The sequence below is a fragment of the Streptomyces sp. NPDC058257 genome, from assembly GCF_042881845.1.
Lineage (GTDB): Bacteria > Actinomycetota > Actinomycetes > Streptomycetales > Streptomycetaceae > Streptomyces.
The window spans coordinates 201,042-257,703 of sequence record NZ_JBHVXJ010000012.1; the positions used below are offsets into that span (position 1 = coordinate 201,042).

General features: G+C 70.7%; 53 protein-coding genes and 1 riboswitch (1 of these 54 running past the window's edge). Of the genes, 35 read left to right on the plus strand and 18 right to left on the minus strand.

Annotation, left to right across the window (positions count from 1 at the left end; genetic code table 11):
- The first annotated feature begins 386 nt into the window (after positions 1-386).
- From ACFVXC_RS27190 to ACFVXC_RS27215, 6 genes are all read left to right on the plus strand, one after another.
- Positions 387-1,157: a metallophosphoesterase gene (locus ACFVXC_RS27190; protein WP_389909863.1), complete on the plus strand. Its 771-nt coding sequence runs from the start codon at positions 387-389 to the stop codon at positions 1,155-1,157.
- 94 nt (positions 1,158-1,251) lie between these two features.
- Positions 1,252-1,695 (plus strand): SRPBCC family protein, encoded by a 444-nt coding sequence (locus tag ACFVXC_RS27195; protein ID WP_389909866.1) that lies wholly within the window; start codon positions 1,252-1,254, stop codon positions 1,693-1,695.
- Positions 1,696-1,749: 54 nt separating this feature from the next.
- A complete protein-coding gene (locus ACFVXC_RS27200) occupies positions 1,750-2,886 on the plus strand; it encodes an ArsA family ATPase (RefSeq protein WP_389909869.1) in 1,137 nt (378 codons plus the stop codon).
- A 68-nt stretch (positions 2,887-2,954) separates the two neighbouring features.
- Positions 2,955-3,425 carry a DUF5304 domain-containing protein gene (locus tag ACFVXC_RS27205; protein ID WP_389909872.1) on the plus strand — a complete coding sequence of 157 codons (471 nt, stop codon included), beginning with the start codon at positions 2,955-2,957 and terminating at the stop codon, positions 3,423-3,425.
- Between the two features lie 54 nt (positions 3,426-3,479).
- Positions 3,480-4,421 (plus strand): ROK family glucokinase, encoded by a 942-nt coding sequence (locus ACFVXC_RS27210; RefSeq protein WP_389909874.1) that lies wholly within the window; start codon positions 3,480-3,482, stop codon positions 4,419-4,421.
- A 126-nt stretch (positions 4,422-4,547) separates the two neighbouring features.
- Positions 4,548-5,321, plus strand: a complete 774-nt coding sequence (locus ACFVXC_RS27215) for an endonuclease/exonuclease/phosphatase family protein (protein WP_389909877.1) — start codon at positions 4,548-4,550, stop codon at positions 5,319-5,321.
- On the opposite strand, the gene ACFVXC_RS27220 is transcribed toward ACFVXC_RS27215, so the two are convergent.
- Positions 5,318-6,034 carry a hypothetical protein gene (locus ACFVXC_RS27220; protein WP_389910044.1) on the minus strand — a complete coding sequence of 239 codons (717 nt, stop codon included), beginning with the start codon at positions 6,032-6,034 and terminating at the stop codon, positions 5,318-5,320. The genes ACFVXC_RS27215 and ACFVXC_RS27220 overlap by 4 nt on opposite strands.
- Positions 5,946-6,725, minus strand: a complete 780-nt coding sequence (locus ACFVXC_RS27225; protein WP_389909880.1) for an alpha/beta hydrolase — start codon at positions 6,723-6,725, stop codon at positions 5,946-5,948. The genes ACFVXC_RS27220 and ACFVXC_RS27225 overlap by 89 nt, the downstream gene beginning before the upstream one ends.
- Positions 6,726-6,885: 160 nt before the next feature.
- Here ACFVXC_RS27225 and ACFVXC_RS27230 point away from each other — a divergent pair, with 160 nt between their 5' ends.
- From ACFVXC_RS27230 to ACFVXC_RS27250, 5 genes are all read left to right on the plus strand, one after another.
- Positions 6,886-7,632 (plus strand): lysophospholipid acyltransferase family protein, encoded by a 747-nt coding sequence (locus ACFVXC_RS27230; protein WP_389910046.1) that lies wholly within the window; start codon positions 6,886-6,888, stop codon positions 7,630-7,632.
- Between the two features lie 66 nt (positions 7,633-7,698).
- Positions 7,699-8,952 (plus strand): MacS family sensor histidine kinase, encoded by a 1,254-nt coding sequence (gene macS, locus ACFVXC_RS27235; RefSeq protein WP_389909883.1) that lies wholly within the window; start codon positions 7,699-7,701, stop codon positions 8,950-8,952.
- Positions 8,949-9,632, plus strand: a complete 684-nt coding sequence (locus ACFVXC_RS27240; protein WP_389909886.1) for a response regulator — start codon at positions 8,949-8,951, stop codon at positions 9,630-9,632. Before macS ends, ACFVXC_RS27240 begins: the two co-directional genes overlap by 4 nt.
- 133 nt (positions 9,633-9,765) lie before the next feature.
- Entirely contained in the window at positions 9,766-10,803 is a 1,038-nt protein-coding gene (locus ACFVXC_RS27245) for a 6-phosphofructokinase (protein WP_389909889.1), read from the plus strand.
- Positions 10,804-10,892: 89 nt separating this feature from the next.
- Positions 10,893-11,897 carry a 2-hydroxyacid dehydrogenase gene (locus ACFVXC_RS27250; RefSeq protein ID WP_389909891.1) on the plus strand — a complete coding sequence of 335 codons (1,005 nt, stop codon included), beginning with the start codon at positions 10,893-10,895 and terminating at the stop codon, positions 11,895-11,897.
- Here the strand turns inward: ACFVXC_RS27250 and ACFVXC_RS27255 are convergent.
- Positions 11,887-13,794 (minus strand): anthranilate synthase family protein, encoded by a 1,908-nt coding sequence (locus tag ACFVXC_RS27255; protein ID WP_389909894.1) that lies wholly within the window; start codon positions 13,792-13,794, stop codon positions 11,887-11,889. The genes ACFVXC_RS27250 and ACFVXC_RS27255 overlap by 11 nt on opposite strands.
- Before the next feature lie 280 nt (positions 13,795-14,074).
- Here ACFVXC_RS27255 and ACFVXC_RS27260 point away from each other — a divergent pair, with 280 nt between their 5' ends.
- Positions 14,075-15,427 (plus strand): class II 3-deoxy-7-phosphoheptulonate synthase, encoded by a 1,353-nt coding sequence (locus ACFVXC_RS27260; RefSeq protein WP_389909897.1) that lies wholly within the window; start codon positions 14,075-14,077, stop codon positions 15,425-15,427.
- 154 nt (positions 15,428-15,581) lie between these two features.
- A complete protein-coding gene (locus tag ACFVXC_RS27265) occupies positions 15,582-15,827 on the plus strand; it encodes a bacterioferritin-associated ferredoxin (RefSeq protein ID WP_389909899.1) in 246 nt (81 codons plus the stop codon).
- 16 nt (positions 15,828-15,843) lie between these two features.
- Here ACFVXC_RS27265 and bfr read toward each other — a convergent pair whose 3' ends face one another.
- Entirely contained in the window at positions 15,844-16,323 is a 480-nt protein-coding gene (gene bfr, locus ACFVXC_RS27270) for a bacterioferritin (protein WP_389909902.1), read from the minus strand.
- Positions 16,324-16,497: 174 nt separating this feature from the next.
- Between bfr and ACFVXC_RS27275 the strand changes: the two genes are divergently transcribed.
- Positions 16,498-17,130 (plus strand): sulfite oxidase-like oxidoreductase, encoded by a 633-nt coding sequence (locus tag ACFVXC_RS27275; protein ID WP_389909905.1) that lies wholly within the window; start codon positions 16,498-16,500, stop codon positions 17,128-17,130.
- Positions 17,131-17,162: 32 nt separating this feature from the next.
- Here ACFVXC_RS27275 and ACFVXC_RS27280 read toward each other — a convergent pair whose 3' ends face one another.
- The 5 genes from ACFVXC_RS27280 to thiO all read right to left on the minus strand — a co-directional run bounded on the left by ACFVXC_RS27280 (position 17,163) and on the right by thiO (position 22,389).
- Complete coding sequence (locus tag ACFVXC_RS27280) at positions 17,163-18,047, minus strand: deoxyribonuclease IV (protein ID WP_389909908.1); 885 nt, start codon at positions 18,045-18,047, stop codon at positions 17,163-17,165.
- A 48-nt stretch (positions 18,048-18,095) separates the two neighbouring features.
- Positions 18,096-20,090 (minus strand): Stk1 family PASTA domain-containing Ser/Thr kinase, encoded by a 1,995-nt coding sequence (pknB, locus tag ACFVXC_RS27285; RefSeq protein WP_389909910.1) that lies wholly within the window; start codon positions 20,088-20,090, stop codon positions 18,096-18,098.
- A gap of 92 nt (positions 20,091-20,182) precedes the next feature.
- A complete protein-coding gene (locus ACFVXC_RS27290; RefSeq protein WP_389909912.1) occupies positions 20,183-20,977 on the minus strand; it encodes a thiazole synthase in 795 nt (264 codons plus the stop codon).
- 6 nt (positions 20,978-20,983) lie between these two features.
- Positions 20,984-21,202: a sulfur carrier protein ThiS gene (gene thiS / locus ACFVXC_RS27295; protein WP_389909915.1), complete on the minus strand. Its 219-nt coding sequence runs from the start codon at positions 21,200-21,202 to the stop codon at positions 20,984-20,986.
- A complete protein-coding gene (thiO, locus tag ACFVXC_RS27300; RefSeq protein ID WP_389909917.1) occupies positions 21,199-22,389 on the minus strand; it encodes a glycine oxidase ThiO in 1,191 nt (396 codons plus the stop codon). Before thiO ends, thiS begins: the two co-directional genes overlap by 4 nt.
- Positions 22,387-22,500: riboswitch (TPP riboswitch) on the minus strand. (Overlaps the previous gene by 3 nt.)
- 184 nt (positions 22,501-22,684) lie before the next feature.
- On the opposite strand from thiO, the gene ACFVXC_RS27305 reads away from it, so the two are divergent.
- From ACFVXC_RS27305 to ACFVXC_RS27325, 5 genes are all read left to right on the plus strand, one after another.
- Positions 22,685-23,851 (plus strand): NAD(P)/FAD-dependent oxidoreductase, encoded by a 1,167-nt coding sequence (locus tag ACFVXC_RS27305; protein ID WP_389910049.1) that lies wholly within the window; start codon positions 22,685-22,687, stop codon positions 23,849-23,851.
- A 53-nt stretch (positions 23,852-23,904) separates the two neighbouring features.
- Positions 23,905-24,270, plus strand: a complete 366-nt coding sequence (locus ACFVXC_RS27310) for an Rv2175c family DNA-binding protein (protein ID WP_249590410.1) — start codon at positions 23,905-23,907, stop codon at positions 24,268-24,270.
- Positions 24,271-24,367: 97 nt separating this feature from the next.
- A complete protein-coding gene (thiE, locus tag ACFVXC_RS27315; protein WP_389909920.1) occupies positions 24,368-25,018 on the plus strand; it encodes a thiamine phosphate synthase in 651 nt (216 codons plus the stop codon).
- Between the two features lie 89 nt (positions 25,019-25,107).
- A complete protein-coding gene (metF, locus tag ACFVXC_RS27320) occupies positions 25,108-26,028 on the plus strand; it encodes a methylenetetrahydrofolate reductase [NAD(P)H] (RefSeq protein WP_389909923.1) in 921 nt (306 codons plus the stop codon).
- A 46-nt stretch (positions 26,029-26,074) separates the two neighbouring features.
- Positions 26,075-26,971 carry a hypothetical protein gene (locus ACFVXC_RS27325; protein WP_389909926.1) on the plus strand — a complete coding sequence of 299 codons (897 nt, stop codon included), beginning with the start codon at positions 26,075-26,077 and terminating at the stop codon, positions 26,969-26,971.
- A gap of 64 nt (positions 26,972-27,035) precedes the next feature.
- Here ACFVXC_RS27325 and ACFVXC_RS27330 read toward each other — a convergent pair whose 3' ends face one another.
- The 5 genes from ACFVXC_RS27330 to ACFVXC_RS27350 all read right to left on the minus strand — a co-directional run bounded on the left by ACFVXC_RS27330 (position 27,036) and on the right by ACFVXC_RS27350 (position 33,199).
- Positions 27,036-28,562, minus strand: coding sequence for a phytoene desaturase family protein (locus ACFVXC_RS27330; protein WP_389909928.1), 1,527 nt, complete (start codon positions 28,560-28,562; stop codon positions 27,036-27,038).
- 45 nt (positions 28,563-28,607) lie between these two features.
- On the minus strand, positions 28,608-29,222 hold the full coding sequence (locus ACFVXC_RS27335) for a DUF4126 domain-containing protein (RefSeq protein WP_389909931.1): 615 nt from the start codon (positions 29,220-29,222) through the stop codon (positions 28,608-28,610).
- A gap of 443 nt (positions 29,223-29,665) precedes the next feature.
- Positions 29,666-30,283 carry a TetR/AcrR family transcriptional regulator gene (locus tag ACFVXC_RS27340; protein ID WP_389909933.1) on the minus strand — a complete coding sequence of 206 codons (618 nt, stop codon included), beginning with the start codon at positions 30,281-30,283 and terminating at the stop codon, positions 29,666-29,668.
- A gap of 50 nt (positions 30,284-30,333) precedes the next feature.
- Positions 30,334-32,418 (minus strand): YhgE/Pip family protein, encoded by a 2,085-nt coding sequence (locus tag ACFVXC_RS27345; protein WP_389909935.1) that lies wholly within the window; start codon positions 32,416-32,418, stop codon positions 30,334-30,336.
- Complete coding sequence (locus ACFVXC_RS27350) at positions 32,390-33,199, minus strand: ATP-binding cassette domain-containing protein (protein WP_389909938.1); 810 nt, start codon at positions 33,197-33,199, stop codon at positions 32,390-32,392. The genes ACFVXC_RS27345 and ACFVXC_RS27350 overlap by 29 nt, the downstream gene beginning before the upstream one ends.
- Before the next feature lie 176 nt (positions 33,200-33,375).
- Here ACFVXC_RS27350 and ACFVXC_RS27355 point away from each other — a divergent pair, with 176 nt between their 5' ends.
- The 3 genes from ACFVXC_RS27355 to ACFVXC_RS27365 all read left to right on the plus strand — a co-directional run bounded on the left by ACFVXC_RS27355 (position 33,376) and on the right by ACFVXC_RS27365 (position 35,524).
- Complete coding sequence (locus ACFVXC_RS27355) at positions 33,376-33,924, plus strand: SAV_6107 family HEPN domain-containing protein (RefSeq protein ID WP_389909940.1); 549 nt, start codon at positions 33,376-33,378, stop codon at positions 33,922-33,924.
- A gap of 137 nt (positions 33,925-34,061) precedes the next feature.
- A complete protein-coding gene (locus ACFVXC_RS27360; RefSeq protein ID WP_389909943.1) occupies positions 34,062-34,838 on the plus strand; it encodes a methyltransferase in 777 nt (258 codons plus the stop codon).
- Between the two features lie 275 nt (positions 34,839-35,113).
- Entirely contained in the window at positions 35,114-35,524 is a 411-nt protein-coding gene (locus tag ACFVXC_RS27365) for a DUF3040 domain-containing protein (RefSeq protein ID WP_389909947.1), read from the plus strand.
- A gap of 120 nt (positions 35,525-35,644) precedes the next feature.
- Here ACFVXC_RS27365 and ACFVXC_RS27370 read toward each other — a convergent pair whose 3' ends face one another.
- The 4 genes from ACFVXC_RS27370 to ACFVXC_RS27385 all read right to left on the minus strand — a co-directional run bounded on the left by ACFVXC_RS27370 (position 35,645) and on the right by ACFVXC_RS27385 (position 41,418).
- Positions 35,645-38,086, minus strand: coding sequence for a DUF3488 and DUF4129 domain-containing transglutaminase family protein (locus tag ACFVXC_RS27370; protein ID WP_389909949.1), 2,442 nt, complete (start codon positions 38,084-38,086; stop codon positions 35,645-35,647).
- Between the two features lie 97 nt (positions 38,087-38,183).
- Positions 38,184-39,551, minus strand: a complete 1,368-nt coding sequence (locus tag ACFVXC_RS27375; RefSeq protein ID WP_389909952.1) for a DUF58 domain-containing protein — start codon at positions 39,549-39,551, stop codon at positions 38,184-38,186.
- Positions 39,551-40,570 carry an AAA family ATPase gene (locus ACFVXC_RS27380; RefSeq protein ID WP_389909955.1) on the minus strand — a complete coding sequence of 340 codons (1,020 nt, stop codon included), beginning with the start codon at positions 40,568-40,570 and terminating at the stop codon, positions 39,551-39,553. The genes ACFVXC_RS27375 and ACFVXC_RS27380 overlap by 1 nt, the downstream gene beginning before the upstream one ends.
- A 224-nt stretch (positions 40,571-40,794) precedes the next feature.
- A complete protein-coding gene (locus tag ACFVXC_RS27385) occupies positions 40,795-41,418 on the minus strand; it encodes a beta-class carbonic anhydrase (RefSeq protein ID WP_389909958.1) in 624 nt (207 codons plus the stop codon).
- A gap of 359 nt (positions 41,419-41,777) precedes the next feature.
- Here ACFVXC_RS27385 and rsmH point away from each other — a divergent pair, with 359 nt between their 5' ends.
- The 13 genes from rsmH to ACFVXC_RS27450 form a co-directional block, all read left to right on the plus strand.
- Complete coding sequence (rsmH, locus tag ACFVXC_RS27390) at positions 41,778-42,734, plus strand: 16S rRNA (cytosine(1402)-N(4))-methyltransferase RsmH (protein WP_389909961.1); 957 nt, start codon at positions 41,778-41,780, stop codon at positions 42,732-42,734.
- Between the two features lie 48 nt (positions 42,735-42,782).
- Positions 42,783-43,328, plus strand: coding sequence for a hypothetical protein (locus ACFVXC_RS27395; RefSeq protein ID WP_389909964.1), 546 nt, complete (start codon positions 42,783-42,785; stop codon positions 43,326-43,328).
- A 5-nt stretch (positions 43,329-43,333) separates the two neighbouring features.
- A complete protein-coding gene (locus ACFVXC_RS27400; RefSeq protein WP_389909967.1) occupies positions 43,334-45,292 on the plus strand; it encodes a peptidoglycan D,D-transpeptidase FtsI family protein in 1,959 nt (652 codons plus the stop codon).
- A 19-nt stretch (positions 45,293-45,311) separates the two neighbouring features.
- Positions 45,312-46,964 carry a UDP-N-acetylmuramoyl-L-alanyl-D-glutamate--2,6-diaminopimelate ligase gene (locus ACFVXC_RS27405; protein WP_389909969.1) on the plus strand — a complete coding sequence of 551 codons (1,653 nt, stop codon included), beginning with the start codon at positions 45,312-45,314 and terminating at the stop codon, positions 46,962-46,964.
- Positions 46,965-46,968: 4 nt separating this feature from the next.
- A complete protein-coding gene (gene murF, locus ACFVXC_RS27410; RefSeq protein WP_389909972.1) occupies positions 46,969-48,381 on the plus strand; it encodes a UDP-N-acetylmuramoyl-tripeptide--D-alanyl-D-alanine ligase in 1,413 nt (470 codons plus the stop codon).
- Positions 48,378-49,448 carry a phospho-N-acetylmuramoyl-pentapeptide-transferase gene (mraY, locus tag ACFVXC_RS27415; RefSeq protein WP_389909975.1) on the plus strand — a complete coding sequence of 357 codons (1,071 nt, stop codon included), beginning with the start codon at positions 48,378-48,380 and terminating at the stop codon, positions 49,446-49,448. The genes murF and mraY overlap by 4 nt, the downstream gene beginning before the upstream one ends.
- The gene (gene murD, locus ACFVXC_RS27420) at positions 49,448-50,863 is read left to right on the plus strand and encodes a UDP-N-acetylmuramoyl-L-alanine--D-glutamate ligase (RefSeq protein ID WP_389909978.1); all 1,416 of its coding nucleotides are present in this window, start codon (positions 49,448-49,450) and stop codon (positions 50,861-50,863) included. The genes mraY and murD overlap by 1 nt, the downstream gene beginning before the upstream one ends.
- Before the next feature lie 81 nt (positions 50,864-50,944).
- Entirely contained in the window at positions 50,945-52,267 is a 1,323-nt protein-coding gene (ftsW, locus tag ACFVXC_RS27425; protein WP_389909980.1) for a putative lipid II flippase FtsW, read from the plus strand.
- A gap of 6 nt (positions 52,268-52,273) precedes the next feature.
- Positions 52,274-53,368 (plus strand): undecaprenyldiphospho-muramoylpentapeptide beta-N-acetylglucosaminyltransferase, encoded by a 1,095-nt coding sequence (gene murG / locus ACFVXC_RS27430; protein WP_389909982.1) that lies wholly within the window; start codon positions 52,274-52,276, stop codon positions 53,366-53,368.
- A gap of 33 nt (positions 53,369-53,401) precedes the next feature.
- On the plus strand, positions 53,402-54,199 hold the full coding sequence (locus tag ACFVXC_RS27435; RefSeq protein WP_389909985.1) for a cell division protein FtsQ/DivIB: 798 nt from the start codon (positions 53,402-53,404) through the stop codon (positions 54,197-54,199).
- A gap of 275 nt (positions 54,200-54,474) precedes the next feature.
- On the plus strand, positions 54,475-55,698 hold the full coding sequence (gene ftsZ / locus ACFVXC_RS27440; RefSeq protein WP_389909988.1) for a cell division protein FtsZ: 1,224 nt from the start codon (positions 54,475-54,477) through the stop codon (positions 55,696-55,698).
- Positions 55,695-56,426: a peptidoglycan editing factor PgeF gene (pgeF, locus tag ACFVXC_RS27445; protein WP_389909990.1), complete on the plus strand. Its 732-nt coding sequence runs from the start codon at positions 55,695-55,697 to the stop codon at positions 56,424-56,426. Before ftsZ ends, pgeF begins: the two co-directional genes overlap by 4 nt.
- Before the next feature lie 6 nt (positions 56,427-56,432).
- On the plus strand, positions 56,433-56,662 hold the beginning of the coding sequence (locus ACFVXC_RS27450; RefSeq protein ID WP_389909993.1) for a YggS family pyridoxal phosphate-dependent enzyme. 490 nt of this gene lie beyond the right edge of the window; 230 of the gene's 720 nt are visible here — the first part of the coding sequence; its start codon is at positions 56,433-56,435; its stop codon lies off the right edge, out of view.

Here is a 56,662-nt window from a genome sequence, read left to right on the forward strand (position 1 = left end):
GGCATTTCTGCGGACGATGTCGGTCAGATTGCCGTCCGCGGGGACCTCGTACAGGGCCGGAAGGCTGAACTCGCGCAAGACTGCTGCTCCTACATAGGGCGCCGGCGCCACGACGTTGTGCGATGCGACGGTGCGGTCCAAGATCGGGCAGGTGCTCCGTGGAAATGGGGGGAAAGGCGGCTGGAGCACTACTGGACTGCCCGGACGTTACCCATGGGTATGGCGTGTTCGATAGGGGGTCCGGGCCAGATGTTCGGTGCGTCACACGTGGTTGTGGTCTGAACCGCACAGTACGCCACGCCATTCCCGACTCGTAAGTAACCGCAGGTCCGCCCCCTTCTCGATGCCTCTACCCACGTTTGCCCGCTCGTTCTAGGGTGATCGGCATGTCGGATTTCCGGGTCAACGTGGTCAGTGACGTGCATGGCAACACAAAGGATCTCGCCCGCGCGGGCGAGGGAGCCGACGCGCTCGTCTGTCTCGGTGATCTGGTCCTCTTTCTCGACTACGCGGACCACTCGCGCGGTATCTTCCCCGACCTCTTCGGCAAGGAGAACGCCGACCGCCTGGTCGAGCTGCGCACCGCCCGCCGATTCGACGAGGCCAGGGACTTCGGCGCCCGGCTGTGGGCGGGGGTGGACCGCCGCTCCGCCATCGAGGGAGCGGTGCGCAAGCAGTACGCCGAGATGTTCGCCGCCTTTCCCACGCCGACGTACGCGACGTACGGCAATGTCGACATGCCGGCCCTCTGGCCCGAGTACGCGGGCCCCGGCACCACCGTCCTCGACGGCGGGCGTGCCGAGATCGGCGGCCGGGTCTTCGGGTTCGTCGGCGGCGGCCTCCGTACCCCCATGCGGACGCCCTACGAGATCAGCGACGAGGAGTACGCGGCCAAGATCGAGGCCGTCGGCGAGGTCGACGTGCTCTGCACGCACATCCCGCCGGACGTCCCCGAGCTCGTGTACGACACCGTCGCGCGCCGCTTCGAGAGGGGCAGCCGTGCCCTCCTCGCCGCCATTCACAAGACCCGCCCGAGGTACGCACTTTTCGGCCACGTCCACCAGCCGCTGACCCCGCGTATGAGGATCGGGACGACGGAGTGTGTGAACGTGGGGCACTTCGCGAGCTCGGGCAGGCCGTGGGCCCTGGAGTGGTGACCGTGGGCCACCCCATGCGCGGTAGCCTTCACGCGTCACACACGTACGCACACCAAGCCCCCCGTACCGGACCGCATCTGGAGGAGCCACAGCGATGGCGGAACACACCAGCTCGAGCATCACGATCGAGGCGGCACCGGCCGAGGTGATGGGGGTGATCGCCGACTTCGCCCGTTACCCGGACTGGACGGGCGAGGTGAAGGAGGCCCAGGTGCTCGACACCGACGACCAGGGCCGCGCCAAGCAGGTCCGCCTCGTCATGGACGCGGGCGCGATCAAGGACGACCAGACGCTCGGGTACACCTGGACCGGCGAGAACGAGGTCAGCTGGACCCTCGTCAAGTCGCAGATGCTGCGCTCCCTCGACGGGTCGTACCTCCTCAAGCCTTCGGGGACCGGCACGGAGGTCACGTACAAGCTGATCGTCGACGTCAAGATCCCCATGCTCGGGATGATCAAGCGCAAGGCGGAGAAGGTCATCATCGACCGGGCGCTCGCGGGCTTGAAGAAGCGGGTGGAGTCGGGCCCGAAGGCCTGACACCGCAGAGTGCCCGGGCGGGCGCCCACGCCGGCTCCCGTACCGTTCACTCTTATGCGCACCCTCCTCGTCACCGGCCCCGGCGGCTCAGGCCGAACCACTGTCGCCGCGGCCACGGCGCTGTCCGCGGCACGCGAGGGGCACCGCGCCCTGCTGATCTCGGCCGACCGCGTCGAGGCCCTCGGCGTGGAACACGCGAACCTGACCGTCCGCGGTCTCAGCCCCGGCGACGAGTTCCGTGACGACCTCATGGCCCTGCAGAAGCGCGCGGGCTCCGCGCTCGACCTGCTCGGTGCCGGACGCCTCGAAGCCGAGGAGCTCACCCCGCTGCCCGGCAGCGATGAACTGGCCCTGCTGCGCGCCCTGCGCGACGCGGGCCAGGGCGCGTACGACACCGTGGTGGTGGACCTGCCCCCGGTGCGCCGCGCCCTCGCGGTCCTCGCGCTCCCCGAGCAACTGCGCCGCTACCTCCGCAGGCTCCTGCCGCCCGAGCGACAGGCGGCCCGCGCCCTGCGGCCCATGCTCGGCCGCATGGCGGGCGTCCCGATGCCCGCCGCCTGGCTGTACGAGACCGCGGCCCGCTGGGACACCGAACTCGCCGCCGCGCAGGCCGTGATCGAGGACCCGGGCACGACGGTCCGCCTGGTCGCCGAGCCGGGCCCCGCGGGCGCCGACGCCCTGCGCGGCGCCGCCACCGGCCTCGCCCTCCAGGGCCTGCGCACCGACTGCGTGACCGCCAACCGCGTCCTGCCCGACGACACCGCCGACACCTGGTTCGCCGCGCTCATCGCCCAGCAGGGCAAGACACTGACCGAGTGGGAGGAGACGTACGGCGAGAGCCTCGTGCTCCTCCGGCACCTGGGACGCGACCCGCGTGGCACCGACGATCTCGCCGACCTCGGCGTGCCCGCCCCCGCCGCGGCCCCGGCCCCCGTGAAGTGGCCCGTCTTCGACGCCCTCGCCGAGGACGGCGTACTGGTCTGGCACATCCCGCTCCCCGGAGCCGTGCGCGAAGAACTCGGACTGATCAGACGCGGCGACGAACTGGTCGTCAGCGCGGGCCCGTTCCGGCGCATCGTCACGCTGCCCTCCGCCCTGCGCCGCTGCACCGTCGCCGGTGCCGGACTGCGCGAGGGCGAGCTGCGGGTGCGGTTCGCGCCCGACCCCGATCTGTGGCCGCAGACACGGTGAACGCGCAACCGCCGTTCGGGTAACGTCGAGAGTACGAATCCATCCGCCTCCGCAGGAGTCTGTCCGTCATGAGCGATGCCACCGAGCGCGAAGTGCCCGAACCCGAAGCGGCCGCCACCGACGCCGACGCGTGGGAGAGGGCGTGCGCCGAGGACCTCGCGGCGGAGAAGGCCCGGCGCCGGGCCCAGTACGGGCCGCCGCCCGGATCGGCGGCCGAGGAGCTGCGCAAACTCGTCGACGCCGTCTCGGAGAAGCTGTCGGGGCTCCAGACGCCGTTGCTCGGCGCGGTCGCGCAGGGCGCCGTCGAGCAGACCGTGAAGCAGGTCGTCCAGCAGGCGAAGGCGGCCGTCGAGCCCGTCATCGAGCGCAACCCCGACGTCTTCGACCACCTCGCCGCCGCCGGTGGCGAACTGCTCGCCGCCTACCGCTCCGCGGTCGAGGGCCAGGAGGGCCGCTGGACCCGCGGGAGCGACGCGGCGAAGGGCCCCGACCCGCGTGACGAGGGCCCCGGTCCCGCGGAACACATCGACTTGGACTGAGCCCCCCTCGGGTACGGTTGGCCGTAGCGGGGCTCGACCGAAACTGAGGGACACATGGGACTCACCATCGGCGTCGATATCGGCGGCACGAAGATCGCGGCCGGAGTGGTCGACGAAGAGGGCACCATTCTCGACACCCACACGGTGCCCACTCCGCCGACCGCCGAAGGCATCGTGGACGCGATCTGTGCCGCCGTCTCCGGCGCCGGCAAGGGGAACGACGTGGAGGCCGTCGGCATCGGCGCCGCCGGTTACGTGGACGACAAGCGCGCCACCGTTCTCTTCGCACCGAACATCGACTGGCGCCACGAGCCGCTGAAGGACAAGGTCGAGCAGCGGGTCGGCATGCCGGTCGTCGTGGAGAACGACGCGAACGCCGCAGCCTGGGGCGAGTACCGCTTCGGCGCGGGCCAGGGCCACGAGGACGTCATCGTCATCACGCTCGGCACGGGCCTCGGCGGCGGCATCATCATCGGCAACAAGCTGCGGCGCGGACGCTTCGGCGTGGCCGCCGAGTTCGGGCACATCCGTGTGGTGCCCGACGGTCTGCTGTGCGGCTGCGGCAGCCAGGGCTGCTGGGAGCAGTACGCATCCGGCCGTGCCCTTCTGCGTTACGGACAGCAGCGCGCCAACGCGACCCCGGAGGCGGCGGACATCCTGCTCGGCCTGGGCGACGGCACCGTGGAAGGCATCGAGGGCAAGCACATCAGCGAGGCGGCCCGGCAGGGCGACCCCGTCGCCGTCGACTCCTACCGCGAGCTGGCCCGCTGGGTCGGCGCGGGCCTCGCTGACCTGGCCTCGCTCTTCGACCCCTCCGCGTTCATCGTGGGCGGCGGCCTCTCCGACGAGGGCGAGCTGGTGCTCGACCCGATCCGCAAGTCGTTCAGGCGGTGGCTCATCGGTGGGCAGTGGCGTCCGCACGCGCAGGTGCTCGCGGCGCAGCTGGGCAACAAGGCGGGGATGGTGGGCGCGGCCGACCTGGCCCGCCAGGGTTAGTCGCCCGTTGACTTCCCGCTGATTTCCCGCTGCTCTTCTCGCTGATGTCGACCGAGGCCCGCTGTCCCCTCCGGGGGCGGCGGGCCTCGTCGTGGCGGCACCCTCGCACCGCGTATCTTGATCTCCATGGTGACGCTTCCCAACTCCAGGACCGAGGGCGACGGTTCAGCCGTGGTCCGGGTGCTCAGCTACAACATCCGGTCCATGCGGGACGACACCGACGCGCTCGCCCGGGTCATCGCAGCCTGCGAGCCCGACCTCGTACTCCTCCAGGAAGCGCCCCGCTTCTTCCGGTGGCGCAAGAAGCTGGCGCGGCTGGCCCGCGCCGCCGATCTGGTGCTGCTCTCGGGCGGGGCCACCGCGTCCGGGCCCGCGCTGCTCTGCTCGCTGCGGGCCACCGTCGAGCGGACCGAGGACGTGCTGCTCCCGCTGACGCCAGGACTGCACCGGCGCGGCTTCGCGACCGCTGTCGTGCGGTTCGGCGGCGCCAGGATCGGCGTCCTGAGCTGCCACTTGAGCCTGCAGAGCGACGAGCGGTACGCACAGGGCGGGATGCTGCTCGACCGGCTCGCCGGGATGGGCGTGGAGCACGCCGTCGCGGGCGGTGACCTCAACGACCGGCCCACGGGCCGTACGTTCCGCAGGCTCGCCTCTCAGCTGCGGGACTGCTGGGCCACCGCGCCCTGGGGCGGCGAGAACACCTCGACGCCGTGGGACCCGCATCAGCGCATCGACGCGATCTTCGCCACCCCGGGGGTCGAAATCCTCGGCTGCGGTGTGCCGTTGGAGCTCGACGGGGTGAGCGAGGCGGATCTGCGGGCGGCCACCGACCATCTGCCGGTGCTCGCCGCCCTCAGGATTCCCGCGGCTCAGGAGAGCGCGCGCGCCCAGCGGCCCTAGACCACCGCGCCGCGGCCCGGATCCTCGTCCTCCTCGTCGTCGCCCTTCATCCGCGCCACCAGCGTGCCGAAGCCGCCGAGGAAGCCGCCGATGCTGAGCGTCGTGAGCCACCACGTCATCGGCCAGCCGAGCAGCACCGCGAGCAGAAGCAGCAGCGGTCCTCCCGTCACGGCGAGCCAGGCGAACTTCGCGGTGACGTCCGCGGCGGGCAGCGGCGGGGGCTCCGGCGGGACGAAGTGACCCTCGTCGTCCGCGTCGAGGTCGTCGTCGGACGGCTCGGGCGCCACGTGGTCACGCGGGCCGCCGCCCGCCACGCCGGGGGCGAAGGAGACGGAGCCGCCCAGCGTCTTCTTGGAGCCTGAGTCGTCGGGGTCGTCCGGGGCGGTGGGGTTCTTGGTCTTCTCGGAGCCCGATCCCGGAGTGCCGTTCGTCTCCGGTTCGAGCAGGGCCAGGTCCTCGACGGACTTGAACGGCTTGGCGCCCGGCGGGTCCGCCGGCTCCTGGCCGTACCCCGCGACGATCGCCTGCCAGGCCGCGTCCTCGTCGAGCGGCAGCCCCTGGGAGGGCTCGTCCCGCTTCTCGGGCTCGCGGCTCTCGTCGCCGTCGGGTTCGATTCGGTCCTGCTCAGCCACCGGTGGCCGTCCCTTCCTTACCGACACTGGGGGCGAGCCGGCCGATGAACGCGTAGCTCTCCTCGAAGATCCGGTCCGCATCATGGTCCAACGTCGCGACGTGGTAGCTCTGTTCCAGGAGGGTCTCGGTGACGTCCGTGGACGACACCCGGCTGAGGATCCTGGCCGAGTCGACCGGCGGCACCACGTGGTCCTGCGGGCTGTGCAGCAGGAGCAACGGCTGTGTCACCTGCGGCAGTTCACGGTCGAGGCGCTGGAAGAACCGGCGCATCGAGTGCGCCGCGTGCAGCGGAACCCGGTCGTAGCCGATCTCCAGCGAGCCCTCCAGGGCGATGTCGCTCGCGATGCCCTTCGTGGAGGGCACCAGATGCCGGGCGAGCGGCAGCGCGTGCGCCGCCAGGCCGTGCACCTTGTTCGCCGGGTTCACCAGAACGATGCCCCGCACCTCGTCGCCGTGCTTGGCCGCGAGCCGCAGCGTGAGCGCGCCGCCCATGGAGAGGCCGAAGACGAAGACGTCGGTGCACCGCTCCAGGAGCCCGCGCAGCTCGCGCTCCACCTCCGCGTACCAGTCCTGCCAGCCGGTGATCTGCATGTCCTCCCAGCGTGTGCCGTGCCCGGGAAGGAGCGGGAGCGAGACGGTCAGGCCACGGTCCGCGAGGTACTCGGCCCAGGGGCGCAGGGACTGCGGGGATCCGGTGAAGCCGTGACAGAGGAGGACGCCGACCTCGCCGCCCTCGTGGCGGTACGGCTCGGCTCCGGGGAGGACCGGCACTTCGGTCTCCTTCGTGAGATGTGGCTGCGTGTATTCGAGGAGTACTTCACCGTACGCGACCGGACTGACACCGACCAGGGCCGTCGGGCCCTTTGGGCTTACCGCGGGTTAAGGTCTGATCCACACATAACAGGAGGCACTCGGTTTGATCTACGGCGCAATGAAGGTCGCCATCGGAGGGCCGCTGAAGCTCGGCTTCAGGCCCTGGGTGGAAGGCCTTGAGAACGTACCCGCCGAAGGACCGGCCATCCTGGCGAGCAACCATCTCTCCTTCTCGGACTCCTTCTTCCTGCCCGCGGTCCTCGACCGCAAGGTCACCTTCATCGCGAAGGCGGAGTACTTCACGTCGCCGGGCGTGAAGGGCAAGCTCACGGCGGCCTTCTTCAAGGGCGTGGGCCAGCTGCCCGTGGACCGCTCCGGCGGACGCGGCGCGGGCGAGGCCGCCATCAAGAGCGGCATCGAGGTCCTGGAGCGCGGCGAGCTCTTCGGTATCTACCCGGAAGGCACGCGTTCGCCCGACGCGAGGCTCTACCGTGGCAAGCCGGGCGGCCTGGCGCGCGTGGCCCTCTCCACCGGGGCGCCCGTGCTCCCCGTGGCGATGATCGACACCGAGAAGATCCAGCCGCCCGGCAAGGTGATGCCGAAGCTGATGCGGCCCGGCATCAAGATCGGCAAGCCGCTCGACTTCAGCCGGTACCACGGCATGGAGCACGACCGGTTCATCCTGCGGGCGGTGACCGACGAGGTCATGTACGAGATCATGAAGCTTTCCGGCCAGGAGTACGTCGACGAGTACGCGACGGCGGCCAAGCGCCGCATCTCGGACGCGGCGAAGGCCGAGAAGGAAGCGGAGAAGAAGGCGGAGAAGGCAGCGGCGGCGGCCGAGAAGGAACGGTCCGGCGCGTAGGAGCGTCGCTGCCAGGGGGAGCCGAGTGCCAGGGGGAGCCGCGGGGCGCCCCAAGGGGTGGGGGACATGACCAAGCGCGTCCGTGTCATGAGGATGTCGGTCGAACAGCCGCTGTGGCGTGCGCTGACCGGCTACCGCGTACTGACGATGCTGTACGCGATCGGCCTCTTCGTGGCCGCGTACGAGAAGTTCGACCGCCCCTGGGTGGCCATCGGGTACTTCGCGGTGCTCGCCGGCTGGACCATCGGCACGCTGCCGAAGGTGGCCAACGCCGCGAGCTGCACCAAGCGGTTCCTGGTCACCGACCTGACCATCGCGATCGTCGGCATCCTGCTCACGCCGGTCGCCGACGCGCACCAGCGGATCGTCCACGACGGCCCGACGCTGCCCTCGATCTGGACGGCGGGCGCGGTGCTCGCGTTCGCGATCAAGGGCGGCTGGCGGTGGGCGGCCTTCGCGTCGGCACTCGTCGGCGCCGCCAACATCGCACAGCGCGGCAGGCCCACCCAGGACACGCTCCACAACGTCCTGCTCGTCTGCATCGCCTCCATCGCCATCGGGTACGTCGTCGAGGTGGCCCGCGCCTCCGAGCGCACCCTCGCCCGCGCCCTGGAGATCGAGGCCGCGACCCGCGAGCGGGAGCGCCTCGCCCGCGACATCCACGACAGCGTTCTCCAGGTCCTCGCGATGGTGCAGCGGCGCGGCAGCGCGCTCGGCGGCGAGGCCGCGGAGCTCGGCAGGATGGCGGGGGAGCAGGAGGTCGCGCTGCGCACGCTGGTGTCGTGCGGCCTGGTGCGGACGTCGCACGAGTCGGAGGACGCCTCCCTCGGGGCCGTCGTCCGCGCGGTGGAGGAACCCGACGACCCTGCGGCCGACGATGACGGCGAGCCCTGTGACCTGCGCTCACTCCTCTTCCCGTACGCGGGCGCGAAGGTGACCGTCTCGGAGCCTGGCGCGCCGGTGGGCCTCGCGCCGAGGGCCGCGCGGGAACTGGCCGCCGCGGTGGGCGCCGCCCTGGACAACGTCCACCGGCACGCGGGCCCGGACGCCGGTGCCTGGATCCTCGTCGAGGACGAGCCGGACTGCGTGATCGTGACGGTGCGGGACGACGGCCCCGGCATCCCCGAAGGCCGTCTCGCCGAGGCCGAGGGTGAGGGGCGGCTCGGTGTCGCCCTGTCGATCCGGGGGCGCCTGCGGGACATCGGTGGCACGGCCGAGCTGATCTCGGTGCCGGGCCAGGGCACGGAAGTGGAACTGAGGGTCCCGCGGGACTCACCGAACACAGCAGGCACACGGGGGAAGGCAGGAAAGGAACGATGAGCGAACAGCAGCAGCAGGAGGGCACCGTCCGGGTCATGGTCGTCGACGACCACCCGATGTGGCGGGACGCCGTCGCCCGCGACCTCGCGGAGGCCGGCTTCGACGTGGTCGCCACGGCGGGCGACGGCGAGCAGGCCGTGCGCCGCGCACAGGCCGTCGCGCCGGACGTCCTCGTACTCGATCTGAACCTGCCGCTGAAGCCGGGCGTCCAGGTCTGCAAGGAACTCGTCGGCGCCGACCCCGCCCTGCGCGTGCTCGTCCTCTCGGCGAGCGGTGAGCACGCCGACGTCCTGGAGGCGGTCAAGTCCGGCGCCACCGGATACCTCCTGAAGTCGTCCTCCACCGCCGAGCTGATCGACGCGGTGCGCCGCACGGCCGTCGGCGACACGGTCTTCACCCCGGGCCTCGCGGGTCTGGTCCTCGGCGAGTACCGCCGTCTGGCCTCCGATCCGGCGCCCGGCGCCCCGGACGAGCCGAAGGCCCCGCAGCTGACCGACCGCGAGACCGAGGTGCTCCGCCTTGTCGCCAAGGGACTGAGCTACAAGCAGATCGCCGAGCGCCTGGTCATCTCGCACCGCACCGTGCAGAACCACGTGCAGAACACCCTGGGCAAGCTCCAGTTGCACAACCGCGTGGAGCTCGTGCGGTACGCGATCGAGCGAGGTCTCGACGACGCGTGACCCTCGTATGAGTGAACCCGGGTGATCAACTCCCTTGTTCCGGCCAGGAATTGACCATCCGCACCGTCCCTGAGTGACCTGGATCACCATTAGCGTGACCCGCATACAGGTCACTGAGGGAAGGGACGTTTCCATGACGGCCAAGAAAATCGGAGTACTGACCGGAGGCGGCGACTGCCCCGGGCTCAACGCCGTCATCCGGGGCGTCGTCCGCAAGGGCGTGCAGGAGTACGGCTATGACTTCGTCGGCTTCCGGGACGGCTGGCGCGGTCCGCTGGAGGGCGACACCGTCCCGCTCGACATTCCGGCCGTGCGGGGCATCCTGCCCCGCGGCGGCACCATCCTCGGCTCCTCGCGCACCAACCCGCTCAAGGCGGAGAACGGCGTCCGCCGGATCAAGGAGAACCTCGCCAAGTACGAGGTCGAGTCCCTCATCGCGATCGGCGGCGAGGACACCCTCGGCGTCGCCGCGCGGCTCACCGACGAGTACGGCATCAACGTCGTCGGCGTACCGAAGACCATCGACAACGACCTGTCCGCCACGGACTACACCTTCGGCTTCGACACCGCGGTGGGGATCGCCACCGAGGCGATCGACCGGCTGCACACGACCGCCGAGTCGCACATGCGCGTCCTGGTCTGCGAGGTCATGGGGCGGCACGCCGGGTGGATCGCGCTGCACTCCGGGCTCGCCGGGGGCGCGAACGTCATCCTCATCCCCGAGCAGCGCTTCGACGTCGACCAGGTGTGTGCCTGGGTGACCTCACGGTTCAAGGCGTCGTACGCGCCGATCGTCGTCGTCGCCGAGGGCGCCATGCCCAAGGACGGCGAGATGGTCCTCAAGGACGGATCGCAGGACTCCTTCGGGCACGTGCGGCTCTCGGGTGTGGGGGAGTGGCTGGCCAAGGAGATCGAGGGGCGTACGGGGAAGGAGGCCCGGACGACCGTCCTCGGGCACATCCAGCGCGGCGGGACGCCCAGCGCGTTCGACCGGTGGCTCGCCACGCGCTTCGGCCTGCACGCGATCGAGGCCGTGCGGGACGGCGACTTCGGGAAGATGGTCGCCCTGCAGGGCACGGACATCGTGCGGGTCCCGATCGCCGAGGCGACGGCGAAGCTGAAGACGGTGGATCCGCAGCTGTACTCCGAGGTGGGGGTCTTCTTCGGCTGATCTTCGGCTGATCTTCGGCCGGGGGAGACGGCACCCGCGGGCTTCGGTCTCCGGGTGCCGTCCCACCGGGCGGTACATAGACTCCCCGCATGGAGATCCTCGCCTTCGGTGTGCAGGCCGACGAGCGGCCGCTGATCGAGAAGGCCTTCGCCGCGCACCACGACATCCGCTGCCTGGACGTCTTCCTCACCGAGGACACCGCCCCCATCGCCGCGGGCCACGAGATCGTCTCCACCAGCGTCAACGCCGACCTGGGCAGCCGCGTCCTGCAGACCCTCGCGGCGGGCGGGACGCAGATGATCGCCCAGCGTTCGACCGGGTTCAACAACATCGATCTCCAGGTCGCCGAGCGCCTCGGCTTCACCATCGCCCGCGTCTCGTCCTACTCGCCGTACTCCGTCGCCGAGTTCGCCTGGACCCTCGCGATGGCCGTCAACCGCCGCATCGTCCGCGCGAGCAACCGCACCCGCGACTTCGACTTCAGGCTCGACGGCCTGATGGGCCGGGATCTGCGCGGACGCACGGTCGGCGTGCTCGGCACCGGGAAGATCGGCGAGGCGTTCACGCGGATCGCGCACGGCTTCGGCATGCGGCTGCTCGGCTGGGACGTCGCCGAGAACCCCGCGTGCGCCGAGCTCTGCATGGAGTACGTCGCGAAGGAGCAGCTCTTCGCCGACGCCGACCTCATCAGCCTGCATGTCCCGCTGCTCCCCTCCACGCAGCACATCGTCGGCGCCGACGCGCTGCGGATGATGAAGGACGACGCGATCCTGGTGAACTCGAGCCGCGGCGGCCTGATCGACACCGACGCCCTGGTCCGCGAGCTGCGGGCCGGGCGGTTCACGGGCGTCGGACTCGATGTGTACGAGGCGGAGGCGGGCCTCTTCTTCCTCGACAAGTCCCTCGAGGTCGTCGAGGACGACACCCTGGCCCGCCTGGTGACGTTCCCGAACGTCGTGGTCACCTCGCACCAGGCGTACTACACCGCGGACGCCGTCGGGCAGATCATCGACACCACGGTGCGCAACGTCCTGGACTACAGGGAGGGCCGCCGCAGCGAGAACGTCCTGGTCCCGGCGCCCCTCACGGCTTAGCCGACCGCTGGACAAGCACCCCCGCGAGCAGCTCCCGTACGATCGCCGTCCCGCGCAGCGAGAGCACCGACTCCGGGTGGAACTGGACGCCGGCGAAACCCGGACCCCGCAGCGCGTGCACCTCTCCCGTGGCCGGGTCCCTGCTGACCTCGATGCCGTGCGCCGCGAGCTCCAGGGACGTCTCCTCGTCGCAGTGGGCCACGAAGCTGTTGTAGAAGCCGACCGTCTCCGGCCGTCCGAACAGGTCGATCCGCGTCTGGGCACCCTGGTAAGGGACCTCCTTGCGGACGATCTCCAGGCCCAGCTCGGCGGCCAGGAGCTCATGGCCGAGGCAGACGCCGAGAACGCCGTGGCGGTGATCGCGGATCACGTCGGCGGCCAGGGAACGCAGGAAGCTCATCTTCGGGTCGGCGGGGTCCGCGGGGTCGCCGGGGCCGGGGCCGAGGACCAGTGGGCCCTCGTGCTCGCGGACCGTCTCCCGCAGCCCCGGCTCGTCGAAGCGGCGTACGGAGACCGTGAGGCCCGACGAACGCAGCAGATGCGCCAGCATCGCCGTGAACGTGTCCTCGCCGTCGATCACCAGGGCGTGCCCAATCAGCTCGGCCGTCAGTTCCCGCATCCGCAGCCAGAACGGCGCGAGCCCGGCCCGCCGCCCGTCGAGCGCGGCCCGCACGCGCGGGTCGTCGGCGAGGGCGGGGCGTACGCGCTCGTCGCGGGGCCGTCCGGGGCGTACGCCGAGCGCGGCGAGCACGCCCGCCGCCTTCGCGTGCGTCTCGGCCACCTCGCCCGCCGGGTCGGAGCCGCGCACCAGCGTCGCGCCGACCGGGACCCGCAGCTCTCCGTCCGCCGAGATGTCGGCGGTGCGGATCAGGATGGGGGAGTCGAGGGTCTGCGCGCCGCCCGCGTCGCGGCCGATGAGGGCGAGGGCGCCCGCGTAGTAGCCGCGCCCGCCCGCTTCGTGCCGCTCGATGACGCGGCAGGCGTTCTGCACGGGCGAGCCGGTGACGGTCGCCGCGAACATCGTCTCCTTGAGGACCTCGCGCACGTCGAGCGACGACTTGCCCCGCAACTCGTACTCGGTGTGCGCGAGATGCGCCATCTCCTTCAGCCGAGGACCGACGACGACACCGCCCATGTCGCCGACGGTGCACATCATCTTGAGCTCCTCGTCGACGACCATCGACAGCTCCTCGGTCTCCTTGCCGTCGGCGAGGAAATCGAGCAGGTCGTCCGCCGTGGGGCCATCGGCCGGGTAGCGGTACGTCCCGCTGATCGGGTTCATGACGACCGTCCCGCCGGACATCCGCACGTGCACCTCGGGGCTCGCCCCGACAAGGGTCCGGTCCCCGGTGTGCACGACGTACGTCCAGTAGGCACCCCGCTCGCCCACGAGCAGCCTGCGGAAGAGCGCGAGGGCGTCCGCCCTGCCGAAGCCGGGGATCTCACCCTCGTACGTACGCCGGATGACGAAGTTCGCGCCCTCGCCGCGCCCGATCTCCTCGCGCAGGACCCGCCCGACGATCTCCCCGTACGCGGCGTCGTCGACGTCGAAGGCCCCGCCCTCGACGCGCACGTCATGGGTGGGCAGCGTCGACAGGGCCTCGGCGAGCGGGAGTCCGTACGTCTCGTCGGGGGTCAGGACCGCCAGCGGCGTGCCGTCGTCGCGTACGTCGAAGCCGCGCTCCCTGATCTGCCGGAAGGGGATCAGGGCGAGACCCTCGTCGGGAATGTCCGCGAGCCGGTCGTACGTGCCGACGGCGCCGACCAGGACCTCGACGGTGTCCTGGTCGTGGCCGGGCGTGCGGCGGCGGAGCACGGCGAAGGGGCGGTCGTCGCGCAGCAGGGCGGCGAGCCGGCTCGGGGTGTCTGGGGTGTCCGGTGCGTCCGGTGTGTTCACGGGTCTTGTTCCTTCTCACTCGGAGAGGAACGGCCCGGCCGGTCCCCGGACGCCGGTCCGGAAAACACTGAAGGCCGCCCCTCGGGCGGCCTTCGCGAGTCTGGGTACGCGCAGATTCAGTGGGCCGCCGGATGAGCGGGCCACCACCAGTTTCGGTTCGTCTGCGCGTGCATGTCCGGCACCCTAGCGCATCGCCGGTTCCATGCCCGGCTGTGTCGGGTCCGTCTCACTTGGTGAGCGGGTGACTGGACGGCGGACATCACCCCGTAATGTTGTGGGGGTGACCGTGAACGCTAAGAGCACCCCAACCGGTGGCAACACCTGGCGAGACCTTCCCGCGGCGCAGCAGCCTGAGTACCCCGATGCCGAGGCTCTGCGCGATGTGATCGCGGACCTCGAGTCGTATCCGCCGCTCGTCTTCGCGGGCGAGTGCGACCAGCTGCGCGCCCGACTGGCCTCCGTCGCCAAGGGAGAGGCGTTCCTGCTTCAGGGCGGCGACTGCGCCGAGGCCTTCGACGCCGTGTCGGCCGACCACATCCGAAACAAACTGAAGACGCTGCTCCAGATGGGCGCCGTCCTCACGTACGCGGCCTCCGTGCCCGTCGTGAAGGTCGGCCGTATCGCCGGGCAGTACTCGAAGCCGCGCTCCAAGGGCACCGAGACCCGCGACGGCGTGACCCTGCCGACGTACCGGGGCGACTCGGTCAACGGCTTCGACTTCGACGAGAAGTCCCGCATCCCGGACCCCGAGCGTCTGAAGCGGATGTACAACGCCTCCGCGTCGACGCTCAACCTGGTGCGCGCCTTCACCACGGGCGGGTACGCGGACCTGCGCCAGGTGCACGCCTGGAACCAGGACTTCGTGAAGTCGTCCCCCTCGGGCCAGCGCTACGAGCAGCTGGCGCGCGAGATCGACAACGCGCTCAACTTCATGCGCGCCTGCGGGACGGACCCGGAGGAGTTCAAGACCGTCGAGTTCTTCGCCTCGCACGAGGCGCTGCTCCTCGACTACGAGTCGGCCCTCACGCGCGTGGACTCGCGCACCGGCCGGCTCTACGACACCTCGGCCCACATGGTCTGGATCGGTGAGCGCACCCGTCAACTGGACGGCGCGCACATCGAGTTCGCCTCCAAGGTGCGCAACCCGATCGGCATCAAGCTCGGCCCGACGACGACCTCGCAGGAGGCGCTGCAGTACATCGAGCGCCTCGACCCGGACCGCGAGCCCGGCCGCCTCACCTTCATCGTCCGCATGGGCGCCGACAAGGTCAGGGACAAGCTCCCCGAGCTTGTCGAGAAGGTCACCGCGTCCGGCGCGACCGTCGCCTGGGTCACCGACCCGATGCACGGCAACACCTTCGAGGCAGCATCCGGTCACAAGACCCGCCGCTTCGACGACGTGCTCGACGAGGTCAAGGGCTTCTTCGAGGTCCACAAGGGCCTGGGCACGCACCCGGGCGGCATCCACGTCGAGCTCACCGGTGACGACGTCACCGAGTGCGTGGGCGGCGGCGACGAGATCTTCGTCGACGACCTGCACCAGCGCTACGAGACGGCCTGCGACCCGCGCCTGAACCGCAGCCAGTCCCTGGACCTGGCGTTCCTGGTGGCGGAGATGTACCGCTCCCAGTAGAAATTCCCGCGAGATACGCCGGTGGGGCACGGATCCATGTGATCCGTGCCCCACCGGCGTATCCGGGGCTTTTGTGGACCCGAGGTCGTGGGTAAGGTTAGGTTAGCCTCACCGATTAATCGGGACGGCGCCGCCGATAAATCCTGCCCGGGAGGTGAACCGCGTGTACGTCTGCAACTGCTTCGGGGTCACCGAGGCGCAGGTGAGGCAGCACGCGGCGGACGGTGCCTGCACACCCCGCCAGATAGCGTCCGCCAGCAAGGCGGGCACCGACTGCGGTTCGTGTGTACGGAGCATTCAGGCGCTCCTGGGCCGGGGCACGTGCCCCCGCAGGGAGCTGGCCAACCAGGGTGAGCCCGTCCTCACCAGTCTGGACACCGGCCTGGACGAGGCCGCCTAGCCCGCCTGGCCCGTTGTCAGCTCTCCGGCTGCTCGATGAGCTGCGAGATGTAGAGCGGCTCGCCCAGCTTCTCGACCAGTTCGAGCTGAGTGTCGAGATAGTCGATGTGGTGCTCCTCGTCCTCAAGGATCGACTCGAAGATATTCGCGGAAGTGACGTCTCCCTTGCCGCGCATCACCTCGATCCCGCGCCTGAGGCGGTCGATCGCCTCCGCCTCGATCTGCCGGTCGGCCTGGAACATCTCCGTCACGGTCTGACCCACGCGCACGTGGAAGAGCCGCTGGTAATTGGGCAGGCCGTCGAGGAAGAGGATCCGGTCGGTCAGGATCTCCGCGTGCTTCATCTCGTCGATCGACTCGGACCGGGTGTACTTCGCGAGCTTCGGCCAGCCGAAGTTCTCCTGCATCTTGGCGTGGAGAAAGTACTGGTTGATCGCCGTCAGCTCGGCGGTCAGCTGCTCGTTGAGAAATTCGATGACCTCGGGGTCGCCCTGCATCGCAGAGGCTCCTTCCACGTGGTAACTGGGCAGGTTCCGCGCATCCTTGCACCGGTGCGAGAGGCCGTCCAGTAAGTGCACGCTTAGTAGGAGTTGCCCCAATCGGCGTCTGACCTGCGTCTGACGAGGGCCTCATGGTCATGCCCACCGCCCGAGGTCTGTCAGGATGGAGACATGGGTCAGTCGGCGGATCGCGCATCTGGGGAGGCAGTGGAGCCGGAGCTCCCGCCGGGGCAGCGACTGCAGCGGGGCTGGCCGGTCACGCACTACGGTCCGGTGCCGAAGTTCCGCCCGGAGCGCTGGGAGTTCAGGGTCTTCGGGGCCACCGCCGACGGGGACAAGCACTGCTGGACGCACGAGGAGTTCTCCGCCCTCCCGTACGCCAGCGTGATCGGCGATCTGCACTGCGTCACCAAGTTCAGCATGCTCCGCGCCGAGTGGGGCGGTGTCTCCGCGCAGGCGCTCCTGGAGATCGCGCCGCCCGCGCCCGACGCCACGCACGTGATGATCTGGGCCGAGTACGGCTTCAGCTCGAATCTGCGGATGGCCGACTTCATGGATGAGCGCACGATTTTCGCCACCCACAAAGGCGGAGAACTGCTGACCGCGGAGCACGGCTTTCCGCTGCGCCTCGTGGTGCCTCACCTCTACGCCTGGAAGGGCCCCAAGTGGGTCCGTGGTGTCGAGTACATGACCGCCGACCGCCGCGGCTTCTGGGAGGAACGCGGCTATCACAACGTCGGCGACCCCTGGACCGAGCAGCGCTACTCGTACCAGGAAGAGCCCGGGGACGGCCCCGAGCTCTAGGGCTCCATTCCGTTCCGCCCACGGCCAGGGCTCTAGCTGCCCCTGAGCTCTTTCAAGCGCGCCACGTCCGCCGCGTGCCCTTCCTTGCCGCCGGGTGTTTCGATGATCAGCGGTACGTTCTCGGTCGCGGGGTGGGCCATCAGCTCGCGGAAGGGCTCCTCGCCGATGTGGCCGGTGCCGATGTTCTCGTGACGGTCCTTGTGGGCGCCGACCACGTCCTTCGAGTCGTTGGCGTGCACCAGCTTCAGGCGCCCTTCGCCGACGGTGTCGACCAGCAGGTCGAGGGTCTGCTTCATGCCGCTCGGCCCGGTCAGATCGTGGCCCGCCGCGAAGATGTGGCAGGTGTCCAGGCAGACGCCCAGCTTCGGGTGGGCGTCCAGCGCGTCGAAGTACGGGCCGAAGTCCCAGGTGCGCGAGCAGAGCGAGAAGCCCTGGCCCGCGGTCGACTCCAGGAGGAGGAAGGGGTCGTCGTCGTGCGTCAGCTCGTCCAGGAGCGGCAGCATCCGCTCACGTACCTGCGCGAGCGCGACGGCGCGGTCCCGGCCGCCGGTCGCCGAGCCGGTGTGCACGACGACGCCGAGCGCGCCGATCTCGCGTCCCCGGCGCAGTGAGTGGCGCAGGGACTCCACGGACTTCTCGACGGTCGCCTCGGTGTGCGAGCCGAAGTTGATGAGATAGGGCGCGTGCACGTACGCGGGAATCCGCTCGGCCGCGCAGGCGGCGCGGAACTCCTCGTCCTCCTTCGGGTTGCCGGGCCCGGTGGCCCAGCCGCGAGGGTTGGTCACGAAGACCTGGACGGCCTCGGCACCCAGCTCACGGGCGTACGAAAGCCCTGCGGAGGCAAGGCCGCCGGCCACGGGGACATGGCCGCCGACGGGATTGCGGGACGGGGTGCTGGGGGAGTTCTCGCTGCTCACCCGCTCCAGGGTGGCACGGGTACGCGCGAGACCTTTCCCCGGCCGGGACTAACGGACCTTGATGGTGATCGTCGAGCCCTTGGGGGCGTCGTCGCCGCCCTCCACCGACTGCCCCTTGACCGTGTCCCCGAAGAGGTTCAGGAAACCGCGGTCCTCGTCGACCTCGAAGCCCGCGTCCTCGAGCTTCTGCGTGGCGTCGTCGACGCTCATGCCCTCGACGTCCGGCACCTCGATCATCTCGGGGCCCTTGGAGAGCGTCAGCGTGACCGTGTCGCCCTCGGCGAGCTGCTTCTCGCCCTCCCTGGGCGACTGGTCGACGACGGTGCCCTTGTCCTCTTCGGAGTGCACCCGCTTCGTCGCGATCTTGACCTTGAGGCCCGCGTCCTGAAGATCGAGGGTCGCGTCCGCCTGGGAGTCGCCCGTCACGTCGGGGACGTCGATCGCCTCACCCTTGCTGACGACCATCGCGATGGCGGAGCCCGCCTTGCGCTTGCTGCCCGAATCCGGGTCCGTGCTGATCACGGAGCCCTTGCGGACGTCGTCGCTGAAGGCCTTGGTCGTCATCCCGGGAGCCAGTCCGGCGTCCTTGAGCTTGCTCCTCGCCTCGTCCAGGGCAGTGCCCTTGAGGCTGGGGACCTTCACGATCTCGGGACCCATCGAGACGGTCAGCGTCACCCGGCCGTTGTCACGGATGCGCTCGCCCGCCTTGGGGTCGGTCGCCATGACCGTGCCGCGCTTGTCGGTGTCGCTGTAGGCGCGCTTGACGTCCTTCACGTCGAGCCCGGCCTCGTCGAGGCGCTTCTTGGCCGCGGGTTCGGTCTTCGCCAGGAGCGGCGGGACCTTCGTGAACTGGCCGGAATTGATGTACCAGACGCCCGCGCCGAGACCCAGGGCGAGAAGGACGGCGGCGACGATCGCGAGGACCCCGCGGCGCGGGCTGGCGCGCCGCCTGCGATCGGGGGCCGCCGGTGGAGCGGGGGGCGGCGTCGCCAGGATGCTCGTGCGGTTGAGCTGGTCCTGTGGGTCCCGCTGGTCCTGGACGCCGTCCATGGGGAGCGGAAGCTGCACGGGCCGCACCGAGCGCGGGAGCACGTTGGTGCGGTCGTCGCTGTTGTCGCGCGGTTCGTGCTCCGCCGTGCGCGCCTGCGGCGGCACCGCGTCGAGCTGATCCAGGGAGAGCGCGGCCCGCGCCTGCCTGGCCTGCCCGAGGAGCGCCACCGCGTCGTGCGGGCGGACCTCGGGGTTGCGGGCGGTGGCGGAGGCCACCAGCTCGTCGAGCTCGACGGCCAGGCCCGGAACGACCGCCGACGGGGGCGGCACGTCCTCGTGGAGGTGTTGGTAGAGAACCTGGGCGGGCGACTCACCGGAGTGCGGCTTGGCGCCGGTCAGCATTTCGTAGAGCACGACCCCGCACGCGTACACGTCCACACGCGTGTCGGCCGTGCCGTGCTCTATCTGCTCGGGGGCGAGATAGGAGACCGTCCCCAGGATCGTGCCCGTCGTGTTCGTGACGGTGTCCACCGCGCGCACGAGTCCGAAGTCAGCGACCTTGACCCGGCCGTCATCCCCTATGAGGACGTTCTCCGGCTTCATGTCGCGGTGCACGAACCCGGCGCGGTGGGCCGCGCCGAGCGCGGCGAGGACCGGCTCCAGGATGTCGAGGGCCGCGCGCGGCTGCAGGGCGCCGCGCTCGCGGAGCACGTCGCGCAGGGTGCATCCCGCGATGTACTCCATGGCCAGATAGACGTACGCGCCGTCGGCGCCCTGGTCGTACACCCCCACCACGTTCGGGTGGGAGAGCCGGGCGATCGACTTGGCCTCGCGGATGAAGCGGTCGACGAACGAGACGTCGGCGGCCAGCGTCGGGTGCATCACCTTGAGCGCGAGCACGCGGTCGAGGCGGGTGTCCACGGCCCGGTAGACCGTGGCCATCCCGCCGACCGCGATCCGCCCGTCCACGCGATAGCGGCCGTCGAGCACCTGCCCGACCATGGGGTCTCCCCGGCCGAAGGCTGGGGAAGGGTCCTGAAGGGTCGTGTCCACGAAGGGAGTCTACGAGCCACCGCTGACACCCTTGCCCGCCCGGGCATGCTCGGGCCTCGACTGCAGCCGACCTGTAACAGGCGGGCGGTCCCTCAGAACGCGGGCCGCTCCGGATCGAGCCGGGCCATCCCCTGCGCGGGCGACGACGCCTCGGCGAAGTGCCGACGTGGAATCCGCCCGGCCCGGTACGCGAGCCGCCCCGCCTCGACCCCGTGCCGCATGCCCTCGGCCATCAGGACCGGCTCCTGAGCGCGTGTAACGGCGGAGGCGAGCATCACACCCGCGCACCCCAGCTCCATCGCGAGCGCCGCGTCGGACGCCGTTCCCGCCCCCGCGTCCAGAATCACCGGCACGCCCGCGCGCTCGACGATGAGCTGGAAGTTGTGCGGGTTGCGGATGCCGAGCCCGGAGCCGATGGGCGAGCCGAGAGGCATGATCGCCGCGCAGCCCACGTCCTCCAGCTTCCGGGCGAGGACCGGGTCGTCGTTCGTGTACGGAAGGACCGTGAAGCCGTCGTCGACCAGGGTCTCCGCGGCGTCGATGAGCTCGATCGGGTCGGGGAGCAGCGTGCGCTCGTCCGCGATGACCTCCAGCTTGACCAGGTCGGTGCCGAGCGCCTCCCGCGCGAGCCGGGCGGTCAGGACGGCCTCGCCCGCGGTGAAGCAGCCCGCCGTGTTCGGCAGGACACGGATGCCGAGCCGGTCGAGGACGGAGAGCACCGAGCCCTGCACACCGGGGTCGAGGCGGCGCATCGCGACCGTCGTCAGCTCCGTTCCGGAGGCGACGAGGGAGCGTTCGAGGATGTCCAGGCTCGGCGCACCGCCCGTACCCATGATCAGGCGTGAGGAAAGAGTGAGCCCGCCGATGACGAAGGGGTCGTCTGCCATGCCGGTTCAGCCTCCTTGGACGGCGGTGAGGACCTCGACGCGGTCCCCGTCGGTGAGGGGGGTGGTGGACCACCGCGCGCGCGGGACGACGGTTTCGTTGAGCGCGGCGGCGATCCCGGACGGAGCTCTGGTGAGCGTGGCGACGAGCGCTTCGAGCGTGGTGCCCGCGGCCACGTCGCGTGCTTCTCCGTTGACGGATACGGCTGTAACGGCTGAGAGAGTCATGCGGGCTGCTCCATGAAGCGCTGCGTGAGGGAGGCGCCGACGAAGCGCAGCGGGGTGAACCCCCGCGCCTCGTCGGGCAGTTCACCGGTGGTCAGGGCGTGCGCGAGGACCTCGCCGGTGACGGGGGTCAGAAGCACGCCGTTGCGGTAGTGCCCTGTGGCCAGCTGGAGGCCGGGGAGCGCGGTCGGGCCGAGCAGCGGCGCGTTGTCGGGCGAGCCGGGGCGCAGGCCCGCGCGGGTCTCGGTCAGCGGCAGTTCCGTGATGCCAGGTACGAGCTCGTGGGCGTCCCGGAGCAGCTCGTACACGCCGCCCGCGGTGACCGTCGTGTCCCAGCCGAGCTCCTCGCTGGTAGCGCCGACGACGAGCTCGCCGTTCTCGCGCGGCACCAGGTAGACGTGGCTGCCGCGCACGACGGCGCGCACGGTACGGCTCAGGAACGGCGCGTACCGCTCCGGCACCGTGAGCCGCAGGACCTGCCCCTTCACGGGACGCACGGGCGGCAGCACGCCCTCCGGGACACCTGCGAGCCGCCCGCTGAGGCTGCCCGCGGCGAGCACGGTCTGCCCGGCCTCCAGGGCGGTGCCGTCGGCGAGGACGACACCGGTGGCCCGGTCGCCTGCGACCGTGAGGCGCTCCGCCCACGCACGGTGGAAGATCACGCCCGCCCGCTCGCAGGCCACGAGCAGTGCCGCGGCGAGCCTGCGCGGGTCGATCTGATGGTCGCCGTCGACGCGAAGGCCGCCGCGGACCCCCGGTGCGAGCATCGGTTCGAGGCGGCGGCACTCCCGCCCGCTCAGCCACTCCGACGTGAGCCCCGACCGCTCCTGGAGTGCGTGCAGCTCACGCAGGTGGGCGCGGTCGTCGGAGTCGAGGGCGACGGCGAGCGTGCCGCACGCGCGGTAGCCGACATCGCGGCCGCTCGCCTCCGCCAACTCCGCCGCGAACTCCGGATAGCGCCGCGCGGAGGCCAGATTCAGCCCGAGCAGCGTCTGCTCGCCGTAGTGCAGCTCGGTGACGGCGGCCAGCATGCCCGCGGCGACCTGCGCCGCGCCGCCGCCCGGTTCGGGGTCCACGACCGCGGTGGACAGGCCGCGCTGCGCCGCCCGCCAGGCCGTGACCAGGCCGATGATGCCGCCCCCGATGACGACGACATCGGTCGTCTCGTGGGGTGATGTATGTGGATGCATGGGCGTCCAGCCCCTCCCTTCGCCGGCATGACCCGGATCAGGTTCGTACGGTCGGAGGCCGTCCCAGCCTCCCTCTCAGCCCGGTACGTCCGGGCTCCCGCGAGTGCTCTGCATCCGCCACCCTAGTCCCTGGTCTCCGTGGGCAGTAGGGGAGCTGTCCGGGTATGCGCCGTGACGGTGTGTCATAGATCTCCTCGTAGCGCTCTGCGGGGTGCGTCACCCGCCGCCCTAGAGTGATCGGGTGAGCGAGCGCCAGAGGCAGGACAAGCGGCACGTCGTCATCGTGGGCGCGGGGATGGCCGGGGTGCAGACCGCCGTCGCCCTGCGCGAGCAGGGGTTCGCCGGTGCGGTCACCCTGATCGGCGCGGAACCCCACCGGCCGTACGACAGGCCGCCGCTGTCCAAGGCCGTGCTGCTCGGCAAGGCGGAGGGCTCCGCCTTCGACATCGACTTCGAGGCGCTCGGCATCGAGCTGAGCCTGGGCCACGAGGTCACGGGCGTGCGCCCGGCGGACCGCGAACTGGACACCGCGTCGGGCCCGGCGCCCTACGACACCCTGGTCATCGCCACCGGCGCCGAGCCGATCCTGCTGCCCGGCACTGCCCAAGTCCCCGGAGTCCACCTGCTGCGCACCCTCGACGACGCCGAGCGGCTGCGGCCCGTGCTCGCCGAACAGCACCGTGTCGTGGTCATCGGCGCGGGCTGGATCGGCGCCGAGTTCGCGACCGCGGCGCGCGACGCGGGCTGCTCCGTCACCGTCGTCGAAGCCGCCGAGCGACCGCTCGCCGGGGCCCTGCCCGCGGCTGTCGCGGCGCCGATGACGTCCTGGTACGCCGACTCCGGGGCCGAACTGCGCACCCACGCGCGCGTGGACCGCGTCGAGCCCGGCAGCGTCCTCCTCGCCGACGGCACCCGGCTGCCCGCGGACGCGGTCGTCGTCGGCATCGGCGCGCGCCCCGCCACCGGCTGGCTCGCGGACTCCGGCATCACCCTGGGCGCCCACCGGGAGATCGTCGCCGACGATCACCTGCGGACGTCGGAACCCGATGTGTACGCGGTCGGCGACTGCTCCTCCTTCCCTTCGGGAAGGTATGGCGAGCGGCTTCTCGTCCACCACTGGGACAACGCCCTCCAGGGCCCGCGCACGGTGGCCGCGAACATCATCGGCGAGACCCCTTCGGCGTACGACCCCGTCCCGTACTTCTGGTCCGAGCAGTTCGGCCGCTTCGTCCAGTTCGCGGGGCACCACGCGTCGGCCGACGAGCTGGTGTGGCGCGGTGACCCGTCGGGTGCGGCCTGGACCGTGTGCTGGCTCCGTCGGGGCGCCCTGGTGGCCGTCCTCGCGGTGGGCCGCCCGCGGGACCTCGCGCAGGGCCGCAAGCTGATCGAGGCGGCTGCCCGGCTCTCCCCGGAGCTGGCGTCGGACCCCGCGGTACCGCTGAAGAAGGCAGTGCTGCCGTAGCCGGGTGCCCCGCCGCCCGGCCGCTGTCGGTGGCCGGAGATACGCTTGTCCCCGTGACCGAGATTGACGCAAAGACTGATGCTCTCGTCCCCGAGTGGCTGCACCTCCCCGACATCGCAGAAATGCTCGACGTCGAGGTGACGCGTGTGCGCCAGCTGGTCAAGGAGGGCCAGCTGATCGCCGTACGCCGTGGTGAGAACCGCGCGCTCGCGGTGCCTGCCGCCTTCATCGACGGCGACAAGATCGTCAAGGGCCTCACCGGCACCTTGACGCTCCTGCGGGACGACGGCTTCTCCGACGAAGAGATGCTGGAGTGGCTCTTCACTCCCGACCCGACCCTGCCCGGCACCCCCGCGCAGGCCCTGAGTGAGAATCGCGGCACGGAGGTGAAGCGTCGCGCCCAGGCGCTCGCCGTCTGACCGACCGACACGGAAAACCGTCGCGTACGGGCCGCGTGTCCCCCGGAGACCCGGGGCACGCGGCCCGTAGGCCACCGACGACCGGGGGGACCTCTTCATGGCCACCAAGCCTGCCCGCGAGCAGCTCGCCGACGCCCGCCTCTACCTCTGCGTGGACGCCCGCAAGCGCCAGGGCGACCTCCCGGAGTTCCTCGACGCCGTCCTCGGCGGCGGTGTCGACATCGTGCAGCTGCGGGACAAGGGCATGGAGGCGGCCGAGGAGCTCGAACACCTCCAGGTCTTCGCCGACGCCGCCCGCCGGCACGGCAAGCTCCTCGCGGTGAACGACCGCGCGGACGTCGCGCACGCCATCGGCGCCGACGTCCTGCACCTGGGCCAGGGCGACCTGCCCGTGCCCGCGGCCCGCCGCGTTCTGGGCGACGACGTTCTCATCGGCCGTTCCACGCACGCCGACGCCGAGGCCGCCGCGGCGGCGACCCAGGACGGCGTGGACTACTTCTGCACGGGACCCTGCTGGCCGACCCCGACCAAGCCCGGCCGGCACGCCCCCGGCCTCGACCTGGTCCGGTACACGGCCTCACTCGGCACGGACCGCCCGTGGTTCGCCATCGGCGGTATCGACGCGGGCAACCTGGACGAGGTGCTCGAAGCGGGCGCCCGCCGTGTCGTCGTCGTGCGGGCCATCACCGAGGCGGACGATCCGGCCGCCGCCGCGGCCGACTTCGCCAAGCGGTTGCGTTCGGCCTGATCGTCGATCTTCAGCCATCCTTCGGGTCGGCTGTCCGCAGGTTGGACGGAGATTGGCCGGTAGCGGCACCCCGTCGCTAACCTGCCCGTATGGCCCTAGGCACTGCTTCCACCAGATCTGATCGCGCACGCACCGTGCGTGACATGCTCGCGACCGGCGAGACGACGTACTCGTTCGAGTTCTCGGCGCCGAAGACCGAGAAGGGCGAGCGGAACCTGTGGAACGCGCTGCGCCGGGTCGAGGCGGTGGCTCCCAGCTTCGTCTCCGTGACGTACGGAGCGGGCGGCTCGACGCGTGCGGGCACGGTCAGGGAGACGCAGCAGATCGTCGCCGACTCGACGCTCACGCCGGTCGCGCACCTGACCGCCGTCGACCACTCCGTGGCCGAGCTGCGCAACATCATCGGGCAGTACGCGGACGCCGGCATCAGGAACATGCTCGCGGTCCGCGGCGACCCGCCCGGCGACCCGCTCGCCGACTGGGTCAAGCACCCCGAGGGCCTCACGTACACCGCCGAACTGGTGCGGCTGATCAAGGAGTCGGGCGACTTCTGCGTGGGCGTCGCGGCCTTCCCCGCGATGCATCCGCGCTCGGCCGACTGGGACACCGACGTCCGGCACTTCGTCGACAAGTGCCGTGCGGGCGCCGACTACGCGATCACACAGATGTTCTTCTACCCGGAGGAGTATCTGCGCCTGCGCGACCGGGTCGAGGCCGCGGGCTGCTCGACGCCGATCATCCCGGAGATCATGCCGGTGACGAACGTGCGCATGCTGGAGCGGCTGCCTCAGCTCAGCAACGCTTCCTTCCCGCCGGAGCTCAAAGAGCGCATCCTCACAGCCAAAGATGATCCGGCGGCTGTACGCTCCATTGGCATCGAGTTCGCGACGGAGTTCTGCGCGCGGTTGCTGGCCGAGGGTGTCCCGGGACTGCACTTCATCACGCTCAACAACTCCACGGCGACTCTGGAAATCTACGAGAATCTGGGCCTGCATCACCCGCAGGTCTGACCGGCCGTACCCCTAGGGGGCGGCGGCCGCGGGGAGAGGGGCGTACATGGGCTGGACGGTCCTCTACATCGCGTTCGGATGTGTCGCGCTGTGGCTGCTCGGCGAGGTGCTGCTGCAGTACAAGGCGCGGCTGCGCTGGCGGCTGCTCGCCTTCGGCGGGTTCCTCGGCGTGGTCATCGGCGTGCTGCTGCCGTCAGTGGTGGTCATCGGGATCGGCGCGATCGCCTTCGCCACGGGACAGACGTACGTGACGTTGTCCTTCCGCCGCGGCTTCTCGACCGGCTGGGCGCTCGGCGGCCAGCCCGGCCTGAGCAAGCGCCGCAAGAGGCCGCGAGGCGGGGCCGCCGAGGCTTCCCAGGAGCCGACGCTCCAGGTCTCCGACATCGAGTACGAGGATGCGGGCCCGGCCGGACCACCGCCCGAGGCCGCTCCCGGCACCGGGGTCTACGCCCCGGAGCCGCTGCCCGACGACACCGGGCAGTACGGCGTCTACAGCGACGACGCGTACGCACAGCAGCAGCAACAGCAACAGCAGTCCGCTCCGGCGGACAGCGGCTACGGCTACGACACGTACGCCACCGCGGGCTATGACCCCCAGCAGCCGTACGCGTACGGCGAGACGGGGCAGCAGCAGTACGCCGCGTACTCCGACCCGTACATCGGGACGCAGACGTACGGCGGGCAGGGCTACGACGCGTACGGCGACCAGCAGCAGTACGCGCCCTATCCGGCCGCCGATCCGTACGGCGCCGGGGCGGGGACCTACCAGGAGACTCCGCCCGGCGGGGTCTGGGTGCCCCAGCAGCGCAGCGTCGAGGACCCCTACGGCCAGTACGGTGAGTACGGCGGCGAACTCCCGCCGGAGCAGCCGTACCCGTACCAGGGCGAACAGCCCCAGGGGAACGGGTACGACGCGGGGTACAACGAGCAGTACCGCTACTGAGACGAGCAGGCCCGCGGGTCTGCTCGGGCGGGACTGACGGGCCTGACGGGCCTGACGGGCCTGCTCACTGCGAGCCCCGGAAGTCCGGTCCCTCCACGATCAGCCCGGCGACCAGCGTGCCCGACATGCCCGCGTGCGGGAGCCCGCCGCCCGGGTGCGCCCAGCCGCCCACCGCGAAGAGCCCTGGCAGACGCGTGTTGTTGGCCGGGTGGAGCAGTCGCCCCTCACCCGCCGCGAGGGACGGGGGCGGGACCGCGCCGCCGTCGGCGCCGGTGGCCTCCGCGATGTCGGCGGGGGTGCGGACCTCGTGCCACAGCAGCCGCTCACGCAGGCCGGGGACGACGGACTCGGCACGCGTCAGGAGCCGCTCCACGTCCGCGTCGGTGACCTCCGTGTGCGCGGGCACCGTGACCGTCAGTGTGAGCGCCTCGTGCTCGGCGTCGGGTGTGAGCGCGGGGTCGTCCGGGCGCAGCACCGTGAGGGTGGGGGCCAGCGGCAGCCCGGGGCGGTCGCCGAAGACCCGGTCGAGCTCGTCCTGGCGGTCGGGCGTGTGCAGCACCGTGCGGTGGGGCGTGCCCTCGGGCCGCGCGCCGCGCAGCGCGAGGAAGACCATGAGGCGACTGGGCAGTCCGGAACGGGGCTGCACCTCACCCTCCGCCCGTATGTTCACACCGGACGCGTCGGACATGCCGGATGTACCGGACAGCAAGCCGTCGAGTGCGCCGGGCGCGACACCGGCGACCACGAAGTCCGCCTCCTGCGCCGTCCCGTCCGCGAGCTCCACGCCCGCCGCGCGGCCGTCCTTCTCGATGATCCGGGCGACGGGGGAGTCGAACGCGAACTCGACCCGCCGTGCGAGACACCGCTCGTACACGGCCCGGGCGAGCGCGCGCATCCCGCCGCGCACGGACCACGCGCCGAACGTGTGCTCCTGGTAGGGCAGGACGGCCGCGCTCGCCGGGGTCGCCCGGGGGTCCAGGCCGCTCGCGAGGGCGTACTGCTCAAGGAGCGCCAGGAGCCGTGCGTCGCCGCCCAGTTCGAGCTCGCCGACCTCGGTGAGGGTCCTCGCGCGCCGCTCGCGCCGCAGGAGGCGCCTGTGCGGCACCGACGGATAGGGCTCGCGCTCGGCGAGGACCTGCCAGTTCGGCCAGAGCGGCTCTTCCAGGAGGGGACGCCGGGTGCGGTCCCACGCCTCACGGGCGCGGTTCATGTACGCCGACCAGTGGGCGCCCGCGCCGCTGCCGAGCGCCGCGTCGAGGGCGTCGCCGACGCCCGCGCGCGAGGCGTTCGGCAGATCGGCCGCCGTGCCGTCCGCGAAGACGTGCCGCACGGCGGGCTCCACCTGGGAGAGCTCGACGCACCGCTCCAGCGGTTCCTTGCCGGTCTTGACGAACAAGTCGCGGTAGACGGCGGGGAGGTGCAGGAGGCCGGGGCCCGTGTCGAAGACGAAGCCCTCACGCTCGACGCTGCCGAGCGCGCCCCCGTACGTACCCGACCGCTCGTGCACCACCACGCGGTGGCCCGCGACGGCGAGCCGGGCGGCGGCCGCCATCGCGCCCATCCCGGCGCCGATCACCACAATCCGTGCCATGCCAGGGACTTTATCGGCCACCACTGACAGTCACGCCGGGAGCCCTCAGTCCGGCGGCCGTCCCGCGTGCGCCGCGAGCTGTTTCTCCTCGCGCCGCTGCGCCCTGCGCCGCAGGAACCGCCGGATCCGCGAGACGAGGAAGATCAGTATGAGCAGGCCGAGCAGGAGAAGCACGGCCGCGATGATCGCCGCCGCCTCGGGGTGGAACATCGCGAAGCTGACGATCCCCGCGACCCCGAGATCCTCCGCCGTGCTCACCGCGATGTTGCTGAACGGCTCAGGCGAGGTGTTGATCGCCATCCGCGTCCCGGCCTTGACGAAGTGGCTGGCCAGCGCCGTCGATCCGCCCACCGCGCCCGCCGCCAGGTCGGAGAGCGAACCGCTCTGGCCCGCGAGCAGCGCGCCCACCACGGCGCCGGACACCGGCCGGATCACGGTGTGCACCGTGTCCCAGACCGAGTCGACGTAAGGGATCTTGTCGGCGACGGCCTCGCAGACGAAGAGGACGCCTGCGGCGATCAGCACATCAGGACGTTGCAGCGCCTCGGGAACCTCGTCGCTGATCCCGGTCGCGCCGAAGACGCCGAGCAGCAGGACCACGGCGTACGCGTTGATCCCGCTTGCCCAGCCGCTGGTGAAGACCAGGGGGAGTACGGACACGGACGCGATCGTAACCAGTCGAGAAGATCTCGGCCTGGGGATGAGCACCCAGGTCTGAGTATCCGTACCTAGAGGTGGAGATGAGTATCAGCGCGGATGGGTCCCGACCTGCGAAGACGGAAGAGTGAGGGACACGGAGAAGGGCGCGGCGCCCGTACCGCCGACACGGGGCGGCGGAACGGCGCGGCGCCCTTGGCCGCTCCTCCCACCTCTTCGAGGGTGGGAGCGAGACACGGGGGAGACGGATGGCCACTCGGGGATGACCACCCGAGGGGCCGAACGGGGGAAACGGGGGAACGGGGGAAACGGGGGAACGAGAGAAGCGCCGGTCCGGCGCCGCCTGGAGATCAGGTGGCATCGGACCGGCGCTTCTTCGTGCGCGGCTCGCGCGGCTCGCGTGGTGCGCGTGGTGCGCGTGGTGCGCGCGGTTCCGTGGCGGCGGATCAGCCCCCGCCGCTCACCCGGCCCTGCAGCAGTCGCGAGAGCGCCGAGTGCACGTCGTCGAGAGAGCGCTCGGGCTGGAAGGCCTGCCAGTCGAGCGCCGCCACCAGGACCATCCCGACGAGCGCCGCGGCCGTCAGGGGGACGTCGATCTCCTCGCTGAGCTCGCCGTTCTCGACGCCCGCGCGCAGAACGTCCTCCACGACGGCCACCGCCTGCTGCCTCACCACCATCAGGGTGGACTGCCAGGCGCGGTTGGTGCGCCACAGCTCGGCGACGTACAGCTGGGTGAAGGCCGGATAGCGGTCGATGAAGACCAGGCCCGCCCGGATCATCGCGTCAAGGGCGTCGACCTGCCGGCCGCCGCTCCCCGCCGTCTTCTCGGCCGCCTCCTTCAAGGAGGCGGTGAGCAGCCCGACGCCGTGCCGCAGCAGCTCCTCGAAGAGAACCGACTTGCTCGCGAAGTTGTAGTAGACCGTGCCCTTCGCGACCCCGGCCCGCTCGGCGATCTCGTCGACCGTCGTGGCCGAGAAGCCCTGCTCCGCGATGAGGGTGACGGCCGCCTCGTAGAGCTTCTGCCGGGTGGCCTCACGCCGGGTGCTGGTTGCGCTGCTGTCCATGGGCCCGATTCTCACAGGTCTTGACGCCCGCACAGGCGCGGTCGCGGGTCTCACAGGCTCAGCTCCGGGTGCAGACGGTCCAGGGTCCACACCTGCTTGCGGTGCGCGGAGAGCGCGGTGAGCGCGAGGGCGCCCGCGGTGAAGGCCGTCAGGACCACGCACGCCTCCCATACGGGGCCGAGTCCGCCGCCGGTGATGAGCCTGCGGAGGGCGTCGACGACGTAACTCATCGGCAAGAAGGGGTGGATCGCGCCGAAGAAGGACGGACTCGTCTGGACGGGGTACGTGCCGCCCGCCGAGGTCAGCTGGAGCATCAGGACCGCGAGGACGAGGATCCGCCCCGCCGCCCCGAAGCGTGCGTTCAGCCACTGCACGATCGCCGCGAAGCAGCACGTCACCAGGCAGAGGAAGCCCACCGTCCCGGCCGCCCGCGCCATCTGCAGACCGAGCCCCCAGTGCAGCACCGACATCAGGGCCGCCGTCTGGAGCACGCCGAGTGCGGCGACCGGCAGCCAGCCCGCGAACGCGATCCGCCAGGCGGAGGCGCCCGCGGCGAGCGCGCGCCGGTTGAGCGGCTGGATCAGCATGTACGCCACCATCGCGCCGACCCACAGGGACAGCGGGATGAAGTACGGGGCGAAGCCCGTGCCGTAGTTGGGCGCCTTGTGCATCGACTGGGAGGCGAGCTGCACCGGGTCGGCCATGACGTCGGTGCGCTGGTCGCGGTCCTTCTTGCCGTAGTCGGGGATCTTCTTGACGCCGTCGTGCAGTCCGCCGGACAGCTTCTCGGAGCCGTCGGCCAGCTTGAACATGCCGCCCTTGAGGTCGCTCGCACCCGTCTGGAGCTTGCCGACGCCCGTGTCGAGGTCCGTGGCGCCGGTCTTGGCGGTGCCGAGGCCGGTGTGCAGCTTCTTGGCGCCCTTGGCGACCTTCCCCGCGCCCGTGTTGAGGTCGTTGATCTGGGCGACGGCCGTGTTCAGGTCCTCGTCGAGGTGCGGCGCGCGTCGGGCCAGGTCCTGCGACTTCTTCTGCAGCGTGGTCAGGTGCCTCTTGAGCTTCTTGACGTCGCTGTTCTGGTCCTTGACCACGGTGTTCATGTCGTCCGCGATGGTCGACACGTTCTCCGCGGCCGTCTTGGCCTCCTTGAGCTTCGGGCAGGCCGGGTCGGGCACCGGGAGGTCCACGCAGCGCTCCGTGTAGAGGCCGCCGATGGTCTCGGAGCCCTTCTTGGCGCCGTCGGCCGCCACGGGGGCGAGCTCGACCCAGGTGTCCAGGTGGTTCTTCAGGGCCTTGGAGGAGTCGGCGACGAGCTGGGCCGTGTCCCCGACGGTCTTGCCGTTGTCCTTCAGGAAGGGCCGCACCTGGTCAGCGGTGCCGTTGACCTTGTCGGCCAGCTTCTGGGTGCCGTCCGAGACCTTCTTCGAACCGTCCTGGAGGTCACTGGCGCCCTTGTCGAGCTTCTTGATGCCCCCGGCCAGGTCGCTGCTGCCGTCCTTGGCGTCGTCCAGGCCGGTCGCGAGCTTCTTGGAGCCCTTCTTGGCCTCGCCGATGCCGCTGTCGAGCTTGTCGGCACCCTTGGCGGCCTTCTCGGTCGCCCCGTGGATGTCGGAGAACGAGATGAAGATCTTGTCGAGGAAGGAGCGCGACGCCTTGGTGGAGGCCGCCGTGCGCACCTCGGAGAAGACCGTCCGGGAGATCTGCCCGACGATGTAGTTGTTGGCGTCGTTCGTACGGACGCGCAGAGCGCCCGTCTCCGGAGAGTCCCCGGAACTCGACGCGACGCGCTTGCTGAAGTCGGACGGCATCGTCAGGGACAGGTAGTACGTCCCGTCCTCGACGCCCTTGCGCGCCTCGGCGGAACTCACCTCGCGCCAGTCGAAGGTCTTGCTGTCCTCGAGGCCGTCGACGATGCCGTCGCCCACCGCGAGCTTCTTGCCCGCGGCCGTCGCTCCCTTGTCGTCGTTGACGAGAGCCACGGGTATGCGGTCGAGACGGCCGTACGGGTCCCAGAACGAGCACAGGTACAGCGCGCCGTACAGCAGGGGCAGCAGCAGGAGCGCGACCAGCGCCATGCGCGGCAGCTTCCCCCTGCCGAAGCGCCTGAGCTCAAGCGCGGCCAGCTTCGGCGAGCGCATCGGCCGTCTCCTTGTCGTCGTCGTTGTCGTCGTTGTCGTCGTCGTTCCGGTCTTGCGACTCGGACTCCGTGGTCTTTCGGTCCGTGGACACGGCGACGGCGTCCTCGGGTGCTTCGTTGCACACGGCGACGACGGTGATGCCGCTCTGTGTGAGGGACCTCAGCAGGGCCCATGCCTCGTCCCGTTCGGCGTCCGACAGCTTGAGGTCGACGTCGTCGACGGCAAGGAGCCCGGGCCGCCCGATCAGGGCCAGGGCCACCGAGAGCCGCAGCGCCTCCAGGCGCTCCAGATCGCGCACGGAGGTCCGCCGTCCCTTGGGCAGCGACTCCATGTCGAGCCCGGCGGCGGTCAGCGCCGTGTCGATCCGCAGCCGTGCCTCGGCGGCCCGCTCGGCACGCGGCCTCAGCAGACCGCGCAGCGAACCGCCGAACCGCCGCTCCAGGAGCGCCCGTTCGCGCAGATGCTCGGCGACGGTCAGCGCCGGATCGAGATCCGTCACGCCGGGCACGGGCCCGAGGGCGCTGATCCGGCGCACCGCCGCGAGCTGCTTGGGCAGCCGGAAGCCCCCGACGGAGGCCTCGCCCTCGGTGGGGCGCATCCGTCCGGTGAGTGCGAGCAGCAGACAGGTCCGGCCCGACCCCGAAGGCCCCTCGACCGCGATCAGCGACCCGGGCTCCGCCTCGACATCGACCTCACGGAACGCCCAGCCCCGTGGCCCCTTGAGCCCGAACCCCCGCGCTGTGACGGCGACTCCCCGTGCCCCGTCGTTCGGCCCGTCCACACTTCCCCCTCGCGTCGTCTCTTGAATCCGAGTCTTTTGAACTGACTGGTCAGTGCAAAAACTAACGCGAACCCGCGATCGGGGCAAAGCCGCAGGTCGGAGCCGATTGTCAGTGGCGTACTACACGATGTGCACATACGGCCACATAGCCGTTACGCGACGACAGGAGGTTCGTCATGGCCAGTACTTCCGCAGCAGCCGCACGTCGGCACCGCCCCGTCGGCCCTGCCCCTTCGAGTTCCGGCCCCGCGACCGACGTCCACCCCGTCCTGCGCCGGGCCACCGCCCCGCCCGCCGCACTCGAACTGCTCGCCCAGGCCCGCGCCGGCATCGACGAGGCCGAGCACCTGGAGACCTCGAACGAGCGCTATGCCATGGCCCACCTCGCGGCCCTGCGCACCGCGGCGGCCGTCCTCGCCGCCCGCGGCCGACCCGAGTTGACCCCGCGGCGCAGGCAGCGGATCCGAAGCGCCTGGGAAGTACTGCCCGAGATAGCCCCCGAACTGACCGAGTGGAGCGCCCTGTTCGCCTCCGGCGCGGCACGCAGGGCCCGCGCGGAGGCGGGCATACAGGGCGCGGCCACCATCCGTGACGCGGATGACCTGCTGCGTGACGTGGCGATGTTCCTGCGCCTCGTCGAGCGGATGCTCGTGCTGCAGCCCGTACTGCCCCAGCCCAGGCAGGAGCTGTCGCAGGAGCCGCCGGACGTGAGCCGCGAGGCGTGAAGAGGGGTGACGGGACAGTCGGCCGAAGGCAATAGGGTGGGAGCGCCCGCACCCTCCTGTCTGCCGCGAGCGCAGACGGAGGGAACCCCCTAGCTCCGCCGCGGACGTGCGGTGGACGCGCCGAGGAGTCAACTGCCGTGTCGGACCCGATGCGCCCCCGCGCTTCTCTCCGTACCGCCGTGGTCTGGGAGGTCCTCAAGGACGCTCTCGATCGCCGGGTCAAGGCCACGGGCCAGGAGTCGCCCTCCCTCGACGTGCTGGACACCGGAGGCGGCAGCGGCAACTTCGCCGTGCCCGTCGCCCGCCTCGGCCACCGCGTCACCGTCGTCGACCCCAGCCCGAACGCCCTCTTCGCGCTGGAGCGCCGGGCCGCCGAGGCGGGCGTCGCCGACCGGGTGCGCGGCGTCCAGGGCGACGTGCACGGCCTCTTCGACGTCGTGGAGCGCTCCGGGTTCGACGCGGTCCTGTGTCACGGCGTCCTGGAGTACGTGGACGACCCCGCCGAGGGCGTCCGCAACGCGGTCGGCGCGCTGCGCCCCTCCGGCACCCTCAGTCTGCTCGCCGCCGGTCTCGGCGGAGCCGTGCTCGCCAGGGCGCTCGCCGGGCACTTCACCGAGGCCAGGCACGCGCTCGGCGACCCGGCAGGACGCTGGGGCGACGCCGACCCCGTGCCCAGGCGCTTCACCGCGGACCAGCTGACCGATCTTGTCGAGGCCGCGGGCGTCAGGGTCGACGCGGTGCACGGAGTGCGGGTCTTCGCCGACCTGGTCCCGGGCGTCCTCGTGGACACCGAACCCGGCGCCCTGGAGGCCCTCCTCAAACTGGAGGCGGCCGCCGCCGAGCTCGCCGCGTTCCACTCGGTGGCCACCCAGTTGCACGTGCTCGGCGAGACCCGGGATGCCTCCGAGGGCTGACGTCCGCCCCGGCTGCCCCGCTGATCAGCAACGCAGCCGCACATGGAGTAGGGCACATACCCCCCGAACGGGCTATGGGCGCCGTATGATCGAGGCAGACCGTCCGGCATGCCGGGCCGGCCGCTGGGGAATGTTTGTTTCAGTGAGCCGGAGCGGCAGGGTGGTCCGGTTTGGCGAAGTTGGCGCAGAGGGGCGGGTTTCACGGGGGCGATTCCCTGCCTATCCTGAAGGGGACCCCCGGTCGCCCCCGGCGACTGCACAATGAGGAGGACTCCGTGCCGCTCTCGGAGCACGAGCAGCGCATGCTCGAGCAGATGGAGCGAGCGCTGTACGCCGAAGATCCCAAGTTCGCGACAGCGCTCGAGGGAAGCGGGCTGCGTACGTACACCCGGCGACGGGTCTACCAAGCGGTCGCGGGCTTCCTTGTGGGAATCGCCCTTCTCATGGCCGGAATGGTCGCCCAGCAGATTTGGGTGAGCGTGGTGGGATTCCTCGTCATGCTGGGATGTGCGGTGCTCGCCGTCACCGGATGGCGCAAAGCGCCCAAGCCGGGCGAACAGCCGGCGGCCGGTACGCCCACGGCACCGGGCAGCGCCCCGTCCCGTCGGCAGACCCGGCAACGGAAGTCGATGATGGACCGGATCGAGCAGCGTTGGCAGCGCCGCCGCGACGAACAGGGCCAGTGAGCTTCTGGATTTTGAGCTTTTAGCTTTCATGTAAGGGGTGACCGCCCGGGCGGTCACCCCTTACATATGTCCTCAAGCCCTACGTATGTCCTCAAGCCCCCGCCGGGAGGGAGCCCGGACTCAGCCCTCCTGCTGCGACGGAGACGACGGCTTCGCGGGCCGCGAAGGCCTTCGCAGCGCCTCCCACCGCGTGGTGATCCGCTCGGACCATCTCGCCTTGAGCGCCGCCCAGCGGTCCGAGAGCGCCCACATCACCCGTACGGCCGAACGCGGGGCGAGCGTCACCCGCAGCCGGGTCGCACGGCCCACGGTCGCCCCGAGGCCGTCGGACACCCGGCGCACGTCGTCGGCCAGACCGGCCGTCGGCTGTGGCCGTGGCGCGTAGAGGACCTGCTCGACCGCAGCGGCCAGGCGATGGGCGGACTCCGCGGGTGCCGCGGCGAGCTGCCCGACCCGGACGATCCGGGCCGCCGCCTTGCGAGGGGTCTGCGACTCGTCCGGCGTGATGCCGTGGTCCCAGGCCGTGTCGGTCACTTCGAGCCAGGCGGCGAGGGTCCGCGCGGCCGCGTCCGCCTCCGTACGGCCGGTGGAGCCCAGCCGTACCGCACGGATCCGCTTGCGCCACAGCATCGGCAGCAAGGGCAGGCCGAGAACCACGAGCGCTCCGAGGACCACGGCAAGGATCATGCCGATCGGTGGTCCGTCGCCGCCCGAGCCGCCCGCGAGCGCCGGGGCCGTGCTCGCGCAGCCGCCCTGCTTCTGCTGGTCGGCCGGGCAGCTCGTGGAGGCCGAAGGCTCGTCGGACGGAGCCGTCGTCGACGACGGCTCGGGCGCCGCCGGATCACTCGCGCCGTCGGACGGGGTGTCCGGGCGCGTGTAGTCCGGCACCGAGCCGCGGTTCGGGGTCGGCTCGAAGCGGGTCCAGCCCACACCCTCGAAGTACAGCTCGGGCCAGGCGTGCGCGTCCCGCAGGCCGACCGACATCGAACCGTCCCCCTGCGCGGCACCGGGCGTGAAGCCCACCGCGACGCGCGCCGGGATGTTCAGTGTCCGCGCCATCGAGGCCATGGCGAACGAGAAGTGGACGCAGAAGCCCTCCTTCTGCTCCAGGAAGCGCGCTATGGCCGCAGGGCCGCTCCCCGCCCGGACCTGCGTGTTGTACGTGAAGCCGCCCTCCGACGCGAACCAGTCCTGGAGCTTGACGGCCTTCTCGTAGTCGTTCGACGTGCCCTTGGTGATGCGGCGGGCCTCGGACGCCACCACGGACGGCAAGGTGTCGGGGACCTTGGTGAACTCATCGGTGATCTGCTTGGGCGGCTTGGAGGCGCCCGCGAGCTGCTCGGCCGTCGGCTCCACGATGAGGCTCTTGACCTCGTACTGCGCGCCGCGCGTCGTCTGGCCGCGGTCGCCGACCAGGGCGCGGCCCACCGGCTCGTACCGCCAGCGGCCGTCGATCTTCACCTGGCTCGCGGGGTAGGGCATCGGCAGCCAGTTCTGCGCGTAGCTGTCGGCGGCCGAGATGTTGGTCTGGATCTCGGTCCTGCGGACGTCGGGGTAGAGCCCGGGGGGGTCCTCGAAGCGCGACGGCACGTCGTCGATGGACCGGACGGTGGTCTTCCACGTCGTGCCGTCGAACTGGTCGAGGGAGACGATCCGCAGATAGAGGTTGTCGGTCGCCTTGGCGTTCGTCTTGTACGAGATGACCTCGCGGTCGTCCGGTTCGTTCAGGCTGTCCTGGAGCGCGACCAGCGGATTCACCGCGGAGATCGTGCCGCCACCGCCGGAGCCCGAGCCTCCTGCGCCGCCGGAACCGTCGAGGAGCCCGCCGTCCAGGGCGGGCAGCGCGAGGGGCACCACCAGCGCGATGCCAAGGGCGACCGCGCCGATGCGCCGCCCCGTGCGGACCGGCGCGATCGCACCGTTGTCGGTCTCCAGGCCCCCCGAGATCCGGCCGGGCGCACGCGCCGCGCCCCCGAAGACGCGCCCCCACTGGGAGAGCCGGTCCCGGCCCTCGGCGAGGAGCAGCAACAGATACCCGGCGGCCGCGAGCAGGAACCACAGCCACCCCGCCCCGTCCCCGGAGAGTCCCGCGGCGACCGAGTACAGCGCGAGCAGCGGAAGACCCGCGGGCGCCGCGGCACGGAACGTCACCGCGAGGGCGTCCACCGCGAGGCCGATCACCAGGACGCCGCCCACCAGCATCAGCCGGATGCCGTCACTGAGCGGCGCCGGGATCGCGTACTGCCCGACGTCGTTGCCGCCCGACTGCAGCAGCTGCCCGAACTCCCGGAACACGTCGGGGCCCGGCACCACCCCGCCGATCGCCTGCTCACGGGCGAACACCAGGGTGAGCAGAAGGAGCGTCACCAGGGCCTGCGCGCCGACCGTGACCGGCCGGGCGAGCGGGACACGGCGGGTGAGCGCGCCCACGCCGCTCTGCACCGCGAGCAGGATCGCCGCCTGGATGAACCACGTCGCCGGATCGACGAGCGGCAGCAGCGCCCCCGACGCCATCAGCGTGGCCGCCGTGGCACAGAGCGCGAGTCGCGCGCGCCCACTCATGAACATCCCCCTGTTGTCGTGCCTGTGGTCCTGCGGGGCAGACCGTCTGTGGTCCCGCGGGGCGGACCGTCTGTGGTCCTGCCGGACGGGCCGCCGCTCATCCCCAGCCCCCGGTCGTCGTCCCCGCGGCCGGGGCCGGGCCCGTGCTCGCCCGCAGGTGGTCCGCCTGGCGCCAGAGGTCCACCAGGGCGACCCCGGGAGGCACCGCCACGGCCGTCCAGCCTGACTCGCGCAGCATCCGGATCCGCTCGTCGCCGGTGCCCGGGGGAACGCCGCCAGGGCCCTGGGCCCAGGCCGTGCTGTCCAGGACGAAGGCGACCGCGGCGCCGCTGCGCTGCCGCATCTTGGCGGCCACCGTCGCCTGCTCCTCGTCGAGGTCGCCGAGGAAGGCGATGAGGAGGCCTTCGTTGCCCCCGCGCAGCACGTCGTACGCGGGTGAGAGACCCGCGCCGTCCGAGTGGTCGATCACCGCGAGGGTGTCCATCATCAGTCCCGCCGCGTCCGCCGACTCCTGGCTCGCGCCCGCGAAGCCGCCCGAGCCCTCACCGGGCACGGAGTTGCCGGTGTCGGTCAGGAGCCGCACCGAGAAGCCCCGTTCCAGCATGTGCACCAAGGCGGACGCCGTGCCGGAAACCGCCCACTCGAACGCCGAGTCAGGACCCGCGCCCCGGAAGGCGTGCGCCCGGGTGTCCAGGAGCACCGTGCAGCGGGCCCGCTGCGGCTGCTCCTCGCGGCGCACCATGAGCTCTCCGTAGCGAGCCGTGGAGCGCCAGTGGACGCGGCGCAGGTCGTCGCCGTGGCGGTAGCCGCGCGGGATCACGTCGTCCTCGCCCGCGAGGGCGAGCGAACGGTGCCGCCCGTCGCCGTACCCCTTGGCCTCGCCGGTCAGACGCACCGGAGGCAGTGCCTCCACGCGCGGGATGACCGTCAGGGTGTCGTACGTCGAGAAGGAGCGGGTCAGCTCGCACATCCCGAAGGGGTCGGTCAGGCGGAGCTGGAGCGGGCCGAGGGGGTAGCGCCCCCGCAGGTCCGAGCGGACGCGGTAGGACACCTCACGGCGGCCCCCGGCCTCCACCCGGTCGAGCACGAAACGAGGCCGTGGCCCCAGGACGTAGGGCACCCGGTCCTGGAGCATCAGGAGGCCCGTGGGCAGTCGCGAGACGTTGTCCATCCGCAGATGGACACGGGCCTCCGAACTGGCGGGCACGCGCGCGGGGGAGAGCCTGCGGCTGCCCGCGACGCGGTAGCGGGTGCGGTAGAGCACGGTCGCGCACACCAGCGGAAGGACGGCGAGCAGCAGCCCGACCCGGAGCAGATCGCTCTGCCCCAGGACGTACGCGCAGACGGCGGCGGCGATCCCGGCCGCCAGGAACGAACGCCCGCGTGTGGTCAGACCCGCGAGCGCGGTCCGCAGTCCGCCCTTGTCCTCTTCGGCCTGCGCCGGCTGCGGCCCCCCGGCCTCCATCACAGCCTCCGCGCGCCGGGCGGCTGCTGGTTGAAGTAGCCGGTGTTCGGCTGGGCGGCGGCCGGTACGGGTGTGCGCTGGAGGACCTCCTGGATGACCGATTCGGCCGTACGACGGTTCAACTGGGCCTGTGCCGTGGGCAGCAGCCGGTGCGCGAGCACCGCCACGGCGAGGGCCTGCACATCGTCCGGCAGGGCGAACTCCCTGCCGCTGAGCGCGGCGGAGGCCTTGGCCGCCCGCAGCAGATGCAGCGTGGCGCGCGGGGAGGCCCCGAGTCTCAGGTCCGGGTGGTTGCGGGTCGCCCCGACCAGTTCGACGGCGTACCGCCGTACGGAGTCGGCCACGTGGACCGTGCGCACCGCGTCGACGAGCTTCACGATGTCGTGCGCGTGCGCCACCGGCTGGAGATCGTCGAGCGGCGAGACGCCGCCGTGGATGTCCAGCATCTCCAGCTCGGCCTCCGGGCTGGGATAACCGATCGAGACGCGCGCCATGAAGCGGTCGCGCTGCGCCTCGGGCAGGGGATAGGTCCCCTCCATCTCGACGGGGTTCTGCGTCGCCACCACCATGAAGGGGCTCGGCAGTTCATAGGTCTGCCCGTCGATGGTGACCTGGCGCTCCTCCATGGACTCCAGGAGTGCGGACTGCGTCTTCGGCGACGCGCGGTTGATCTCGTCGCCGATCACGATCTGCGCGAAGATCGCGCCGGGCTTGAACTCGAAGTCCCGGCGCTGCTGGTCGAAAATGGACACACCGGTGATGTCCGACGGCAGCAGATCGGGCGTGAACTGGATACGCCGCACCGAGCAGTCGATGGACCGCGCGAGTGCTTTGGCGAGCATGGTCTTTCCCACGCCCGGTACATCTTCGATCAGCAAGTGCCCCTCGGCGAGGAGCACGGTCAGCGAAAGCCGTACGACCTCTGGCTTACCTTCGATCACACCCTCGACCGACCTGCGGACACGCTCCGCTGTGGCGGTCAGATCTGTGAGGCTCGCTCGATCGTCATAGGTCGTCACCCGGCCCTCCTCGGACACGTTCTCCGGGCCGACGCATTTGTGTGCGGCCCGGCCCACCCCGAAACACGGACACCGCGCGTGAATGGTTCAGCGCGATGCCACACACGCATTCTTGTTGGGCATACCGGGTTGTGTCACTCGCCCGTGGATAACTGGCGGCGGTATGTCAGGTCTTACGCCCTTTTGACTGCCGGGCCGATCCGGAAGGCCCGCTCAGGACCCGGTCACGCAGGGTCGATCTCCCGCAGCAGCCCCGTGGTCACATCGAAGACGAATCCCCGCACATCGTCGGTGTGCAGAAGGAACGGCGAGGTCCGCACACGCTGCATCGACTGCCGTACGTCCTGATCGACGTCGCGGAAGGCCTCCACCGCCCAGGCGGGCCGCTGGCCGACCTCGAGCTCGAGCTCGTGCCGGAACTCCTCGGTGAGGCTCTCCAGACCGCAGCTCGTGTGGTGGATCAGAACGACGCTCTTCGTGCCGAGCGCGCGCTGGCTGATCGTCAGGGAGCGCATGACGTCGTCGGTGACCACGCCGCCCGCGTTGCGGATGGTGTGGCAGTCACCCAGTTCGAGACCGAGCGCGTCGTGCAGGTCGATGCGGGCGTCCATGCAGGAGACGACGGCCACGCCCAGGACGGGGCGTGCGTCCATGCCCGGGTCGGTGAAGCCCGAGGCGTACCGGTGGTTGGCTTCGACGAGGCGGTCCGTGACGGTGCCGTCGGCGGGTATGCCGCCGATCGGCTCCGCGGGGGAGTTGCCCGTAGGGGATGCGGAAGTCGACATGGCTATGACGGTAGTCGGCACTGATCGCCGGGGCCCGCTGTGAGAAGGGACAAAGAACGTCAATGAGTCTTGTTGTGAGCTAACCCACAGGAGTGCACCAGCTACCCCCGAACGGGTGACGGAGCGGGATGTGCGGCTCCTTCGACGACCCGTCCGCGACGCGCAGGCCAGTTGATTGACCGGGCGACAGGGTGGACTAAAGTGACGCGAAGTGGGAGGGCCGTGACCTGCTCCCCGCTGGACTGTTCACCCGGGGATTGCCTGAATCCCCCCGCGTACGCGGCGCGTACGTACGGCTCGGCCTCCTCCCGCTCCCGGTCGGCTGACGCCACTTCCCCGGCGCCAGCAGGCCATTGACCTTCCCGAGCGGGCGGGGACCCGGCCGTGCGCACGTCTCGCCGCGCCGGACCTGAGAGGGCCCTTTGAGCCACACCCGACATGTCCCGGTGATGCTCCAGCGATGCCTGGACCTGTTGGCCCCCGCGCTCGCCCAGCCGGGTGCGGTCGTCGTCGACTGCACGCTCGGACTCGGCGGCCACAGCGAGGCCCTGCTTTCCACCTTCCCGTCGGCCCGCCTGATCGGCCTCGACCGCGACAAGGAGGCGCTGCGGCTCTCCGGGGAGCGGCTCGCCCCCTTCGGCGACCGGGCCGAACTGGTGCACGCGGTCTACGACGAGCTCCCCGAGGTACTCGACCGGCTCGGCATCGCCAAGGTCCAGGGCGTCCTCTTCGACCTCGGTGTCTCCTCCATGCAACTCGACGAGGCGGACCGGGGCTTCGCCTACGCGCAGGACGCGCCCCTCGACATGCGCATGGACCAGACGACCGGAGTCAGCGCCGCCGAGGTCCTCAACACGTACGCACCGGGCGAACTGGTGCGGATCCTGCGCCAGTACGGCGAGGAGAAGCAGGCCAAGCGGATCGTGGGCGCCGTCGTGCGCGAGCGCGACAAGGAGCCGTTCAGCAACAGCGCGCGGCTCGTCGAGCTGATCCGCGACTCCCTGCCGCAGGCCGCCAAGCGCACCGGCGGCAACCCCGCCAAGCGCACCTTCCAGGCCCTGCGCATCGAGGTCAACGGCGAACTGAGCGTCCTGGAGGCGGCCATCCCGGCGGCGGTGAAGACGCTCGCCGTCGACGGCCGCATCGCCGTCCTCTCGTACCACTCGCTCGAGGACCGCCTGGTCAAGCAGGTGTTCGCGGCAGGCGCCGCGACGACCGCGCCGCCCGGCCTGCCCGTTGTCCCCGAGCGCTACCAGCCCCGGCTCAAGCTGCTCACGCGCGGCGCCGAACTGCCCACCGAGGAAGAGATCGCCGAGAACCGCAGGGCGGCACCGGCACGGCTGCGGGGTGCGATGCGCATCCGCGAGGAGGCTCTGTGACACGAGCCCGCCAGGAGCACCCGTGAACGGCGTCCCCCAGGAGGCCCCATGAGCAAGAAGCCTCAGTTGCGCGGAAGGGCCGCCCGGCTCGCGCGGCTCCTTCCGTCGGGGCCGAGCCAGGCCGCGCGCACGCCTTTCGTGCTGCTCGTCGTGCTGCTGCTCGGCGGCGGTCTGATCGGCCTCCTCATCCTGAACTCCTCGCTCAACGAAGGTTCGTTCCAGCTGAGCGAGCTCAAGAAGGAGACGACGGAGCTCACCGACCAGGAGCAGGAGCTCCAGCGGGACGTGGACGCCTACGCCGCCCCTGACGCCCTCCAGCGCCGCGCCCGTGAGCTCGGCATGGTGCCGGGCGGCGACCCGGCCTTCCTGAACCCGGACGGCACCGTGCGCGGCGTCCCCGGCGCCGCCGAGCAGACCTCCGCGCTGCGGCCCGATCCGCGCCCGCAGGAGGTGGCGTCCCCGGCGCCCTCGGTCTCGCTCCCGGCGCCGCCCACACCGTCGCCCTCGCCGCCCCAGGCACCCCCGGCCCCCTCGGACGCCCCGCCCGTGCCCACCCCCTCCGCGAAGCCCGGCCCCACGACCTCCGGCAGGTGACGTAAGTGACGGACCGCCAACCCCCGCGACGCAGGGTCCCGGGTCCCGCGCGGCCTTCGCGCCCCGCCCGCCCCGGCGAACAGCGCCGCCCGGGATCAGGAGCCCGCCCCGCCGCCCGCCGCCCGCGCCCCGCCGCCAAGGCCCGCACCATCCGGCTCGGCAGCCCGCGACCCCGCCTGCGCATGGTGAGCCTCGGCCTGACCCTGGTGATGCTGGCCTTCGTCGTACGCCTCCTCCAGGTGCAGGCGGTCGACGCGAGCGTCTACACCACCAAGGCCGAGAAGAACCGCTACTTCAGCCACGTCCTGACCGCCGAGCGCGGCGGCATCACCGACCGCAGCGGCGTCGAGCTCGCCGCCAGCGTGGACGCGTACGACATCACGGCCGACCCCACGATGTTCACGGCGAAGGAGATGGGCATCAAGGACGGGCCCGAACAGGCCGCAGCCCTCCTCGCCCCGATCCTCGACAAGGACGTCGACCGGCTCACCGAGCAGCTCAAGACCCCCAAGACGCGCTACGTCCTGCTCGCCCGCCGGCAGACCCCGCAGGTCTGGAAGCAGATCAAGGACCTGCGCGGCGCGCTCGACGACAAGGCGAGCACCGACAAGAAGAGCGCCAACGTCCTCGCGGGCGTCTTCCAGGACCCCAGCAGCAAGCGCGTGTACCCGAACGACAGCCTGGGCGCCGGGATACTGGGCTGGGTCAACGCCGAGGGAAAGGGCGCGGGCGGCGTGGAGCAGCAGCTCAACAAGGAGCTCTCGGGCAAGGACGGCAAGATCAGGTACGCCCAGTCCGGCGGCCACCAGGTGCCGACCGCGGGCAGCACGGAGACGCCCGCCGTGCCCGGCTCGGATGTCGAGCTCACCATCGACCGCGACATCCAGTGGGCCGCGCAGAACGCCATCACCGAGCAGGTCAAGAAGTCCGAGGCGGACCGCGGCTACGTGATAGTGCAGGACAACAAGACCGGCGAGATCCTCGCGATGGCCAACTCCCCGGGCTTCGATCCGAACGACCTCTCGCAGGCCGACGGCACGGCCCTCGGCAACGCCTCGCTCCAGGACGCCTTCGAACCGGGCTCGACCGCCAAGGTCATGTCCATGGCGGCCGTCCTGGAGGAGAACGCGGCCACGCCCGGCACCCACGTCACGGTCCCCAACCGGCTGCACCGCGGGGATCGGCTCTTCAAGGACGACATCGACCACCCGACCTGGCACCTCACGCTCAGCGGCGTGCTCGCCAAGTCCAGCAACATCGGCACGATCCTGGCCACCGGCGAGCTGGGCAAGACCCAGCGCGATGCCAACAAGTCGCTCTACTCGTATCTGCGGAAGTTCGGCATCGGCAGGGAGACCGGGCTCGGCTTCCCCGGCGAGACGTCCGGCATCCTCGCGGCGGCCGACAAATGGTCCACTTCGCAGCAGTACACGGTCCCGTTCGGCCAGGGCTTCTCGATCAACGCGATGCAGGCGGCCTCCGTCTACTCGACCATCGCCAACGACGGCGTGCGCGTCGAGCCCACGCTGGTGCGCGGCATAAAGGGCCCCGACGGCCGCTTCACGCCCGCGCAGAAGCCCAAGAGGACCCGCGTGGTGAGCGAGAAGACCGCCAAGACGGTGTCGCACATGCTCGAGTCCGTCGTCGACGACGAAGAGGGCACGGGCACCAAGGCCCGCATCCCCGGCTACCGGGTCGCGGGCAAGACGGGTACGGCCAACCGGGTCGACCCCGAGACCGGCAAGTACAAGGGCTACACCTCGTCGTTCGCCGGGTTCGCGCCCGCCGACAAGCCGCGCGTCACCGTCTACTGCGCGATTCAGAACGCCACCAAGGGAAGCTACTTCGGCGGCCAGATCTGCGGTCCCATCTACAAGGAAGTCATGCAGTTCGCCCTCAAGACGCTCCAGGTCCCGCCCACAGGCAAAAGCGCGGCCCGGCTCCCCGTCACCTTCGAACCCTGAGCCCCACCAGGACACACCCGTGACAACGATCACTCCGCAGCCGGGGAACCAGCCCCCGCCACACCGCCCGCTTCGCTCTGAGGAGGGTGAGCCCGGTACGCTCACCGCCGTGCCACACCCTGATCAGTCCCAAACCACCCAGAAGGGCGTTCCTGTGACATATCCGGGACCGCCGCGGCCGGTCCAGGTCTCCGCGACGCCGCTCGCCAGGATCGCCGACCAGCTGGGCGTCGCCGCCCCGGGCACGGGGGAGGTCAGCGGCATCACGCACGACTCCCGAGCGGTCCGCCCCGGCGACATCTACGCCGCGCTGCCCGGCGCCCGGCTGCACGGCGCCGACTTCGTCGCCCAGGCCGCCGACCTCGGCGCCACCGCGATCCTCACCGATCCGACGGGCGCCGAGCGCGCGGCCGTCACGGACCTGCCGGTCCTGGTCGTCCCCGACCCGCGCGGCTCCATGGGAGAGCTCGCGGCCACGGTGTACGGCCATCCGGGGCGCGATCTGCTCCAGATCGGCATCACCGGTACGTCCGGCAAGACCACGACGGCCTATCTCGTCGAGGGCGGCTTCAAGGGCGTCCGGTCGACCGGTCTCATCGGCACGGTCGAGATGCGCATCGGCGACGAGCGGATCAAGTCGGAACGTACGACCCCTGAAGCGACCGACCTCCAGGCGCTGTTCGCGGTGATGCGCGAGCGCGGCGTCGAGGCCGTCGTCATGGAGGTCTCCAGTCACGCCCTCGTGCTCGGCCGGGTGGACGGCTGCGTCTTCGACGTCGCCGTCTTCAACAACCTCAGCCCGGAGCACATGGAGTTCCACTCCGACATGGAGGACTACTTCCAGGCCAAGGCGCAGCTGTTCAGCAAAGAGCGCTCACGGCTCGGAGTGGTCAACTTCGACGACGAATACGGGCGCAGACTCATCACCGAGTCCGAGGTCCCCGTCACCACCTTCTCGGCGGAGGGCCACCCCGACGCCGACTGGCGGGCGGAGGACGTCGAGGTCATGCCGTTCGACTCCACGTTCGTCGCGGTCGGGCCGAAGGGGGAGCGGATCACCGCACGGTCCCCCCTCGCCGGTCCTTTCAACGTCGCCAACACGCTCGCCGCGATCGTCTCGCTCGCCGTCGCCGGGATCGACCCGCAGCAGGCCGCGGACGGAGTCGCCGCGGTGCCGGGCGTTCCGGGCCGCCTGGAGCGCATCGATGCGGGCCAGCCCTACCTCGCGGTCGTCGACTACGCGCACAAGACGGACGCCGTCGAATCGGTCCTGCGCGCCCTGCGCAAGGTCACCGAGAACAAACTGCACATCGTCCTCGGCTGCGGCGGCGACCGGGACAAGACCAAACGGATGCCGATGGGCGCCGCGGCGGCCCGCCTCGCCGACACCGCCGTACTGACCGCCGACAACCCCCGCGGTGAGGACCCCCTCGCGATCCTCGCCACGATGCTCGCGGGCGCCGCCGACGTGCCGGCCCACGAGCGCGGCGACGTCGCCGTCTTCGAGGACCGTGCCACCGCCATCCGCGCGGCCGTCGCACGGGCCGAGCCCGGCGACACGGTGCTCGTCGCGGGCAAGGGACACGAGCAGGGACAGGACATCGCCGGGGTGGTACGTCCCTTCGACGACCGCCAGGTACTTCGCGAAGCTATCCAGCAAACCCAGGGATGAATCTGTGATCGCCCTCTCCCTCGCCGAGATCGCCACTGTCGTCGGCGGGCAGACCTACGACATACCGGATCCGTCCGTCCAGGTCACCGGACCGGTCGTCAGGGACTCCCGTGAAGTGGAGCCCGGCAGCCTCTTCGTCGCCTTCGTCGGCGAGCGCGTCGACGGCCACGACTACGCCTCCGCGGTGGTCGAGGCGGGCGCCGCCGCCGTCCTCGCCGCGCGCCCCGTCGGCGTACCCGCCATCGTCGTCGACGACGTGCAGGCAGCCATCGGCGCCCTGGCGCGGCACGTCGTGGAGCGCCTGGGCGCCACGCTCGTCGCACTCACGGGATCCGTCGGCAAGACCAGCTCCAAGGACCTGCTCGCCCAGGTCCTGCGGAGCAAGGCGCCCACGGTCTTCACGCCCGGCTCGCTCAACAACGAGATCGGCCTGCCGCTCACCGCCCTCAGCGCCACCGACGAGACGCGGTTCCTCGTCCTGGAGATGGGCGCGCGCAGCATTGGCCACATCCGCTACCTCACCGGCCTCACCCCGCCGAAGATCGGCCTCGTGCTCAACGTCGGCACCGCCCACATCGGCGAGTTCGGCGGACGCGAGCAGATCGCAGTGGCGAAGGGTGAACTCGTCGAGAGCCTGCCCGCCGACGGCACCGCCGTCCTCAACGCCGACGATCCCCTCGTCCGCGCCATGGCTTCGCGTACGAAGGCGCGCGTCCTGCTCTTCGGAGAGTCCGCCGACGCCGACGTACGTGCCGAGAATGTCCGGCTCATGGAGAACGGACAGCCTGCCTTTAGGTTGCACACACCCTCCGGGTGCAGCGACGTGACCTTGCGGCTGTACGGTGAGCACCACGTGTCGAACGCGCTTGCCGCGGCCGCCGTCGCCCATGAGCTGGGCATGTCCGCAGACGAGATCGCCCGCGCGCTCTCCGAGGCGGGCACGCTGTCCCGCTGGCGGATGGAGGTCACCGAGCGCCCGGACGGTGTGACGGTCGTCAACGACGCCTACAACGCGAACCCCGAGTCCATGCGAGCCGCCCTGCGCGCGCTCGCGGCCATGGCCAAGGGACGTCGTACGTGGGCGGTGCTCGGTCATATGGCCGAGCTCGGTGACGAGGGGCTCGCCGAACACGACGCGGTCGGACGGCTCGCTGTCCGGCTGAACGTGAGCAAGCTCGTGGCAGTCGGGGGCAGGGAAGCTGCCTGGCTCCAACTGGGCGCATACAACGAGGGTTCGTGGGGTGAGGAGTCGGTGCACGTGTCCGACGCACAGGCGGCGATCGACCTGCTGCGCAGCGAGCTGCGCCCGGGAGACGTCGTGCTGGTGAAGGCTTCCAGATCGGTCGGTCTCGAGCGGGTCGCCACGGCGCTGCTCGATGACGCCGCGTCATCCGAGGGGCAGGTCGCCGGCCGATGAGGCAAATCCTCTTCGCGGGTGTGATCGGGCTCTTCCTGACCCTGGTCGGAACCCCGCTCCTCATCAAGTTCCTGGCCCGCAAGGGCTATGGACAGTTCATCCGGGACGACGGCCCGCGCGAGCACCACAGCAAGCGCGGTACGCCGACCATGGGTGGTATCGCCTTCATCCTGGCCACGCTCATCGCGTACTTCCTCACGAAGATCATCACGGGGACGGAGACCACGCTCTCCGGCCTTCTGGTGCTCTTCCTGATGGGAGGCATGGGCCTCGTCGGCTTCCTCGACGACTACATCAAGATCGTCAAGCAGCGCTCGCTCGGCCTGCGCGCCAAGGCGAAGATGGCGGGTCAGCTGATCGTCGGCATCGGCTTCGCCGTGCTCGCGCTGAACTGGCCCGACAACCGCAACCAGACCCCGGCCTCCACCAAGCTGTCGTTCGTCACGGACTTCGGCTGGTCGATCGGCCCGGTGCTCTTCGTGGTCTGGGCGCTGTTCATGATCCTCGCGATGTCGAACGGCGTGAACCTCACGGACGGCCTCGACGGCCTCGCCACGGGCGCCTCGGTGATGGTCTTCGGCGCCTACACCTTCATCGGTGTCTGGCAGTACCAGGAGTCCTGCGCCAACGCGGTCACGCTGACCAACCCGCAGGCGTGTTTCGAGGTCAGAGACCCACTCGACCTGGCCGTGGTGGCCTCCGCGCTGATGGGTGCCTGCTTCGGCTTCCTGTGGTGGAACACCTCGCCCGCCAAGATCTTCATGGGCGACACCGGCTCGCTCGCCCTCGGCGGCGCGCTCGCCGGACTCGCGATCTGCTCGCGCACGGAGATGCTCATCGCGCTCCTCGGCGGCCTGTTCGTCCTGATCACCATGTCCGTCGTGATCCAGGTGGGCTCCTTCAAGATGACCGGCAAGCGGGTCTTCAAGATGGCGCCACTGCAGCACCACTTCGAACTCAAGGGGTGGTCCGAAGTCCTTGTGGTGGTCCGCTTCTGGATCATCCAGGGCATGTGCGTGATCGTCGGACTCGGCCTCTTCTACGCAGGATGGGCAGCCAAGAAGTAATGACTTGGGCAGGCAAGAACGTCACTGTCGCGGGGCTCGGTGTCTCGGGCATCCCGGCGGCCCGCGTGCTGCACGGCCTGGGCGCCGTCGTCACCGTCGTGAACGAGGGCGACGACGAGCGCTCCCGCACCCAGGCCGCCGAACTCGAGGCCCTGGGCGTCACCGTCCGCCTCGGTGACGGTGACACCCTGCCCGAAGGCACCGAACTCGTCGTCACGACCCCCGGCTGGAAGCCCGGCAAGCCGCTCTTCGCGGCCGCCGCGGCGGCGGGTGTCGAGGTGTGGGGCGACGTCGAGCTCGCCTGGCGCCTGCGCGGCCCCGACGCGGCTCCGTGGCTCGCGGTCACCGGCACGAACGGCAAGACCACGACCGTACGGATGCTGGCCTCGATCCTGGAGGCGGCGGGCCTGCGCACCGCGGCCGTCGGCAACATCGGGGTCTCGCTCCTCGACGTCGTCACCGGCGACGAGACGTACGACGTACTGGCCGTCGAGCTCTCCAGCTACCAGCTGCACTGGGCGCCCTCGCTGCGCGCCCACTCCGCGGCCGTCCTGAACCTCGCGCCCGACCACCTGGACTGGCACGGCTCCATGGAGGCGTACGCCGCCGACAAGGGCCGCGTCTACGAGGGCAATCAGATCGCCTGCGTCTACAACCTCGACGCCACCGACAAACCCTCCACCGAGGACCTCGTCCGCGAGGCCGACGTCGAAGAGGGCTGTCGTGCCATCGGTTTCACGCTGAATGCGCCCGCGCCCTCGCAACTGGGCGTCGTGGACGGCATTCTGGTCGACCGTGCCTTCGTGCCGGACCGTCAGAAGCAGGCCCAGGAGCTCGCCGAGATCTCCGACGTACGCCCGCCCGCGCCGCACAACATCGCCAACGCCCTGGCCGCGGCGGCGCTCGCGCGCGCCTACGGCGTACCGGCGACAGCCGTCCGCGACGGTCTGCGTGCCTTCAGGCCGGACGCCCACCGCATCGAACACGTCGCCGACGTGGCCGATGTGGCGTACGTCGACGACTCCAAGGCCACCAACACCCACGCGGCGGAAGCCTCGTTGGCGGCCTACGAATCGATCGTCTGGATCGCGGGCGGACTCGCCAAGGGCGCCACCTTCGACGAGCTCGTCGCCAAGTCGGCGAAGCGGCTTCGGGGCGTCGTCCTGATCGGCGCCGACCGCGCGCTGATCCGCGAAGCCCTCGCGCGACACGCGCCCGAGGTCCCGGTCGTCGACCTCGACCGGACCGACACTGGGGCGATGTCCGAGGCGGTACGACAGGCGGCACGGCTCGCCGAGCCGGGGGACACCGTACTGATGGCTCCGGCCTGTGCGTCGATGGACATGTTCACCAACTACAACAAGCGTGGTGACGCGTTCGCGGACGCGGTCCGCGAACTCGGCGCGAGCGCCTGACGCGGGCCTCTGCGGTCCGGGGGCGCCCGGCACCCTTAGGAGGGCACGTGGCAGCGTCGTGGTGTCTTGGCGGGGGCTTTGATGGCAGGCAGTAGCGGACGCGCGCCCACGCGCCTCGCCAGGCGGCCCGCTCCGGTCCGTTCCGTGGGAGCGCCCCGGCCGCCCAGGGAGAGCGCGGTACGGCGGTCCTACACCCGGCTCAAGCGCGCCTGGGACCGGCCGCTGACCGCGTACTACCTCATCTTCGGCAGCAGCCTGCTGATCACCGTGCTCGGCCTGGTGATGGTCTATTCGGCGTCGATGATCCAGGCGCTGCAGCTCGACCTGCCCGCCGCGTACTTCTTCCGCAAGCAGTTCGTCGCGGCCGTACTCGGCTCGGTCCTGCTGCTCGTGGCCATGCGGATGCCCCTCAAGCTGCACCGGGCGCTCGCCTATCCCATCCTCGCGGTGACCGTCTTCCTGATGGTGCTCGTGCAGGTCCCCGGGATAGGGCGCAGCGTCAACGGCAACCAGAACTGGATCTATCTGGGCGGCCCGTTCCAGCTCCAGCCCAGCGAGTTCGCCAAGCTCGCCCTCGTCCTGTGGGGCGCGGACCTGCTCGCCCGCAAACAGGACAAGCGTCTGCTGACCCAGTGGAAGCACATGCTGGTGCCGCTGGTCCCTGTCGCGTTCATGCTGCTCGGGCTGATCATGCTGGGCGGCGACATGGGCACGGCGATCATCCTCACGGCGATCCTTTTCGGCCTGCTCTGGCTCGCGGGGGCGCCGACGCGGCTCTTCGCGGGCGTGCTCTCCATCGCCGCCCTGCTCGGTGTGATCCTCATCAAGACCAGCCCCAACCGCATGGCGAGGCTGGGCTGCATCGGGGCGACCGATCCGGGACCCGGCGACCAGTGCTGGCAGGCCGTGCACGGGATCTACGCCCTGGCCTCCGGCGGATTCTTCGGTTCCGGCCTCGGTGCGAGTGTGGAAAAATGGGGTCAACTGCCAGAACCCCACACCGACTTCATCTTCGCCATCACAGGGGAGGAACTCGGCCTGGCGGGGACACTGTCGGTGCTCGCTCTGTTCGCGGCTCTAGGCTATGCGGGTATCCGCGTGGCCGGACGCACGGAGGACCCCTTCGTGAGGTATGCCGCGGGAGGCGTGACCACCTGGATCACGGCGCAGGCCGTGATCAATGTCGGTGCGGTGCTCGGTCTGCTGCCGATCGCCGGAGTCCCGCTCCCGCTGTTCTCCTACGGGGGCTCCGCCCTGCTGCCGACCATGTTCGCCATCGGACTCCTCATCGCCTTCGCGCGACAGGACCCGGCGGCAAAGGCGGCCCTGGCCATGCGGCAACCTCGGGTGAGATGGAACACGATGAGACGGCGCGTCAAGGCGCGTTCGTCCGGAGAGCGGTGAATTTCGGTGCATGTCGTACTCGCCGGTGGGGGGACCGCCGGCCACATCGAGCCCGCGCTCGCCCTCGCGGACGCCCTGCGGAGGCAGGACCCGACCGTGGGCATCACGGCCCTGGGCACGGAGCGTGGACTGGAGACCCGGCTCGTACCCGAGCGGGGCTACGAACTCGCGCTGATCCCTGCCGTCCCGCTGCCGCGCAAGCCCACCCCTGAGCTGATCACCGTCCCGGGGCGGCTGCGCGGCACGATCAAGGCGGCCGAGCAGATCCTGGAGCGGACGAAGGCGGACTGCGTGGTCGGCTTCGGCGGCTATGTCGCCCTGCCGGGGTACCTCGCGGCCAAGCGGGCCGGGGTGCCGATCGTCGTGCACGAGGCCAACGCGCGTCCCGGCCTCGCCAACAAGATCGGTTCGCGGTACGCCGCCGGGGTGGCCGTCGCCACACCGGACAACAAGCTGCGCAACTCCCGCTACATCGGCATCCCGCTGCGCCACACCATCGCCACGCTCGACAGGGCCCGGGTCCGCCCGGAGGCGCGTGCCGCGTTCGGCCTCGACCCGAACCTGCCGACGCTGCTCGTCTCCGGTGGCTCGCAGGGCGCCCGGCGGCTCAACGAGGTCGTCCAGCAGATCGCTCCGGTGCTCCAGCGCGCGGGGATCCAGATCCTGCACGCGGTCGGCCCGAAGAACGAAATGCCGTACGTCGAGAACATGCCCGGTATGCCGCCCTACATCCCGGTACCGTACGTGGACCGGATGGACCTCGCGTACGCCGCGGCGGACATGATGCTCTGCCGCGCGGGCGCGATGACCGTCGCCGAACTCTCCGCCGTCGGGCTTCCGGCCGCCTACGTCCCGCTGCCCATCGGCAACGGCGAACAGCGGCTGAACGCCCAGCCGGTGGTCAAGGCGGGAGGCGGACTCCTCGTGGACGACGCCGAACTGACGCCCGAGTGGGTGCAGGGCAACGTACTCCCGGTGCTCGCCGACCCGCACCGGCTGTACGAGATGTCCCGTGCCGCATCGGAGTTCGGCCGCAGGGATGCCGACGACCTCCTCGTCGGCATGGTGTACGAGGCGATCGCGTCCCGCCGCAACGGGTGAGACGGCACTAGAAGGCACAGAAGGCAGGGGACCGTGGCCGGACCGACCACCGCCGAACGGCAGAAGTCTGCTTCTGGTGGGTCCCGCCCGCCCCGCCCGCCGCTCTCCCGCGTACGCATGCCGCGGGCGCGCAACCTGATCCTCTCGCTGATCGCGCTCGTGGTGCTCGGCGCGGGAGGAGTCTGGCTGCTCTACGGCTCGCAGTGGCTGCGCGTGGAGCGCGTGACGACTTCCGGGACACGGATTCTGACGCCCGAAGAAGTACGCGAAGCCGCCGCGGCCCCGATCGGCGCGCCACTGATCTCGGTCGACACCGACGCTCTCGAAGACCGGCTGCGGAAGAGACTTCCGCGTATCGACACGGTCGACATCGTCCGTTCCTGGCCACATGGAATCGGACTGAAGGTGACCGAACGCAAGCCTGTTCTCCTCATCGAAAAGGGCGGAAAGTTCGTCGAAGTGGACGCCACAGGAGTGCGATTCGCCACGGTCGGAGAGGCACCGAAGGGTGTTCCGCTCCTGGAATTGACGCCGGATCAGGAGAACGCGGCTCAGAGCCTGCGCCGTTTCGACACCCACCACCTGCGACGCGAGTCGGTACGGGTCGCCGGTGCGCTTCCGGGCGCGGTCGCCCGCGATACGCGGGTCGTCAAGGTCCGTTCGTACGACTCGATCTCGCTGGAGTTGAGCGGCGGACGCACCGTAGCGTGGGGCAGCAGCGAGAAGGGGCGGACGAAGGCAAGCACACTCATCGCCCTGATGAAAGCCGCCCCCAAGGCGCGGCACTTCGATGTAAGTGTCCCCACCGCCCCTGCGTCGTCGACGAGTTGACGCATATCGTCGCAGGCCAGCACCCTGGTTCGGCAGCGCTACGGCTGATCACATAGGGTGAAAAGAAAAACGGGAGGTTCGGCGTGTTCGTTGAACGTGCGCCACTTGTCGACTTAGTGTCCTGTTCGGAAGAGTCCAAGGAACAGACACACTGGTAACCCTAAACTTCAGCGTTAGGGTTCGGGTCGGCGTTCGGACCGTCCCATTCGGCATCAGTCGTCGCGGCGCTTGACCGCGAGGCGGCGACACGTAACTCGAGGCGAGAGGCCTTCGACGTGGCAGCACCGCAGAACTACCTCGCAGTCATCAAAGTCATCGGTGTCGGCGGCGGTGGTGTCAATGCCATCAACCGGATGATCGAGGTCGGTCTCAAGGGCGTCGAGTTCATCGCCATCAACACCGACGCGCAAGCCCTGTTGATGAGCGACGCCGACGTCAAGCTCGACGTCGGCCGTGAACTCACCCGTGGCCTCGGCGCCGGAGCCAACCCGGCAGTCGGCCGCAAGGCGGCAGAGGACCACCGCGAGGAGATCGAGGAGGTCCTCAAGGGGGCCGACATGGTCTTCGTCACCGCCGGCGAAGGCGGTGGCACCGGCACGGGCGGCGCACCTGTCGTCGCCAACATCGCTCGCTCCCTCGGCGCCCTGACCATCGGCGTCGTCACCCGGCCGTTCACCTTCGAGGGCCGTCGTCGCGCCAATCAGGCCGAGGACGGGATCGCGGAGCTGCGCGAAGAGGTCGACACCCTCATCGTCATCCCCAACGACCGGCTCCTGTCCATCTCGGACCGGCAGGTCAGCGTTCTGGACGCCTTCAAGTCGGCGGACCAGGTCCTGCTCTCCGGTGTCCAGGGCATCACCGACCTCATCACGACCCCGGGTCTGATCAACCTCGACTTCGCCGACGTGAAGTCGGTCATGTCCGAGGCCGGTTCGGCCCTCATGGGCATCGGCTCGGCGCGCGGCGACGACCGCGCGGTGGCCGCCGCCGAGATGGCGATCTCCTCGCCTCTCCTGGAGGCGTCCATCGACGGAGCGCGGGGAGTCCTGCTCTCCATCTCCGGCGGATCCGACCTCGGCCTCTTCGAGATCAACGAAGCGGCCCAACTGGTCAGCGAGGCGGCCCACCCCGAGGCCAACATCATCTTCGGCGCCGTCATCGACGACGCCCTGGGTGACGAGGTCCGGGTCACCGTCATCGCGGCGGGCTTCGACGGCGGGCAGCCGCCGTCCAAGCGCGACACCGTCCTGAGCGCGTCGTCGGGCAAGCAGCGGGACGAGCAGCCGGCGGCCCCGAGCCGTCCTGCCGAGTCCCGTTCGCCCTACGGCGGTCTGGGCAGCGTCACCTCGCACGACGAGCCGTCGACACCGGAGCCCGTCGAGGTGACTCCGGTCAACGAAAGCACGCCCGCGCCCGTGGCCCCGCCGCAGGTTCCGCCGGCCCGTCCCTACCAGGACAGCACGGCCGAAGAGCTGGACGTGCCGGACTTCCTGAAGTGATAAGCAGGCACAGCACGGAGAGCGGCGCGCACTTCGCCTTCACCGACAGGTGGGGCGGGGTGAGCGCCGTTCCGTACGAAGAGCTCAATCTCGGCGGTGCGGTCGGCGACGACCCCCAGGCCGTACGGGAGAACCGTGCGCTTGCCGCCGAGTCGCTCGGCATCGACCCGGCGCGGGTCGTCTGGATGAACCAGGTCCACGGCCCCGATGTCGTCGTGGTCGACGGACCCTGGGGCCCGGATGCCGAGATCCCGGCGGTCGACGCCGTGGTGACCGCCCGCCGGGGCCTCGCCCTCGCGGTCCTCACCGCGGACTGCACGCCCGTCCTGCTCGCCGACCCGGTCGCCAAGATCGCGGCGGCGGCTCACGCGGGGCGGCCCGGGATGGTGGCGGGGGTCGTTCCCGCCGCCGTCGAGACGATGGTGAAGCTGGGTGCCGACCCGGCCCGCATCATCGCCCGCACCGGTCCCGCAGTCTGCGGCCGCTGCTACGAAGTGCCGGAGGCGATGCGTGCCGAGGTCGCGGCGATCGAGCCCGCGGCGTACGCCGAGACGAGCTGGGGTACTCCGGCGGTCGACGTGACCGCGGGGGTGCACGCCCAGCTCGAGCGGCTCGGGGCGCACGACCGGGAGCAGTCGCCGGTGTGCACCCTGGAATCCGGTGACCACTTCTCGTACCGCCGCGACCGGACCACCGGTCGGCTCGCGGGCTATGTCTGGCTGGACTGATAGGGCATGACGGACCGTAAGTCTCAACTCGCCGCGAATCTGGCGGAGGTCGAAGGGCGCATCGCGGCCGCGTGCGCGGCGGCCGGGCGCAAGCGGGAGGAGGTGACCCTGATCGTGGTCACCAAGACCTATCCCGCGAGCGATGTGCGGATTCTCTCGGAACTCGGTGTGCGCGATGTCGCCGAGAACCGCGACCAGGACGCCGCCCCCAAGGCCGCCGACTGCTCCGATCTCTC

Excerpts from the sequence above, each read along its gene's own strand:
- ACFVXC_RS27195 (WP_389909866.1), top strand. The coding sequence starts at position 1,252 with ATGGCGGAACACACCAGCTCGAGCATCACGATCGAGGCGGCACCGGCC.
- ACFVXC_RS27215 (WP_389909877.1), top strand. The coding sequence starts at position 4,548 with ATGGTGACGCTTCCCAACTCCAGGACCGAGGGCGACGGTTCAGCCGTG.
- thiO (WP_389909917.1), bottom strand. The coding sequence starts at position 22,389 with ATGCATCCACATACATCACCCCACGAGACGACCGATGTCGTCGTCATC.
- ACFVXC_RS27190 (WP_389909863.1), top strand. The coding sequence starts at position 387 with ATGTCGGATTTCCGGGTCAACGTGGTCAGTGACGTGCATGGCAACACA.
- mraY (WP_389909975.1), top strand. The coding sequence starts at position 48,378 with ATGAGGCAAATCCTCTTCGCGGGTGTGATCGGGCTCTTCCTGACCCTG.
- thiS (WP_389909915.1), bottom strand. The coding sequence starts at position 21,202 with ATGACTCTCTCAGCCGTTACAGCCGTATCCGTCAACGGAGAAGCACGC.
- ACFVXC_RS27200 (WP_389909869.1), top strand. The coding sequence starts at position 1,750 with ATGCGCACCCTCCTCGTCACCGGCCCCGGCGGCTCAGGCCGAACCACT.
- ftsW (WP_389909980.1), top strand. The coding sequence starts at position 50,945 with ATGGCAGGCAGTAGCGGACGCGCGCCCACGCGCCTCGCCAGGCGGCCC.
- ACFVXC_RS27240 (WP_389909886.1), top strand. The coding sequence starts at position 8,949 with ATGAGCGAACAGCAGCAGCAGGAGGGCACCGTCCGGGTCATGGTCGTC.
- thiE (WP_389909920.1), top strand. The coding sequence starts at position 24,368 with ATGGCCACCAAGCCTGCCCGCGAGCAGCTCGCCGACGCCCGCCTCTAC.
- ACFVXC_RS27355 (WP_389909940.1), top strand. The coding sequence starts at position 33,376 with ATGGCCAGTACTTCCGCAGCAGCCGCACGTCGGCACCGCCCCGTCGGC.
- ACFVXC_RS27250 (WP_389909891.1), top strand. The coding sequence starts at position 10,893 with ATGGAGATCCTCGCCTTCGGTGTGCAGGCCGACGAGCGGCCGCTGATC.
- ACFVXC_RS27245 (WP_389909889.1), top strand. The coding sequence starts at position 9,766 with ATGACGGCCAAGAAAATCGGAGTACTGACCGGAGGCGGCGACTGCCCC.
- ACFVXC_RS27210 (WP_389909874.1), top strand. The coding sequence starts at position 3,480 with ATGGGACTCACCATCGGCGTCGATATCGGCGGCACGAAGATCGCGGCC.
- ACFVXC_RS27290 (WP_389909912.1), bottom strand. The coding sequence starts at position 20,977 with ATGGCAGACGACCCCTTCGTCATCGGCGGGCTCACTCTTTCCTCACGC.
- ACFVXC_RS27370 (WP_389909949.1), bottom strand. The coding sequence starts at position 38,086 with ATGAGTGGGCGCGCGCGACTCGCGCTCTGTGCCACGGCGGCCACGCTG.
- metF (WP_389909923.1), top strand. The coding sequence starts at position 25,108 with ATGGCCCTAGGCACTGCTTCCACCAGATCTGATCGCGCACGCACCGTG.
- murD (WP_389909978.1), top strand. The coding sequence starts at position 49,448 with ATGACTTGGGCAGGCAAGAACGTCACTGTCGCGGGGCTCGGTGTCTCG.
- ACFVXC_RS27275 (WP_389909905.1), top strand. The coding sequence starts at position 16,498 with ATGGGTCAGTCGGCGGATCGCGCATCTGGGGAGGCAGTGGAGCCGGAG.
- ACFVXC_RS27230 (WP_389910046.1), top strand. The coding sequence starts at position 6,886 with ATGAAGGTCGCCATCGGAGGGCCGCTGAAGCTCGGCTTCAGGCCCTGG.
- ACFVXC_RS27345 (WP_389909935.1), bottom strand. The coding sequence starts at position 32,418 with ATGCGCTCGCCGAAGCTGGCCGCGCTTGAGCTCAGGCGCTTCGGCAGG.
- ACFVXC_RS27340 (WP_389909933.1), bottom strand. The coding sequence starts at position 30,283 with ATGGACAGCAGCGCAACCAGCACCCGGCGTGAGGCCACCCGGCAGAAG.
- ACFVXC_RS27395 (WP_389909964.1), top strand. The coding sequence starts at position 42,783 with ATGAGCAAGAAGCCTCAGTTGCGCGGAAGGGCCGCCCGGCTCGCGCGG.
- ACFVXC_RS27220 (WP_389910044.1), bottom strand. The coding sequence starts at position 6,034 with ATGCGGACCGGATCTTCGAGGAGAGCTACGCGTTCATCGGCCGGCTCG.
- ACFVXC_RS27205 (WP_389909872.1), top strand. The coding sequence starts at position 2,955 with ATGAGCGATGCCACCGAGCGCGAAGTGCCCGAACCCGAAGCGGCCGCC.
- ACFVXC_RS27325 (WP_389909926.1), top strand. The coding sequence starts at position 26,075 with ATGGGCTGGACGGTCCTCTACATCGCGTTCGGATGTGTCGCGCTGTGG.
- ACFVXC_RS27330 (WP_389909928.1), bottom strand. The coding sequence starts at position 28,562 with ATGGCACGGATTGTGGTGATCGGCGCCGGGATGGGCGCGATGGCGGCC.
- bfr (WP_389909902.1), bottom strand. The coding sequence starts at position 16,323 with ATGCAGGGCGACCCCGAGGTCATCGAATTTCTCAACGAGCAGCTGACC.
- macS (WP_389909883.1), top strand. The coding sequence starts at position 7,699 with ATGACCAAGCGCGTCCGTGTCATGAGGATGTCGGTCGAACAGCCGCTG.
- ACFVXC_RS27305 (WP_389910049.1), top strand. The coding sequence starts at position 22,685 with ATGGCCGGGGTGCAGACCGCCGTCGCCCTGCGCGAGCAGGGGTTCGCC.
- ACFVXC_RS27375 (WP_389909952.1), bottom strand. The coding sequence starts at position 39,551 with ATGGAGGCCGGGGGGCCGCAGCCGGCGCAGGCCGAAGAGGACAAGGGC.